The following is a 57,671-nucleotide window of genomic DNA, read 5'->3' on the forward strand; positions in this document are numbered from 1 at the left end:
GGCTAGAGCAAGATCAGTGGCATTGTAAACCTTTTTATAAGCTGCATCCGTTTCGGCAATCGTTCCTCCACCCGTGTTTCCAACTGAAAAGCCTGTTAAATTATACGAGCTCAAGGTGCCAGGCGTTGGGGTGGCTGTTGGGGTAGCCGTTGGGGTAGCCGTTGGGGTAGCCGTTGGTGTCGCCGTTGGCGTTGGCGTTGCTGTTGGGGTAGCCGTTGGTGTCGGCGTAGAAGACGAACCGTCCGCAACCAGTACTTGATCAAATTTCGTTACCGTTTTGTATGCGATAAGACCTACAGCCCCTGATGATAAGCTATTGTCAGTAACCGATAGCTGCAAAGTACCATCTACGTACATTTTGATGGATGTGCCAACCATCTCCAACTTCACGGTGTACCAGGTACCAACCACAAGCGGATAATTCGTTTTACTCACTAACGTCGTAGTGGAGCCGCTTACTTTTTTGCGGATTTCCAAAGTTCCTCCACTGCTATTATAGAGAGAAGCTGCATAGAAGTTATTTCCGTCTTTGTACCTGCCAGCCACATAAGCCCGATTGGAGCCATTGAAGTTCTCTACCTTCACTTTGGCTTCAACGCTGTAGTCGGTCCAAGACTGGCTGCCGGCAGAGGTACGTCCCTCGCTGGTGCTGGACTGACTGTAGACGTAATTGCCCGCGTCCTGAACCACCGACCAACTGCCGCTCGTAGGCGTCCACCCCGTCGCCTGGCCATCGTCAAAATTGCTGCTCAGCAATGTCGCCGCATTAGCCGGAAAGGCAAGCACCAAAGACAAAAGGATCGCCCCGCATAGTATCCACGCGATAGATTTATCAAACTTTTTCACTCGTACAATTGGATTCATTCGTCAGCCTCCTCTAGGGTTCAACCCTGCCGATATTCGTGCCGCTTGGCGTTCCTGCTCCGATCAGATCACTGCCTGTAGCAAGCTTCAAAAAGTTGCCCAGATTTGGAGACCCGTCTGCATTGCGCGTCAAAGTCGGCGTTAAGCTCACGAAATCAGCGTCGCTGGCGAGGAGACCGCTTGCATTCGTGCTTACATTGTTTTTCCACCATACATTCGTGCTCTGAACATCGGTGCCGCTTGTTTTATCGCTGGAAGAGCCTTTATAAGACAAGTTATTCGTAAATTGATGCGTTCCCAAATCAAATGCGAAATTGCTTTGTCCATTGTTGTAGGATGTATTATTTTTCAAAGTAATGGTGCCCGGATTGCTGTTGTAGGTGAAACCATGTTTCTTGTTCTGATAAGCCACGGAATTCGTTACCACGTGATTAACGGCGATTTTTTCACCGCCTAATTTGTACCCGTTCCCGTCGCTATTACTAGTCGTACTTCCCGAAGAAGTCTGGCCGTTGTGATGAGCGACACTATTTCTGATTGTCACGGTTCCGATGGGCCCGGTCTCGGTTTTGGTGTATAAATCCCAGCCATCGTCCGTATTGTAAGCGGCAATGCAACCATCGAACACGTTGCCTGTACCCACCGTCAATTTTGCCGCAAACCCGTCCGCATCCTCCCCGTTATCCGGGTCAAAATTATCGTGTGAATACGTATTAATGATTTCATTGTTGCTAGGCCATTCGCTGTCAGCCGCGGTGGAAGCATATCTGCCAAGCTGCACGCCTGTATCTCTGTTGTGATGTACATCCAGATTTTCTAACCGATTCGCGTTCCCGGCAACATAAATGCCATTATCGGCAGCGCCTTTAATCTCCAGTCCCTTAATGGTCCAATTGCTGCCGTTGACTTGGAGTCCTCTGGCATTAAGCGATACGTCTGAAGCGTTGTAAGTCTGTGAAGAGAAATCCAAAATCGGCTTCTCTGAAGCATATGGAGCGATTTGTTTCTTGGCACTTGCTGTTCCGTTGTTCGTCCGATCAATTGTGATTTGCGTAGAATATGCGTAAGTCCCGCCTCTTAGATAGATGATTCCGCCTGGCGCGACTTTCGTTAAAGCCGCAGTCAATGTCGTAGGGCTCGCAAGCGTTCCCGGATTACTGTCGGTACCATTCGGAGCGACATATACTTCGCCGGCAGCAGGCGTTGGTGTGGGTGTGGGAGTAGGTGATGTTGACGGCGACGGCGTCGGAGTGGCTGTTGGCGTAGGACTCGGTGATCCTGAAGTATCCGATACTACCACTTGATCGAACTTCGCAGCAGTTTTATAGGCAATTAATCCAATCGCACCTGAAGTCAGGCTCGAATCTGTAGCACTAAGTTCTAAGGATCCGTTAACATACATACGAATCGTCGAACCTGTCATTTCCAGCTTCACGTTATACCATGTCCCTGTTGCCAGAGAAAAATCTTTGGTAGCTAAAGTCGTTGTGGAACCGCTTACTTTTTTACGGATTTCAAGCTTGCCTCCATTGCTGTTATACAAAGACGCTGCATAGAAATTGTTCCCGTCTTTATACCTTCCGGCCACATAAGCACGATTCGAACCATTCCAATTGCTCACGTTCACCTTGGCTTCAACCGAATAATCAGTCCATGCAGAATTGCCGGCTGATGCACGACCTTCGCTTGTGCTGGTCTGCTGGTACACGTAGGATCCACCGTCTTGTACAACCTCCCAGGCACCGTTCTGTGTCGTCCAGCCAATCGCGTTGCCATCCTCGAAATCATCAATGAATAAATTCGCTGCAAAGGCTTGTGGAATAAGCAGTATACCTGCAATTAAGGATGCAATCGCTGCAGATGCGATCGTCGGTGCGGTCATCTTTTTTTTCATTATTCACTCTCCTGCAAATGTAGTCACTTCGTTAGCAATTATTTACTTGCCTTAGTACTAACAATGCGATAATAATAATCCGTTCCATCCACTCCTTCCCAATAGATTTCTCCTGGAAACCAAGGAACCATCGTCTGTCGGTCTTACATCTTAGATATATCCCGTTTTTTCAATTGCAGCAATAATCATCTTACGCTCTAATGTTATTTCTCAGATAAAACAGGTACTCTCAGCATTCGATAATCAGCAGCTCAGATGATAATCACTGGAACACTTTTCCAGTTCGCACGCAAAAAAACCGTCCAATAGGACAGCCTGGGATGATTATCTTAATGAAAAATCAGTGAACAATCGTAGTCCAACCGTTCAGCCTACGATCAAAACTAATCCCCCCACAGCAGTTATGCTGCTGTGGGGGGATTAGTTTTTTACCAGCTGCACATTACCCATAGCACTCGCTTAGCACCTGAGGGAAAAGTTAACCGCGTCCGATCAACCCTTCACGCCGCCCACAGTCATTCCTTTAACAAAATACTTTTGCAGAAATGGATAGACCATAATGATTGGAACGCTTGCGATGATCGTCATCGTAGCGCGGATCGCTGTCGGAGTCACCGTCAACGCGTTCGTATTTGCGCTATTGGCGAACACCTCCGCCGCCGATTGGGTCTGCGTCGTGTTCGTATTTTGCAATATTTTCATAAGCTCGTATTGCAATGTGCTCAAATAATCTTTGGAGGAGTTATACAAGAAAACATCGAACCAGGAGTTCCATTGTCCAACTGCGCAAAAGAGAGAAACTGTAGCCAAAACAGGCACGATTAGCGGAAGAACGACTCTTATGAACATTGCAAAATCACCCGCCCCGTCAATACGGGCCGCTTCCAATATGCCGTCAGGCAGTCCTTCAATAAATGAACGAATCACGATCAGATTAAATACCCCGATAATGCCTGGAATAATGTATACCCAGAAGCTTCCCAACATACCGAGGTCACGAATCAACAAATAACCAGGGATTAGTCCGCCGCTAAAATACATCGTGAATATAAAAGAAATCGATACGAATTTGCGCAGCACGTATTCCTGACGGGAGATCGTAAAGGCGACCATAGCCGAGCAGAACACAGTAATCACTGTTCCTAGCACCGTTCTTAATACTGAAATGAAAGACGCTTGTATGATCAAAGCTTCGCTAAACACATATTTATAATTATCCAGCGTCCACATGCGGGGCAGCAAATAGATGTCGCCGCGAACGGCATCATTCGCATCGTTGAGAGATACAGCGAGCGTGTTGACAAACGGATACAACGTTACGACAACTAAACAGATCATGAAGAGGAAATTGCAAATATCGAAAACACGGTCTCCGAATGAAGAATAGCGTATGCGCGAGCCTTTATTCGTCACAGCTTCCACACCGTACACCTCCTATTTTTCTATGGGGATATATAGGGATCTTTGACCGGAGATCAAAGTCTCACCTTATTTAGAACAATCTGGCTTCGCCGGCGCGCTTGGCAATTTGATTGGCGCTGATCAAGAAGATGAAGCTGACCACTGTTTTGAAAATGCCTGCTGCTGTTGCAATCGAGAAGTTGCTTAAGGATATCCCGTATTTCAATACAAAAATGTCAAGATTCTCCGAATAATCAGCGGTCATTCCGTTTCCAAGCAAATATTGCGGTTCAAAGCCCGACTCTAGAATGTGCCCTAGGTTCATAATGAGCAATATGATAAAAACCGGTTTTATTCCTGGGAGCGTAATATGCAAGATACGCTGAAATCTCCCTGCTCCGTCCATTTCCGCGGATTCATACAGTGCGGGATCGATCGTCGTCATGGCCGCCAAAAAAATGATCGTATTCCAGCCGACATTCTTCCACACCTCGGACAAACCGAGAATTCCCCAGAAATATTCACCCTTGCCGAGCCACAGGATCGGTTCGCTAATCAAATGTAATTTTAATAATACAAAGTTGACAATACCGCCGTCCGTTGAAAGTGCGCCCGAGATAATGCTCGCGGCAACAACCCAGGAAACAAAGTGAGGCAAATAGCTGATCGTCTGTACGACTCTTTTGAAAATGAGTTGGCGCAGTTCATTGAGGAGAATGGCTAATGTAATGGCTGTAACGAAGCCCAGCACAAGGTTGATCGTGCTCATCGCAAGCGTATTGCGCAGTACGCGAAGAAATGTCTCATCTTGAAACAGAAATTTAAACTGGTCAAAGCCGACCCAGGTTTGTTCCGAGAACTTTTGGGCGGGACGATAATTTTGAAACGCGATCGTCCATCCCCAAAGCGGAACGTATTTAAAAATAAACAGCCAAATCAGAAAAGGGACCGACATGGCAATCAGCGCTTTTTGTTTGCCAAGTTTTTGAAAAAACAAGGCCAATCCCGTTGATTTCCCGGACAGCGAATTTCTGCCCTTTAGGGTACTTGTCGTAAGGCTCTCCATGGAAAATCACTCACTCCTCCAATAAGTTAGCATGTTATTTATCTGGAAAAAAAGGGACGCATGACATTGAACCATGCGTATTGTGCCTTGCGTCCCGTGTCACTTATTTCGACCAGTCGCCGGATGCGCGAGCTTGCACGATTTTGGTTACAAATGCTTCATACCCTTTGATATCCAGCTTGCTTGCCTGAGATGAATAATCGCTCCATGCTTTTTCAAACTTGTCGGGTGCAGAGAGAATCATTTCAGGATAAGCCTTCTTCTGAAGATCGCTCATTTTTTGCTCGAAAATTTGCTCCGGCGTACCTTGTCCCTTGTTAATGCTCCATGCAGGATACCATGGACGATCATCCGGTTTGCTGAATAAATCCGTAAAAACTTTCGCATTGTACGCCTTCAGGAGCGCCTTATCCCCTTCCGTAAAGTTCTTCTCTGCAACGACCGGCTGCTTGCTCGGATCATACGCATTGTTGCCTTTCACTACAGAAGAGTTACCGTAACGAGGCCAGCTATAGGCAAACTCTTTCAGACCGAAATCTTCATAGAACTTAGGATCTTTAATTTTCGCGATTTGCTCATCCGTACGGTAGAACATACCATTATCATCGACTTCATAGGTTTGACCTTTAATGCCCCATTGCACAAGTATCTGGTTCTCTTCTTTTAGCATGTTGTCCCAGAATTTGATAATGCGAACAGGATCTTTAGCGCTCTTCGTAATTCCGATACCGCGGTTGTTTACGAAAGAAGGCGGATCGAGGTATTGATCCTTAATTCCTTTATCAAACACGATCGGCAGAGGCATATACCGTTTATCGTCGATGCCTGCTTTGGCCAAGTTATTGCGGGCGTCGCCCACTTGCCAGTCATATGCGAAGTATCCGAGAACGCGGCCGGAAGTCAACTTTGCTAAATATTGGTCTTTGTTCATCGTGAACGATTCTTTATCGAATAAACCTGCCGCGTTAACTTCATTAAGCTTTTTCACCCAGCGCTTGGTTGTTGCTTCGTCAATTGCGACCGTTTTCGCCTCGCGCGTCTTCATATCGATCAGAAGACCGCCGTCATTCGGATACCCTGCAAGATGGAACGCCGGGTTTGTAATCGTAAAGAAGTTCGTATCATAGGTCAATACAGAGAACCCGATGGTGTCTTTTCCATCAACTTGCGGATGCTTCTCTTTGTACTTCTTGATGACATCGAAATATTCGTCGAGCGTCTTGATTTGGGGATATCCCATTTCCTTGAGCACACCGCGTTGAATCCAGAATGCGCCCTGGTCTACGTTCGGGTTCGCGATAAAGCCTTGGTTCGCGCTGTAAGGAAGGTGATGGATTTTTCCGTCTTTTTGCTTCATTTTGTTAAAGTATGGGCCGTATACGCGTTTGATGTTCGGTCCATATTTTTCAATCAAATCGTCTAATGCGATGAATACGCCCGCATCCATAAATTTGTCAATTTCGCCCTCAGGTGAAATGACGTCTGGAAACTCGTTGCCGGCAATCATAACGCCTGACTTGGTTTTGGATTCCCCTACAAGCGTCTCAACCTTGAAGTTGACTCCGGTCTGCTTTTCCAATTCTTTACCGATCGGCGTTTCATTCGTGTTGATGTTCTTCCCGGCACCGAACCTGTAATAGGTAAATGTAACCGGTTTGTTGTCATCCGCAGCTGCCGCTGTGCTGCCAGGTGCATTCGAAGCGGCAGGGGCTGCAGTGTTCGAACCGCTGCAAGCGCTTAACGAAAGCGTTAACATTACACCGACTGTGAGTAAGGATAAACTTTTTTTCATACTTTGCTGAAACTCCCCTCTCAAAACGAATCTGTTGTTGTAAGCACTTTCATTATAGTAAATCGTTCTCGGCTTGATTACCCTGTAAAGTTTAGTATCTTCTTAGTAAAGCATAGGTGTATGATCAGAGGTTCGGCTGCACCGGCATCGTAATGGTCACGATGGTGCCTGACCCGTCTTCGCTATCGATTCGGACATCGATGGAGCTGCCATAATACAATTTCAATCGTAAAAAAGCATTCTTCATTCCCACGTGCTCGCTGACATCATCACCGTTCGTCATATATGCGTTCAGCAAAGCTACTTTTTCTCTAGGCATCCCAATCCCGCTATCGGAAATGGTAAATCTCAGCAAATCGCCCATTCTTGTTGCTTTCAGTTCAATCGTACCCTGACCTTGCAACGGCTCGATGCCGTGGATGCTTGCATTCTCGATAAAGGGAAGCAGCGTCATTTTCGGAATTTTACAATTATAAACCGACTCGTCCACTTCAAAGTGATAGCTCAGCTTATCGCCGAAACGGTACTTCTGAATTTCCAGGAAGCAGAGAATCAGATCCAGCTCATCCCGGAACGTGACCCAATCCCCGCCCCATTCCAAGGAACGGCGGAACATTTTCGCCATATTCTTAATAATCTTGGCCGTTTCGTTCTCTTGCTTCATCAAGCTTCGCATGCGAATAGTTTCTAAAGCATTGAATAAAAAATGAGGATTTATTTGGCTCTGCAGTGCGTTCAACTGCGATTGGCGTTGCTTCAGCTCCAAGTCTTTTTTCTGGATATCGGCGATATAGACATCATCGATCAAGCTCTTGATTTGCACGGTCATCCGGTTAAACTCTCTGGTGAGCTGGCCGATCTCATCTTTGGATTCGGGCTCGCCTATGAGCTCGAAATTTTGGTTTTTGACTTTTTTCATATGCACAAGAATGCGGACCAGACGCGCGTGAAGCGAGTGAGAAATCCAGATAATGATCAGCGTCGGCAGCAAAATGTTCACCAGCGCCAAATATACGACAAACTCTTTCGACTTACGCACGGCATCCAGCACATGCGAGTCGGAAACCAGTACGATGCGCCAACCTTGCAAATAATTCACGGTGTAAGTGCGTTCCAGAACCATTCCATCCTTAGGTACCGGTACAGTCCGAAAGTTCGTGTGCCCCCGGGTCCAGTCGACTTGCGTATCGGTCGTATACTCGATATCGCCTTCCCCGTTAAGCAGGTACAGCTTCCCTTGCAGGGCTTGATTTTTGAACAACTGCTTGATGGCATCCGGGTTCAGATCGATTTTGAGCAATTTGTTAAAGGAGCTCGGATGGTCAAAATAGTTCAGCTGACGAATGATGCTGATGCCGCTGAATAACGCATCGCTGCCCCCGCTGCGGGTCACAAGCGGATAAGGCTGACCTTCGCGATGCAGCTTCTGCAGCTTGCGGTACCATTCAGTCTCGCGTATCACATCCGTTAGCGGATGCATGCCGCCGGAATCGAGGATCGTCGGGTTCGAAGTATATAATTGGACGGACTTAATTTCGCTGTAAACCGAATTGTATTTATTCACATTAGCTGAAACCTGATTGTTGTACACCCGTACAAAATCGATCGTTTCCTCATATCTTTGCTCGAGTACTTCGTTCAGTAAACTGTCGGTATAAAAAACGGACGAAATACCGACCGCGTTATCGACGCTCGCCCGGAAATCGTCCTTTAATTTATCCAGATTTAGAGAAATGTCTTCGGTTTTTTGACGCTCCACGTTATGCGTCGTCACGTTGTAAAAAATGATGTTCGTCAGCAATATGGGAATAAAGACGCACAGAACATACAGCATAAGCAGCTTATTGCGCAGGCGGACATTATGAAGGTGAAAGGATGGTTGTCTCATGGCTGTATTCGCCTCGTTTGGTCAGTAGTTTTTTGCGATATTCCGAGGGAGGCATTCCCTCTATTTTTTCGAATTGAGCAACGAAATAATCCGCATTGTTGAAGCCTACCTTCTCCGCAATCTCGTAGATACGGAGGTCGGTTTGACGGAGCAGCTTCTTGGCTTCGCCGATGCGAATGGAGAGCAGGAATTCATTGAAATAAACGCCGTATTTTTTCTTGAACAGCTGCCCGACATATACAGGGTTCATGAAAAATTCGGCGGCAATGCTTTTGAGATTAATGTTTTCCTGGTAATGGTACTCAATGTAGCATTTGATTTTATGGATACTGCCTTTGGTCTGCTCGCCTCTTAGCTGTTCGATCATCCGTGCGCTCTCGGCCATAAACGAAGTGAATAACAATTGCAGATCACGGAAAGACAGCGACAGCTGGTCCCAGCCAAGCATCGGCTTAAGCGTCGTGAGAAGCTCAGTTTGTCCTTGCATCTGCTGCAATACACCTATGATCGCGTGTACATAACGATTAATGATCGTGCCTATAGCGTCTCTGCCCATCGATTTGGCTGCGATTTCGCCAAACAGGGTTATAATCGAAGCGCCAAGCCGCTCCATTTCCTGCTCTTCGACTGCTTCTTTAATCGCATGGAACAAGCTGGCATCCGGTTCAGAGTAACTGAGCGCCACCTTTTGTATGGATTCGTAAAGAAGCAGCCCTTTTAAGCTCGGCACATATTTATATTGCAGCGCTTCCTGCGTCGTCTGAACAGACTCCACAAGCGCTTTTATTTCTTTCACGCCTTTACCGATGTAAAGGGTGACCTCATCTTGCAAGCGACGTGCGAGCAAGCCTTGCAGCGCTTCCGCAAAGCGCTCGATACTGCCGCAGAATGGCTGCAGCCGATCACTCCCTATCAGGAAGGCGAATTGATGCTTGCGCAGCTGAACGACGAACTCATTCGGCGTTCCGGTCAGCGTTTGAAAGGCGTCAATGACGATATTAAGAACATCGCCAGGAGGAGAGATAGCGCTTTCTTTTTCAATTGTGAAACTCCGATTGATCTCTACGATGCCATATCGAAAAATAGTTCCTTTGGTTACCCGTACTTGCGCAGATAGCTCTTCCAGCGTTTTGGGCACCTGGTCGCCTCTGGACAATTGTTCGAATACGCCTTGTATGGTAAGTCGGCCACGAACCAACTGCTGGCCGAGCTCTTCACCGATTTGCTGGGCCAACCTGCGTAAAATCGCTTCTAACTCTTCCTCTTCAATCGGCTTCAAAATGTAATCGCTCACACCAAATCGAATGGCGGATTGCGCATAGGAAAAATCATTGTAACCGCTTAAAACAATAAATTTGCATGCGCTAATTCTCCGCCGCTTTACCTCTTCAATCAGCTGCAATCCGTCCAGCACCGGCATGCGAATATCCGTGATCACCACATCGGGCTGCTCGAACTCGATAAGCCGCAAAGCATCCTTGCCGTTATCGGCTTCACTGCAAACCCGAAAGCCTAGCGATTCCCAGTCGATTAATCCTAGCAAGCCTTTTCTGACATAGAGTTCATCATCCACCAGCATGACTTTCAACATGAAGATATTCACTCCCTTGATTACGAAAATGGAAAAGCGAGCCCGGCAGCGGACCGGACTCGCGAGGTCATATTAAAATGCGGCTGGAACTAAGCTATCGGCAACCGAGTAGGCTTTTGAATCGAATCAGGTTGCTCTTATTGTATCCCGTAAGCATGAATCCGGCAACATTCATTTATTTCATGATGTTGTGGAAAGACTTTTTGGGAACATGAAGGTTGTCAAAAAGAAACGGCCAATTTTTTCTGCCCTTGACCGGAAAATCGTCCAGCCATGTATGATCGTCCGCCGCTCCCCAGAACGTCACCGCCGTGATGATGCCCCGGAATTCCTTAAACAAGTCAAACATCTGCTCGTAGCGCTGCGCCTGCAGCTCCGCACTCGGTTCGATTAGGTCTGTGCGCCTGTCTTCATGCTCGAACATGGAAAGATCCAGCTCCGTAATCTGCAGCTGAACGCCAAGCGATGCGTAACGCTCGATGGCTTCGCGGATTTCGGCGAGTGTGGGGCCGTGAATGTTCCAATGTCCCTGCATGCCGATGCCGTGAATCGGTACGCCTTGGTCCAGCAGCGATTTGACGAGCGAATAAATTTTCTCGCGTTTTACAGGATTGGTTTCGTTGTAATCGTTATAGAACAGTACGGCGTTTGGATCTACGCGATGTGCATATTCGAACGCTTTAGCGATATAATCTTCGCCAATGATGTCGAGCCATTTCGATTTGCGCAGCATCACTTCCGCCGTATCCTCAATCGCTTCATTGACCACATCCCATGCGTATACTTGACCGCGATAGCGCTTCACAACGATTTCAATGTGCCGTTCCATCCGCGCTAAAAGCTGCTCTCTTGCGGCAGGCGCTCCGTTATCCCCTTGGAACACCCAATCCGGCGTCTGATTGTGCCATACGAGCGTATGCCCGCGTACTTTTTTACCTTCGCGTACAGCAAAATCCACAATGCTATCGGCTGCTTCAAACGTATAGCGATGCGGCTCCGGATGAATTTCTGCGAACTTCATCTGATTCTCGGCAGTCACGCTGTTATAATGTTTTTTCAGCAAGACGCCTTGGGAATGAATCGTTCGCGGCGTTACAGCCGCTCCGATGTCAAATATGCCCTGAAATTTTTCGAATAAAGAAGCTACTGCTTCCTGCTTGAATGTTACGTTCGTCACGTAAATCATCCTCCTAATACTTTGAGAAACCGTTTGCAAACATCAATTCCAGTATAATTGTGCGGTTTACGGATGGTTACCCTAGGAATTAAATCATTTCCTTTGAAAAGTATAGGAGGCATTTCAGACCATTCATGATTTTTGCCAAAAAGCCGTCGGCATGCACTTTGGCAGATGCAGTCCGATGGGGGTTGTCAGACGTCAAGATACTTACGGTACGTTCTGTTCCATCCCATTCTACGCTACCGCCGAATGCTTCGCCGATAAACCGGACCGGTGCCATCAGGTTGCCATTGACTAGCTCAGCAGGTGTCTCAAGATCAACGGTAGTGCCGTTTCTCTCTGCGGTTTTCTCCCCGATGCCGATACGAATGATTGTGCTTCCCTTGCTTCCAGTAGCTGTCTTCGTTGAAGGATCCCATGTAACCTGTGCTCCAAGTTCCACGAAAATGGCTCTCAGCGGGGCTAGCGTATAGCCTTCACGGATAACAGGCGGCTGCCCGGAACCCAAATCCTTGCCGTCAACTTTAACGTTGACATCCGATGATAATACGAGTGTCTTCGCATTTACCAACTTTCCGTTTTGATTGTGGACGTTAACTTCTAATTGTGCTCCTTCCGGTACTTCTCCTGCATGTAGATCAAGGTTGAATGGAGCGCGAGTTTGCGTTTGGATGACGGTTCCGTTCATCCTGTATTCCACTTTGCCGATAAACACCTCGGGAATACGAATGTATGGGACGATCCACACCTTCTTGCGGAATCTAAATGCTTTCTCCGCGTTCACGTACCCGATCGGCATGTCTGGCTTTGCACCTGTTGCGACCTTGTCAAGATAATAGGGGCTGGCAATAATGGACTTATATGCACCCATCATGATAGGATCGTCACGCAGCAAATAATCGTTGAGCGATTCCCGTGTCGTCATATTTTGGTTAAAGTAGGTAATCGCTTTGACCCGCGGGTATTTTTTGGGCATGACTTCATACAACCGGTCCAGGTTCGCGACCGCCCAATCCGTATGCGATTTACCATCCCGATTCGTTGTATGCGCCACGCCGGTTTCGCTGATCATGATCGGTTTCCGGTCGGCATACAACCTGTATGCCTCTTCAAGACGTTCCACTGGGCTCGTGCCATAACCGGGCAGTGAAGGCTGGCCGTCTCCATATGGCATCGTATACAAATTAACGCCAACCCAATCCACATAGAGGTCGCCGGGATAGTAGGCAGCCATCGAGTAGCGTGGAACGTCGTTTGGGCTCCACACCATGGCGACATTCGGCGCTTCTTCCTTCATCACTTCCGAAATGATGCGAAACTTTTCGATGTATTTGTCGGGATTGCCATGCCATATGACCCAGTTACCGTTCATCTCGCTTGCGAAACGAAGAAAAATAGGGATGCCCGCCGCATTCGCATCCTTAGCCCACTTACGGAGATGAGGATCGTCTTTCACTTCGTCCAGCCCATTCGACGGTTCCAAAGCAATCTGCAGCGCGGTACCGCTGCCGGCCTTTTTGGCATTATCCGCGTATCGCATCGGAAAATCACCGTCATACGGCGAGTAAGCTAAATAAATGGCATGGTTCTTGCCATAAATCGATTTGGAACGATCGAAATGGTTGCCCATCCCCGGATCAGTTTCGGAATACATACCGAGATATACGCCATACTCCGGCTCAAATTTGGCCAGCTCTCCTTGCTTTGGGACAGCCGCTTTCTTGATCGTCTCCAGTTGGTCGGTCGAAACATAGAGGTCGAGCGTCAACCGGAGCTCCTGTGCACGATACCAATCTTCTGCGCCCCAATCTTTGCCGGCATTCAACCAGCCATTGTTCTCGATCTCGTAATAACGGACCGCATTCGAATAATCGTGAACGGTTTCATAATACTTACCAAGCAGTTTCGCATAGAGGGCTGCATTCGTCCAACCGCCGACGGTCCCCTCACCAGTGAAGTGCTCAACGAGCTTTGCCCATAAGGGGGCGGCCTCGCTCATTTTACCTTCATCCGCGTATTTTTTCGCTTTCACTTCCATATTCCACCAACTATCGGCATAGACTAGCTGTGGTACCGGTGTTAACATTACGACTGCCAATAGCAGTACCGTCAATAACATTTTCTTCATGAAAAAGGCCAATGTCCTATTGCTTCGGAACGGTACCATGTCCTTCATCCTTCCATATTTGCCAAGACTACTATCAGGCGATTTCTCTATATACAGCTATTATAGTGAAAATTTAGTCCGCCGGATTCCGGTATATTTTGGCTAATAGAGCAGGAGAAGTGTTATGATGGTAATATACGAGGAGGAAGATCATTGATGAGAAAGATTGCAGTTGTTCTGATATCGGTATTACTCGGGATTACTACCGGCTGTACATCTAAAAATGCAGTGAACAGTCCGGCTCCGGCACCTGCTGCCACTACAAAATCAGATATACCCTATACGATGGAAACTATCGCCGAAGGACTTAACGTCCCTTGGGAAATGGATATCGCGAAGGACGGGCGCATTTTTTTCACCGAAAGACCCGGACATCTGCGAGTTATTGAGAAAGGCCGTCTGAACCCGGAACCGCTTATTACTTTTGAGGCACCCTTCATTAGTACAGGTGAGGGCGGATTGTTAGGACTCGCGCTCGATCCCTCTTTTATGGACAACCATTACATCTATGTTTATCACACCTACCGGGATAAGGATCAAATCAAAAATCGGGTGCTGAGGCTGATTGAAAGCAACAATAAAGCCCGGCTGGATAAAGTATTGATTGCCGGATTGCCAGGCGCTGAAAATCATAACGGCGGAAGGATCAAAATCGGTCCCGATATGCTCCTTTATATCACCTCAGGCGATCGGTACGATCCCCCTTTGGCACAGGACCTGAATAGCACGGGAGGCAAAATATTACGAATTGGCCTGGACGGCTCCATACCTGCCTCGAATCCATTCAAGAATTCACCTGTCTACAGCCTGGGACACCGCAACCCGCAAGGACTCGCTTGGCACCCGGAAACCGGACAACTATACAGCTCCGAGCATGGACAAACCGCACATGATGAGATTAATCTGATTGAACCGGGAGGCAATTACGGTTGGCCTCTTATTGAGGGGGAAGAATCCTCAAGTCCTGAGAAAGCGAATCTTAAGACTCCGCTCCTCCATAGCGGAAAAGAAACGTGGGCACCTTCCGGCGCTGCTTTCGTTCGTATTGGACCTTGGAAAGGCAGCCTTCTGGTGGCAGGATTAAGGGGAGAACGGCTTATTAAACTAAATCTAAAAGGACCAAAGTACGATTCAGTCGCGAGCGTGGAACACTTATTTCAAGGCATATTCGGCAGGCTTCGCAATGTGTACGAAGGACCCGACGGCTCTCTATATATCATGACGAACAACCGTGACGGTCGCGGCAAGCCTAAGCAAGGCGATGATAAAATCATTCGACTGAAGCCAAATTTTTGACAGCCTGATCAAAATAGGCGTAATTCGGGGGCGTCATGCCCCCTGCCTGTAAACCGCACAGAATTTCTATGCCTTCTCGTTAAAAAAGAGCCGTATCGCCTATCCAAATAGGCGTTACAGCTCGTGTTAACCATCTAGAGCGCTGCTCCTTTTCCACCATCCACGTTGACGGATGTGCCTGTTACGTAAGAAGCGGCTTCAGAGGATAAAAAGGTGATGACATTGGCAGCTTCCTCCGTGTTGCCGACACGTCCGAGCGGGATGTCATGTCGTGGATCACGCGCAAACTCTTCCCATGACTGATCGGGAGCGACACGCTTCCACACTTTCTCAATCTGATCGCTGCGGATCATCCCGATGCACACCGTGTTCACGCGAATGCGATCAGCGGCGAGATCTTTGCTCATCGCATTCGTTAAAGCAAGCCCGGCAGCGCGGCTAACGGAAGTCGGCAAGGAAGAAGCAGGCGGCGTTTTGGCGGCGGACGTCGTGATGTTCACAATGGAGCCCCCGCCAACCTTGCGCATATGGGGAATGGCATAGCGGGAGCAATGAATGGCTCCGAACAATTTCAGATCAAGATCCTGCTGCCAAGCGTCTGCACTTACCTGTTCAAATGGCTGGGCCGCCGCTGTTCCGGCATTGTTCACGAGAATATCCAACCGCCCGAATCGCTCTGCCGTCTGTTCCACCGCGCGCTTGCAATCCTCCTCGGAGCGAACGTCGGCCTGAACAAAAAACACCTCGCCATTCGTCGCTTCGGCAATTGCTGCAGCGGCCTCCTGAAGCTGCTCTACATTTCTGGCGCAGATGGCTACCTTGGCGCCTTCGCGCGATAAGGCAATCGCCGTCGCCAGACCAATTCCTTTACTGCCGCCTGTAATAAGGGCTGCCTTGCCCTGTAATCCCAAATGCATAGTCGTATGCTCCTCTCCAACAAGAACTAGTTCAAGCATACTCCTTTTTCGCCGTGATCTACAAGTTCCAGCTCAAGCGCTCCCAAGCCGGTAATCGTTCATATAATGAACGCATTGGATGAAACGAACCGTCTGCGTTTGCGCTCTCATCACAACGGAATGCGTTTGTGCGCGGTTGCCGTAAAGGTATTTGACCCCGCTCAGGAAATCGCCGGAGGTCACGCCCGTTGCGGCAAAATAGATATCGGAATCTCCGATCAAGTCGCTCATCCCGAGCACCTTGGACGGATCATCGATCCCCATGTCGATACAGCGCTGTTTCTCTTCTTCGTTGTCCGGCAGGAGCCTTCCTTGAAACTCACCGCCCATGCAGCGGAGAGCCGCAGCCGCCAGCACACCTTCAGGCGCTCCGCCGGAACCCACGTGCAGATCGATGCCGGTATCCGGGAAGGCGGAGGCCATTGCACCGGCGACATCCCCATCGCTCAACAAATGGATTTTCACGCCTAATCCGCGTAGAATAAGTATTTTATCCGCATGTCTTTTGCGGTCAAGAATAGATACAGTCAGGTCCGTGATATCCTTCTGAAGGATCTCTGCGGCTTTACGGATGTTCACATCCAGCGGAGCATCCAAACTCAGCTTCCCTGCCAAACGCGGACCTACAGCCAACTTTTCCATATACATATCCGGGGCATGAAGAAGCTTCCCCTTCTCCGCAATGGCAACAACAGAAAGGGCATTATTTCTGCCGCTCGCGACGATGTCCGTCCCTTCCAGGGGATCAACGGCCACATCATATTCCGGACCTGCACCGCTGCCTACCGGTTCTCCGATATAAAGCATTGGCGCTTCATCCATCTCACCTTCGCCAATGACGACAGTTCCGCGGAAAGGAATCGAGCTGAATATGGACCGCATGGCTGAGGTAGCTGCTTCGTCCGCGCAATGTTTGTTTCCTTTACCCGTCCAGCGAGCGGACGCCAACGCAGCATATTCGGTAACCCTTACGATGTCCAGCGATAAGTCTCTCTCCATCTCTCCCATCTCTCCCATCTCTCCATCCATCCTTTCATTAGAGGTTGTTTAAATTTGAATTAATCACATGTTGGCCAAAATCAAGCCTGCCGTTTCTTCGATGGCCTTCTCGCTTACATCAATGACCGTACAGCCAAGATCGCGATACAGCCCAATCGCAAATTCGAGTTCTTCCACAACCCGCTCCTCCGTTGCATATTTGGCGCCGAAGGGCAGTCCCACCGCTTTCAGCCGTTCGGTGCGAATGCGGACCAGCTGCTCCGGGCTCATTATTAAGCCGACCAGCTTTCGCGGATCTAACTCATAGATGACCGACGGCGGTTTTACTTCTGGTACCAATGGATAATTCGACACTTTGTAACCTTTGTGCGCTAAGTATATGCTAAGCGGCGTTTTGGACGTTCGCGAAGGTCCCAGCAGGACGATATGTGCCTGCTTCATCATACTGGGATCCTTGCCGTCATCGGAATTGACGGTGAATTCCACCGCCTCCACCCGTTGAAAATATTGTTCATCCATCTGATACAACAGACCGGCCTTCCGTTTGGGCGAATCCTTGAATGTATCGATGAATGCCTGCATCATGGGACCCATGATATCTATAGCGTTCACGCCGAGTCGTATCGTCTCCTGCCGCATCATTTCTCTAAGCTCCGGCAATACGAGTGTATAGGCGACAAAACCGTTAACCCGGGACGCTTCCTCCATCAAAGCGCGGATTTCATCCTCAGTCCGGATCGACCCGAAGCGTCTGACTTGAACTGTGCTCGCGTTAAACTGACGGATCGTTGCTTGTACCACGGTATTCGCCGTTTCCCCGACTGAATCCGAACAAACGAAAATCGTATGCATATTCTCTCCCAATCGAACTCCCCCTGATTAGTTCCCCAGCGCTACATCTAGCAGCAGTTTGGTCATCGTCGTTTTTGTAATTCTTCCTACAACTTCATTATGATCTGGTTCAACCGAGTGCTTTACTACAGGAATACTGTCAACTTGGTGGAAAATCATTTTGCGGGCCGCTTCCAGCACGCTATCCTCGGGACTCACCGTGATGATATTCGGATGCCTCGTCATCACGAGCGAAATCGGCATCGATGTCGCTGCCGCATTGCCGAGGGTGACTTTTAACAAATCCTTGCGAGAGACAATGCCAACCAGCGTTCCATTCGCGTTTACGATCATGAGGCTGCCGACATTTTCAAGAAAAAGCGTAACAACAGCGTCACTTACAGTGACTGTTTCCCTAAGGACGACAGGAATCCCCATCACATCCTTGACTTTCATCGCCTCCACGCTGATAAAAGGCGAATCTTCTTGAAGCGCCGCTGTTCCCAAAAAATAACCTACCTTGGGCTTGGCGTCTATATATCGAAGCATGACCAGCAGCGCAAGGTCCGAACGGATAGTCGGTCGGCTAATACCTAGCAATTCTGCGATGCGTTCGCCCGTAATTGGCGCATGTTTTTTGACTAGATCGATAATTTCCGTCTGGCGGGACGTAAGCTCTATGATGGTTCCCTCCCTGAATAATTCATATCATGATCATCCCTCTGCATTTTCGCTAGAAAACTTGCATAGGAAGCATAATCTATTGTAGCTCAACTATGCATGGAATCATACCCTTGGTCATACTTACTTTAGGTGTTTTATTCATTTAGTGTGTTACATTTAATATATATTGTATATTATAAATCATTTTTTTTAAATAATAAATTATTAAAAGCACATAAAATGATTTTAATTGCCTCTTTTTCAATATTTATGACATATTTCAAAGAGTGAGCCACGCATAAAAAAAGCCCCTAATATTGATATCTAGGAGCAAAATAATAAGCATGAATTCGTTTTATGCCTAATGAAAGAAAACGATGCCCATGACACCGGACAATAAAATAACCGTAAAAGGATGCAGCTTGTACTTAACGACGCCTACGACGACACCTATCGTTATGAGAACCATCGCAGCTTGATGCCATGAGAATATATCTTCAGCACCGCTTGGCCATCCAAAGTGTATGGCTGCAAAAATAATTAACCCCGTCACTACCGGACGCAAGCCGTAAAATGAAGATTTAAACCATTTATTGTGATGCCACTTGTACATAAACGCCGCAAGCAAAATAATGAGCAGCAGCGAAGGAAGAACCATCCCGAGCGTAGCAGCTATAGCACCGGGTATTCCCGCTGTCTCAAAACCAATGAGTGTCGCGCAATTCGTCGCGATCGGTCCGGGACCCGTACCTGCCAAAGTAACAGCATGATTAAATTGTGCCGGAAGCAGCCATTGATGAAGCTCCACTTCATGCTGAATGATAGGAATCATCGCATAACCGCCGCCAAATGAAATGAAACCAATTTTCAAAAAGGTGATGAACAGATTCCATAGAAGCATCTTGGACACCCCATTCTCATATGCCGTCCGCGATAAAATAATCCGCGTATTTATAGGAAGTGTCTGTCTTAGGTGCCGCCGCTTCTTTTACTAATGGATTCTGCATCCCCCATCTCTCCTTAAGCATCAAGACGATGATGCCGAGGAATAAGCCGAAGATGATGACCAGTATCGGGTGGATCGGTGCAAAGAGCAGCACTGCAACCGTACTGACTGCGGCAAGCAGCGTTATTTTATCAATAATGCATGACTTTGCCATTTTGTAGGCTGCCACTATGATAAGTCCTACGATGGCGGCTTGGATGCCTTTCAGCATGGCTTGTATCTTCGGATAATGCTCGACAAATGAATACAGAACACTCAACAGGAGGACGATCAGGAATGTAGGAAGCGTGATGCCGATTACGGCTGCGACCGCTCCCGCGATTCCAGCCAGATGATATCCGACCAAGGCTGATGTGTTTACGCCGATGCCACCCGGTGCTGCACCTGCAACAGAGAGAATTTCCGACATCTCTTCATCGTTCATCCATTGTTTCTTTGCAACGACTTCTCTCTCGATTGCAGGAATCATCGCATAGCCGCCACCGAACGTGACAGGACTAATACGAAGAAACGTCCAAAAAATGTCCAAGAGCTTTTTCAGATTGTTAATTGGCATGACGGTTGACCTCCCCTGCACTTAATTCTATTTTGAATGAAAGAAGAGGAAATGTCCAATTAATTTAACTAATTATATTTGTGAAAGCTGCTTATAATGCATGTGTTTCACCTATTTCAATTCCGATAATCCCGATGCATTACATATGTTTATTTTTTTTTGGTGATAAGTTACCATCTGTTAGGCGATTTCGTAAATTTTCATATTGCCTATAGTCCGTTTCGTTCGATTTGACTTGCCGGGAAAGAGATATTTTACGATTGGCCTTACGGTTAGAGCACCCGGTGAAGCTTATGGACGTACGGGCTCTCCTCCAATGTGGTTATGATACGGCCAGAAAACAACTTACAATGTGGAAAACAAAAAATGGCTCTTCCCGGAAGGGAAAGGAACAGCCAGATCATACGCATGGCGGGTTGATCCGACCCGTAAACCGCCTTTGTTGTAAGGGAAGTAGCTGTAGTAAGATTTCACCCAATTATGGATAGTTGGTTAGGAAATTAGCTGATGCAGTTCCATTTTACCCGCTTACCACGACTACTCCGAACTTGTGATCGTGCAAACCATCTTGTATTTAGGTAAAATCGGACTGCAGTTATTTTGGCTGAAATACATCTCCCCGCAATTGGGCGTTTTCGAACTACAAATATTCTGATTGACGCAGCATCTTCACAATTTGACGTTTTCGGATAGCAGTGGGAATTGGCTCATGAGGAAACGGATCTCTAAGAATTAAACTTTCCGAGTATGTTTGTAAGAAAAACCTAGCCTGCGGCTAGGTCCTTGTCTAAACCCATACGATTGAGCATGAGGGGGGGGGGGATGTTCATGGATTCTTTTTAGATGCTGAATTGGTCGTCATCGGTCTCATAAGTTGTAGTTCTCTTAAAGGATTTCTTGGAAATAGAAAAATCAAGAGATATTTATCCCTATCGTTGTCAATTGTAAAACGTCCTGAATAAAATACTACATCTAAAGTACTGCACTAATCATATTAACGATGAAAGGACAACGATAGATGACAACTAAAAGGACTTATAAACTTACAGACATCGCCAGCAAACTAAGAAAGAAGCGATCCATCGTGGTTGATTGGGCGAATCAATTTCATGAATATCTTCCGACTGTTGGAACTGGCAGTTTCCTCAGGTATACAGAAGAAGCCGTTGAGACTTTTGAGATCATTTCCAAGATGAAGGATGAAAACAAAACGATTAGATATATACACGATCAGTTACAAAGCATGAATCAGACGGCTGTTATACAGAGTAAGATGTTAGAAAAACCTTCGACGTCAAACAGTAATAACTCGAGTGTATATTTAAGCAGAGATACGAATGATCTGCGCAACATCATCCAGATTCTCAGTCAAAAGATAGAAGCTAATAAATTACCTAAATACTCGCTTGACACTTTACCAAGCAGTAATCATCAAGTCGATCACTTAAATAAAGAAGTAACGGAACTACGTGACGTTATTCAGATCCTTATACAAAAGGTCAATGTAGTTTTGGAGCAAGACGTCAGTAGTGAAATGACGACTATAGCAGAATCACTGCATATGCGATATGAAGGCGTTTATAAAGAAGTCATGGAACTGCGCAATGTTATTCAATTATTGCCGAAAAGGATCAATGACGTTTTGGAACAAGACCTCCGAAATGAAATGACTGCCATCATAGAATCGCTAACCAAGCGTTATGATGGCGTTTCCGGTGAAGTATCGGAGCTGCGTAACATCATCCAATTGCTTCCGCAACAGATCATTGATGCTTCGGAACAAAACGACACAAGTGAAATGACTGCTTTAGCAGAATCGTGGAATAAGAGATACGATAGCGTTAACGAAGAAATAATGAAACTGCATAGCATGATCCAATTACTTACGCAGAAGATGAATGAAGTCTTGGAACAAGACGTTGGAAGTAGAATAACTGATGTCGCAGTATCGCTGAACGAGCGATACGACAGCGTATATGAAGAAGTAACCGAACTGCGTAATGTCATCCATGTTCTTGCGCAAAAGGTTGTTGATGTGTTGGAGCAGGACGTCAGAAGAGAATTGACTGCCACAACCGAATCGCTGAATAAGCGATATGACGGAGTATCTGATGAAGTAACGGAGCTGCGCAACGTCATCCATCTTCTTGGGCAAAAGATGAATGATGTATTGGAACAAGACATCCAAGGTGAAATCACGGTCACAACTGAAATGCTGAATAGACGTTACAACGACGTTGCAGATGAAATTACACAGCTGCACAACGTCATCCATGTTCTTGGGCATAAGATGAATGATGTTTTGGAACAAGATATACGAGGTGAATTGACGACCACTACAGAATCGCTGAACAGATTGGAAAAAGACATCAAAAGTGATATTACAACGACAGTAGAATCGCTGAATAAGCGATATGACGGCATGACTGAAGAAGTAACGGCCCTATATAACGTCGTCCAGATTCTCACCCAAAAGATGAATGACATCCTGAAACAGGATATCCGGAGCGAGGTCGTGACCGCCGCAACCGACGCGTTGAAATCACAATTTAATGGCATTTCCGAGCAATTCATGCAGCAGCAAAGACAGATTAACGAAATGGCGAAATTATTAGGGTGGAAACCGTATTAACAATCCAAGCAAAAGGGCGCTGCAAGCTCATCCCGAGTATGCAAGCGCCCTTTCAACGATTTAAGTCGAGCCGTTCAAGATTTATCTGCTCCGCGTTTCATTGTCCGTTTTCTGCAGCAGAAACTGCTCTAAATTATCGAGTTCCAGCGGTTTACTGATATAGTACCCTTGAATTTCGTCGCACTCCTGCGCGGTCAAAATCTCCAGTTGTTCTTTCGTTTCAACGCCCTCCGCCACCACTCGCAATCCGAGATTGTGCCCAAGATCGATAATCGCTTTGGCGATCGTCTTGTCCGCCTTCTGTGTACCCAGCTCATGGACAAAGCATTTGTCCACCTTCAGGCTGCTCAAAGGAAATCGTTTGAGATAACTAAGCGACGAATATCCGGTACCAAAATCGTCGATTGCAACACTCACCTTCAGATCCCGCAGCGCATGCAGCTTTTCAATAACAGCTTCGACCTTTGACATGACTGCACTTTCCGTAATTTCAATTTCCAGGTACCGGGGGGCCGGCCCCGTTAAGTGCAGTACGTCTGCGATGACCGGTACGATATCATCCTTCTCCAGCTGAATGACTGACAGGTTCACAGCTACGTGAAGGGACGCAAATCCTTTTTGCTGCAGCGCTTTGATGTCCGAGCAGGCACGATGAAGCACCCATTTGCCGATGTCGACAATTATGCCCTTTCGTTCTGCCAATGGAATGAACTCATCCGGCGGAATCATCCCGAGTGTCGGATGATTCCAGCGAAGAAGCGCCTCTACACCGACCGTTTCAAAAGCTCTCAAATCCAACTTTGGCTGGTATAATAAAAGCAGCTCTCCATTCGGCACGGCCGTACGCAAATGGCGCTCAAGCAGCGCATTTCTAGCATGCTCCTCGCGCTTTTTCAATGAGTACTCAAAGACGTTGTTCTTGCCCTCTTGTTTAACCTGGAACATAGCGACATCCGCATTTTTCACAAGCGTTTCCGGATCGTCCCCATCGAGTGGAAATACACTGACGCCCGTACTTGCACTAACCTCAACCTGCCGTCCTTCAAGCAAAACGTGGGAGGATAACGCTTTATGAATGCGGCTCGTTATCTCCCTGATGATGTCCGGTTCCGTAATGTCCTTCAGCAGGACCGTAAATTCATCTCCTCCCAGCCTTGACACAAGATGTCCCTCTTCCTCTAAGTCCCGTAGCCGTCTCGCGATCTCCTGAAGCACGCGATCCCCATTCTCATGTCCATACGTATCGTTAATCGTTTTAAAATTGTCAAGATCAATGAATAGAACGGCGGCATAGGTACCGCATCTTGTTGATTGTTCCAACGCTTCAGCCAGTCGTTCGAAGAACAAAATCCGGTTCGGCAGCTGCGTTAACGGATCCATGTAAGCTTGCTTCTTACCTTATCCTGCGAGGCTTCGAGTGAGACCATCATTTTGTTGAATTCTTTTTCCAGCTCAGCCACTTCATCCATACCTGTCACCTTGACGCGTAGAGAAAGGTTTTGTTCGCTGCTGATCGCCTTCATATCGTGGACGAGTTTCTGCAGACGGTACACTACATGTTTATTGATAAACGACATGATTGCGGCATTTACGAGCAAAATCAATACCAATAACATAGCCGCCATAACGAACATCGTTTGCCTGCCTTTCAAATATACATCACGCGTCTTTTCCGCCTTGACCCAAAGAACGGGCTCCCCGAACATATCATGAACGACAGATTGCACGGACACATGATTCATGGAAAGATTTTCTACCCAAATGCTGGATTGTTCAATCGTTCTTGATACCGATGCCATTTGTATGCCCAGATTGCCAGTATACTTGCGGAATTGTGCGTTCAAATGAGTTATCTTGTTGATTCGTTCCGTTTCATCATCGTCCAGGTAACGTCCGGCTATGATCGTTCCTTCAATCGGTCCTTCGAAGGCATTCGTCACAATGGGCAGCGAGGCGATTAGCATCGGCATCCCATTCACCATGAGAATTCCGGTATTACTATCTTTCGGACCGGCAAAATGCATAAGCTGCTCAGGTTGGTTTTGAACGAGCATCAGCAATTCTGCAGGCGGAGGAAGCAGTTAGTTTTGCTGTAAGTCATAGCCATGGGCATATACGACCTTCCCCTCAGCATTGGTTATCAGTACGAGCTGAAAGCGATTAGCCGTATACGTCGAATCCGGGAAATTGCTTTGTATGAACGGATGATCGTCCGTAATGTCGCTTTCGTCGATAAAGAAGTATGTCTCGTCCCTTGCCGAATAGTTGAGCACGTAGTTTCTGAGCGTATCCAGTTCTTCACTTACGGTATACAAAATGTCCTGCATTTCAGAACGGGCGTCTTGTTGGTCGAGGTCGGCGTAACTGCCAAGCAAATATTTATACAGCAAAACGTATACAAGCGAAATTGAAACGATGATCATGATCCCTAAGTATGTAAAAAGCTTTTTTTGCAGCTTCAAAATAATCCCTCCGTTAAACGTTTCTTCCACCGACCAGATAACAATTCCTTCTAAAAACGTTCCATATCGAAGTCTAATCATAACATGGCAAGGAAATTTTCTAGGCGGAGGAACTATTTTAGAAAAATTACTTTTACAGACTATGCTGCTAATAAAGCCAACTGGGAGTATGCCAAGCAAATCATAGAACGCTTAATATGAGAAAGGTGGAAAAAAGGAAGGATATGAAGAGGATGCCGCCTACCAGCGGACCATTGCCTCCATCGGAGAAATTACCGAGCTGATTGAAAATATTCATGCCGATACAACAAAGCTTCAGCGAATTGTCGGCATGGATTTTTCGATGAAAAATTTGCAAAACTCCGACTTCCGAGAAATTCAGGTACACGACGGAAAATTCAATACAGCAATCTGCAAGACTCCGACTTCAGCTATTCCGATCTGACAAACAGCACGTTCAAGTGCAGCAATCTGGATCGCTGCAAATTCGACGGCGCCAACCTAACCGGTGCCAAAATCTTGAAGTCCAACTTGAAAGGCGCCAGCTTCAAAGATTGCATCCTGGATCATGTCGACTTCAGCTCTTCGGAATTATCCGGCGTCAATATGGATAATCTTACCTTCAACGGAGCCACCTTTAACCATTCAGGTCTTAAAGGAACCTCATTCCGTAATGCGGTGTTCCGTCACGTAACATTTAATACCGAAGTAAAGAAAACCATTTTCGACGGCGCCAAGATGGATAAGGCAACGTATGCGTTGTTGAAGAGCTTTAAAGCGAATCTCCAACATGTACAGATTATTAAGTAGATTCGCCAATTATTAGGCAAACTAATACGGACGAAATGAAAGTGAGGCAACAATTCCGATGTCAGCACAAAAAAATAACAAAAGCTTGGGCATTGTCATCGCCGGTCTTTTGCTCGGTATCCTGATGGCCGCTATGGATAATACGATCGTATCTACAGCCATGGGAACAATCGTCGGCGAGCTCGGCGGACTTGATAAATTCGTTTGGGTCACATCCGCCTATATGGTGGCCGAAATGGCCGGGATGCCGATCTTCGGCAAGCTGTCCGATATGTACGGACGCAAAAGGTTTTTCATCTTCGGCTTAATCATTTTCATGCTCGGTTCGATCCTTTGCGGAACAGCGAATTCCATAATCGAGCTCAGCATCTATCGAGCGATACAGGGAATTGGCGGCGGAGCTCTAGTCCCTATCGCCTTTACCATTATGTTTGATGCCGTGCCGCTGGAATCCCGCGGTAAGCTGGGCGGCTTGTTTGGAGCTGTATTCGGGATGTCGAGTATCTTTGGCCCGCTGCTGGGTGCCTATATTACGGATTACGTGAACTGGAAATGGGTTTTTTATATCAATCTCCCGTTAGGCATCCTAGCATTCATCTTCATCGCTTTCTTCTATCATGAATCCCACGAGCACTCCAAGCAAAAAATCGACTGGTGGGGCGCATTCACCCTCGTTGGAGCTGTCGTTTGTCTCATGTTTGCTCTTGAACTCGGGGGCAAAAAGTATGCCTGGGATTCAAGCATGATTCTCGGTCTGTTCGCAGGCTTCGCCGCTCTGACATTCATCTTCTTGTACGTGGAACGCCGCGCCGAAGAGCCGATCATTTCTTTTGCCATGTTTAAAAATCGACTCTACGCAACAAGCAATGCCGTCGCTATTTTCAGCGGAGCGGCTTTCATTACCGCATCGGTCTATATTCCGATTTTCGTTCAAGGCGTACTTGGCGGATCGGCGACGAATTCGGGTCTTGTTTTGCTGCCTATGATGCTCGGCTCCGTCGTGACGGCAACCGGAGGCGGTTTCTTAATGACCAAAGTCAGCTACCGGGCAATCATGATACCGGCTTCCGTCATACTTGTGATAGGTACGGCTTTACTGACCACGTTGTCCGGGGACTCGCCGCGATGGCTCGTCACGATCTATATGGTTATTGTCGGGCTTGGTATCGGAGCTTCATTCTCCGTACTAAGCAACGCTGCTATCCATATGTTTGACGCAAGACAGCGCGGCTCGGCCAGCGCAACGCTGAACTTCCTTCGCTCTATGGGCATGACGCTTGGCATTACCGTATTCGGGATTATCCAGAGCCACGCGTTTACACGCAAGCTGGAGGACATATTCGCAGGTATGGGACAAATGCCGCAGGGCATGCCTACCGGCGATCCGCACAGTCTGCTGGACCCTGTTAAACGGGCAGCGATTCCTTCGCCTATTTTGGATAAAATCACTACGGCGCTTTCCTCCTCAATTGTCTATACATTCGTTTGGACAGTTGTTCCAGCCGTGATCGCGCTTGTGTTTGCCATCGCTATGAGCAAGGAAAAGCTCGACCTGACGCAGGAGCTTCAGACTTCTGCTACGCATTGAATAATCTACAAAAAAACGACTGGATCCCATGACTTGGGATCCAGTCGTTTTTTTAATTAATAGCTTTAAACGTGAGCACAGCCTGATGCAGCCGCTCGCATGCATCCGTATTTTCAGGCAGCGGATGAGCCGACCGTATGGAGCGTACGACACTTTGCAGCAATTGTTCGGGCATATCAACATCGGATGAATGTGCGGTCATGGCGACAATGAGCTTCAGTTCGGGCACGACAAAAATCCGCCGTCCCCCCGATCCAGCCGCATAGAACATCTCATACTTCTTAGTATCTCCGTCGAAACGTCCTCGGGATATTGTTTTTAACCACCAATAGTACCCGTATCCGCCTTGTTCTCCGTTCTTATAATTATGAATAATTCGCTTAGTCAGTGTCTCCTGAATCCAACGCTTAGGTATGATTTGTTGCCCATCCCACTCGCCTTCCTTCATGTACAGCAACCCGATTTTCACCATATCGCGCGCAGTCAATGCCAGCGCCCAACTGCCTATACTATAGCCCTGCGGATCATGGTTCCAGTTCGTCCGGGTGATGCCTAGCGGCGTGAACAACCGTTTTTTTGCATAGTCAAAAAGAGATTCTCCGGTTGCTTTATGCAGCACAGCAGACATCAAGTGTGCGTCTCCATTACTGTAATTAAAGCGAGTGCCAGGCTTATTGGCAGCAGGTTTGTCCAAGATCGTTTGAACCCAGTTCGCCGAATACATCATTTCTTGCGAGGACTGTCCGTACTCATCTGGCCATTCCACCCCGGACGTCATGTAAAGCAGGTGCTTGATCGCAATTTCATATTTTAATGGTACTTTTGCCAGCTCAGGAAAAAACTCAGAGAGCCTTTGGTCCACGCTTTTCAGCTTTTGTTCAGACAACGCAATTCCTGTTAACACAGACGTTATTCCTTTTGTGACGGAACGCGTATCTTGAGGCTTGTCAGCTTCATTGTCGGCATTATAGGCTTCAGCTACTAAGTATCCGTTACGTATGATGACCATACTGTGCACATGTCGATCACGGAAAATATCGATCGTATCAGCCAATTGGTCTGAGTCCATCCCCTGAGCTTCCGGCGTCGTCGTATGCCAGCCTTCGGTCGGCCAGTACGGGCCAGGTTTGCCCTTGACAGTTGAGATTCTCACTACTTCATTAGTCGTATTTCTATTCACTCCACTCATATCCTTCCGAAAGTCATTTCATGGAACATCATACTCCGGAGTTATGAATGAATTATGTACTGAACCTTAAAAAAACCTAAAAGTTAGCTGAAATTAAGCTTAAAATCTCCAGTGAATAGTTACCCGGTGTTATAACCGCCTAATTGATGCCGACATCTGACCGCGTTTAATCGCCGTATTTGTCACATAAACGCCAGCGACGATAAGAACAGCACCCAGCAAATGATACATTCGAAGCGACTCCCCCGTAAAACCTGTTGCAAAAATAGCGCTAAATAGCGGTATTAGATTCAAAAATCCGGCACACCGTTGCGGCCCCGCGAGTTCGATAGCCCGATTCCAGGAGAGAAAAGCAATGATAGAGGCGAATAAACCAATATACGCCACTCCTGCGAGAACAGCCGGGCTCCATGTAACAACCGGGGCAACCGCGATTATTTCCGCGGCAGATAACGGAACTAACAAGATTAGCGCTATGGCAACCTGTGCAAGCAAAAAAGCGCTTGAAGGAAATTGGCCTGCGACCTTCTTCATGCCAACCGAATATAACGCCCAGCACAGAATCGCCAACAGCATCAGGAGATCCCCTTTATTAAAAGAAAGCGTAAGCAAAGCCTGCAGGCTTCCGCGTCCGATGATCCAAAACACCCCCGCCATGGAGATAAGGATGCCTGGCAATGCTGACCATGCGAAGCGCTCATTCATCACAAGCCATGCCAGAAGCACGACCATGATGGGCGTTGCCGAATTCATTAACGAGGCGTTAATGGATCCGGTAAATTGAACCGCCGCATATGTCAACGTGTTAAATCCGGCTACGCCTGTGACCGATAGGAAGACGACGGTCTTCCAGCTTCGGAGAAAGCTGCCGCGCAGCTGCCAAGCTTCCTTACCGTAAAATGGGAGTAGGCAAACGAAGGCTATAGCCCAACGGATGGCCGCGAGTGTAAGCGGCGGGATGTGCGTTACCAGTACTTTGCCGGCTACAAAGTTCCCTCCCCAAATGCAAGTTGCAAGGATGAGCAATAGATAAGGCGAACGTCGGATCATGTCGGTTTGTACTCCTTTATTCTCGAATCTTCGGTATCCTTCATAATAGCACAGGCGGCTTATCTAAACACGGTTGAATTTGCGAAAATGAACAAGACCACGTTTCTTCGCATACGGATTGCGATTAACGTGGTCTTATTAATCTCAGAGCAAGCTGCGAATATAAGCGACTAAAGCAAGCAAGCCCAGAGCTATAGCAATGACATAAAACGAAGTGAGCCGAACCCACTTCACTCCCGTTTGCTGAAAATAGGTTTGATCTCCTTCACGATTTCGACGCGAGAAGCCGACCCACAATGTACCGCCCAAGCCAAGCAATAATATAACGGAGAACACCGCGTAGTAGAAATAAATACTCATCGAATGACTCCCCTTTCTCTTGTAAATAGCATTTCTCTTTATGCTTTTAGCATACATGATTTAATAAGGAGTTTCACCATTCACTTTGGATCTTGAATGAATTGCATTTATTCGTATTCCAAAGGTCAAACTAACAAAAACAGGACCGTCCCTTAACAATGCTTTTCGCATTGGGGACAGTCCCTGTTCCGGTTTTCCTCGCCTATTTAATAATAATCGAGGTCACGACCCTATTCTTCCCTACAAGTTGAATGAGATGGCCTTCTTCAAACAAAGACAGGTTACCACTCAAGGTTACGCTTGCCGACACATTATAAATGGATGTTTGTTCTTTGCCGTTGATCGTTTGAACAATGGATATTGTCGCCATCTCGCCTTGCGCATTAAGCGTTGTTCCTTTTAACTTCCCTAAGATCTCGAACGGTTGGTCCGCATCAATCATTTTGGTGACCTCAATGTAGATGACTTTATTGTCTGAGGTACGAATATCGACTTGATCGCCTACTTTTAAGTCAGTAGCTCTGGCCTTCACACCGTTCCGATAAACGACTACATCTGAATGAAGGGTAAAGGTTGTTGAAACACCTGACTTTGTGAGTTTAAGCTGGTTGTTGCTTACTACTGCACTAACGGTTCCGTTATTGGTTATCGGTTGAACCATTTTGGTTACTTCAATGTAAATGACTTTATTGTCGGAAGTGCGAATATTGACTTCATCGCCGACTTTCAGTTCGGATGCATTGACTTTCAAGCCGTTGCGATAAATAACGACATCCGCATGCAGCGCAAGCTCAAAATTAACACCTGACTTTACAAGCTTAAGCACATTATTGCTCACAGCCGCACTTACCGTTCCGCTATTCGTGATGGCCTGAGCCGTCTGAGTGACTTCAATGAAGATGACTTTATTATCAGATGTTCGAACATTCACCTCATCACCGACTCTCAGTGCTGCCGCATTCACTTTGACGCCATTGCGGTAAATAACAACGTCGGGATGAAGTGTATAATTCGTTCTGATCCCCGACTTCGTTAGCTGCAGCACATTATTGCTAATCGCCGCGCTGACAGTTCCGCTGCTTGAAACCGGCACAACGGATTTTGTGACTTCAATGTAAATAACCTTATTGTCTGATGTACGGATATTGATTTCGTCACCGATTTTCAGATCGTTGGCACTCACCTTAACCCCATTACGGTAAACGACTACATCCGGATGCAGAGGAAGCGATGACGTCGTTCCGGCCTTCGTGAGCGTAAGTGTATGATTAGAAACTGCAGCGCTCACGGTTCCGCTATAGATAATCGGCTGCACGGCCTTCGTCACTTCGATGAATACGATTTGATTATTAAACGTGCGAACTTTTACTTCATCGCCGATTTGAAGTGCGGAGGCGTTCACTTTAGCTCCATTCCGATAAATGAATACGTCTGGATGCAGCGCATAAGAAGATGTTGAACCTGAACTTGTGATTCTAAGCGTGTTGTTGCTTACAGCCGCATTAACAGTTCCTTTAATCGTATTATTGCCTTGATCCGGCAAGTGACCGCCAGTACGGTCCAGCAAAGCGGCAAGCTGTGCCCGTGTTACAGGTTGATTCGGTCTAAACGTATTGTCTTCAAATCCATCCACTAAACCTTTCTCAATAGCGACCGCTACATAACCAACAGATCCCGCAGGAATTTGGTTCGCATCTTTAAAAGGCAGTTTCGTGTTCATTTTCGCCTTCGCTTGGGCATCCAGCTTTAAAGCCTTGACCAAAAGCGTCGTCGCCCACAGCCGGTCTCCAGCCTTCTGCGGCTGAACCATATCATCATTTTCCGAGAATAAATCGTTCTCCAAGGCAACGGCCACATAACCGACCGCCCATGCAGGAATTTGATTCGCATCTTTAAAATTCAATTTGGTGCTCATTTCCGCCGCTGATTCAGCCTGTGCGCGAAGTCCCATCAACCGAACGGCAGCCGTAATCGCTTCGATCCGCGAAACCGTATTATGCGGTTTAAAGGTGCCATCCTCGTAGCCTTCAAACACACGCTTGGAAGCTAAGCTTGCAATATAACGTATCGCCCATTCCGCACTTTGTAAATCATCGAAAGTGAGGTGAATTTCTACTTTTGAATCCTTACTGCTGCCTTGGCCATTGTTGTTATTCTGAGCCAAAGCCGCTGTGCCGCTTCCCATCATCATCGCGACCACGAGTCCAGTTGCAACTGCTTTTTTCACAAACGACATCCAGTTCCCTCTCCCTTTTTCATAAATTTATCCATGATGACTTTATACGATAGGAGTTCGATGGAATGGTTAATTTTGGGAGGGTTCCTTTATTTCCCAGATGAAATTATTTTTCTTAAAAACAAAAAAAGCAGATTTATCGCCATCAACGATAAATCCGCTTTATTTCAGCAGTACATATTATTTGATTCGGGGCAAGCCCAATCGATTCACTGGAATAGTAACGGCGTCAGGAAGTTTACCAATTTTCTCCTTGCCTTTGGAGATCGTTTGTAATTGATCGGTAAGCTCCATAAACCAAGCCTCATCATGCGCTGCCAATGCCAGATCGATAAGAACTCGAATCCGAGACTCTTCTTTTAATGAAATCATAGGTGTTCTTTTAAGTCGGTTCTTAGCCACTTTCACCATGGTACCAACAATTTCTTCGTTATCGGATCTAAGCACATTGACACTAATGAGATCCTGCATTTCATGAATCGACTCAATGTATCCCTGGACTAATTCCCCAGCTTCTGTTCGACCGTGCACCCAATCGCCTATCTCAAAAGTCATCTTCCTACACCACCTGTCAAAAGAAATGAAAAACTTATACTGTAATAATAATATTTACAGTTGGTTTTGTCAAATGACAGGTCAAAAATGGACTTTGATCATGAATCTTTCTATAGCTTTCTGATTTGACTGATCGCATGCTTGGATCCAATGGCTGCTAAAGCCATTAAAATAGGGATCGCGCATGTTTTGAGCGCCTCAACAATGACCAGCATTGGCCTAAACAACTGAGGCTCTCCCAGAATAAATACGTGAAGATGTAATTTCTCTAATTGGTTCGGTGCCAGCATGAAATATAAAACATATGCGACCGCCACTGAGGGGATGAAATAAGGAATAAGAACCAATGTTTGTATCAAGCTTCTCAACTTGAAGGATTTTATACCACTCACCACCAGAGCAACCACAAGCGCAATGATTCCGCTAACCGCGACATACTCCAACTTGATGATCAGCGTATTGGCAAGGGCGTTACGGAATTCGGGACTTGCGAACAACTTGGAGAAATTCGCCATCCCTACCCAAGGGCTGCCGGACAGCCCGCGAAAAATACTATAGTTCTTAAATGCTATCACCATGCTGGTGATTAGCGGTAAGATTTTAAAAAAGAAAAGCAGAAGCATCGCAGGAATTATTATGATGTAGTGGAGTTTATACTTCCAAATGCGGCGCAGCACTCCTACAGTTACTGCAGTATCCTCTGTCCCTTGAATCTGAGGCGTATCCATGTCTTAATCTCACCTTTCATCGTCTTTTAAGCCATGAATAACCATTTCGTGACTACCCAATTATAAGGAAATTGCAGAAGTACAGGATTTTCTTCCGTTCATTACTTTTCACGCGTTTTTACGGAAGAAAAGAAGCTTCCGCCCGGCATGTTCCGGAAACAAGAGCAAAATAAGCCTAACCAGGCAGCGGCAAAACTGCGAGATTAGGCTTACAAATCAATGCTATTTCAACTCCGGCACGATATTCGGCGGAATTTGACCGGTAACGCCGGCCACGACATTGCGTGCAGCCATCATGGCCATGTCACGACGGGTTTTCGAGGTGGCAGAACCGATGTGCGGCAGAGTCACAACGTTTTTCATGGTGAGTAATGGGTTACTCGGATCAACCGGCTCTTGCTCAAAAACATCCAGGGCTGCGGCATGAATGAGCCGTTCCTCCAGCGCTTCGATCAAAGCTTTTTCATCCACCAACGGACCGCGCGATGCATTAATGAATATCGCCGTCCGTTTCATCAATTGGAAATGCTCTTTACGGATCATATGATGCGTTTCGGCGGTCAGCGGCGTCATCACGACGACATAGTCAGACTCGCGAAGTAGCTGCTCCTGCGTCCTGTATTGCGCCCCGTACTTCTCCTCGGCTTGCGGCTTTCGGTTCCGGTTGGCATACAGGATGTTCATATCGAAACCGAACCTTGCGCGTTTGGCGACGGCTTCGCCGATCCGCCCCATGCCGATAATGCCAAGCGTGGCGTGATGTACGTCGATACCGAACAATTCCTCGTCGGAAGGCCCCCAGCCACTTTCTTTGACCAACCTGTCCAGCTCGGCGGTGCGGCGCGCCACTGCCAGCATCAAAGCAAGAACAAGGTCGGCTACTGTGTCGTCGAGCACGTCAGGTGTATGTGTGCCGATGACGCCATGCTTTCTCATGGCTGCCGTATCGAAGTTGTTGTAGCCCACCGAAATATTGCTGACGATTTTGAGGCGGGGTGCGCTCTTCAGCAGTTCTTCATCGATCGTTACACCCGATTGCAACAGCCCGTCCGCAGTCGCCAGCGCATGTTTCAATTGTTCCGGACTATTTTCGCTGACGGACAAATCCATGATTTCACAATGCTCCGAAATATACCTTGCGACCTCTTCGGGCAGCTTCTTGAGCACAAGTACGGTAGGCTTCGTCATACGTCCTATCCACCTCTTTTATCATCCAGATTTCTCCGCTTCGTCTTTAATCATAACATTTAACTCTATAGCGGGAAATCTCTCATGCTCGTCAACTCGTTTCCTCTATGATCGCAAAGCCCCATCTGGAAAGTTCCAAGGTTTGGCCTTGTTTCACAACCTGTCCGCTCAAAAGTTCAATTCCTTCTCCATGCGGATACTTCAAAGTCTCGGTATGATCGGAATAATTGAAATAGTAACGAACGGTTCTACCTAGTTCATTGACGCCCGATTTCATAATCAAAGGATGCCGGATTTCTTGATCTGCTCCCCAAAGTCCCGCTTCTTTAGCCGCCGCTTCAATAATTTTGCTCATCACAGCAGCGCTAGGCAAGCAGCCGATGTAAGTTGCAGTACCTTGGCCAAAGCAGTTCTTCGTTATCGCGGCATAGGCTCCCCAATGTGGATGATCATAGCTGGCCAGCACCTCGGCAGTCGTTGACGTAAGCAGTTCCATCCACGTTTCCACTTGGTTGTTCTCCGCACCGACTCCAAAAGGATCGCCATTGAGTGAAACGGACTTCGGCTCCGCAAACATGTTGTATCGGATGCCGCAAGCTTCGCTAATGACGCCGGGCTGCAGTGTGGTGCGGACCTTGACATGTTCATCCGTAAATCCGCTTTTAAACGTATACACAATATGACCGCCGTTTCTTACATAAGCGTTCAACCTTTCGAGCAGCTGGTCAGAGGCTGCATACAAGGCCGGAACCAGAAGCAAGTCATAGTTCTCGAACGTATCGCTGGCAGGACTTACGATATCGCAGCCGATGTTCATCTTAAATACTTCATCGTACATCAGCCGCACGATGTCGTTGTATTTGATCTTACCGCCGGGAAGCGGAAACCAGGACAGCGCCGTCAAAGCTTCATTGCTCACCAGCATAGCCACCCGGTTCGACTTCCGCAAATTGATGAGATGCGGCGACAGCCGGTTGAAATCGATGCCGATCGTCTTCGCTTCTTCATACACCGGATTCGATTCGAAATCATGGCTGAGCAAGCCTTTCCAATACGTTTCGAAGGAATTGTGAATCGAATGCCACTGCCAATAGGAGACCATGTTGGCGCCGGAGGCCAGGTGACTGAAGGCCAGCAGTCTCAATTGACCGGGATAAGGCGTCCAATCCGGAAATGCCTGCGCCTGCGTTTCCAACACGAAATAGTTCGTGCCTTTCAAGGAACGCGTCACATCGCCGCCGAACGATATTTCAATTCCCGTCAAGTTATCTTGAGAAGGGTGATAAATGTCCACACCGGCAATATCCAGTGACGCGGAGGCTTCGAAATGGTCGACATCCGGCTGCACGCCAAAAGAATGACCCCTCCATTCGAAATCGAAGTTATGTGTAACGAACTGCTCCGGTCGTTTGTATTCGTTCACGATGGAAGCTTGCCAAGCGAGAAAATCCGTGACGAGCCTCCTTTGGAATCGCGCAAATTCAGACCCTAAGCTGCCATTAATCGTTCCGACAACGGATGGGAAGTCCTCCCAGCTGTTAATCCGGTTGCTCCAATAGTCAAGCCCGGATGCCTGATTGAGGCTTTCAATCGATTCGAACTTGGCCTTCATATATTTCACGAACATGAACTGAACATTTGCGCCCGCGGTATGGTAATGCTTGGTCTCATTATCCACCTGATAGCCGATAATAGCCGGGTGATCTTTGACATGCCCGATCAGCTTGCGGATGATTCTTTCGGCATAAAACAAATACGTCGGATTCGTGATATCCATGATCTGACGTGCTCCATAGCGGCCCGGACCCTTAGCGGTTTCAGCCAATACGTCCGGATGTTCCTTCACCATCCATGTAGGGATCGCATACGTAGGCGTTCCTACGATGACTTTTATGCCTGCCCGGTGCATCGCGTCCAGCACGCGATCGACATGGGAAAACTCAAAAACGCCGTTCTGCGGCTCGTGCGTACTCCATGTGGATTCGGCAATTCGCACCAGATTGATGCCCGCGTCCTTCATCATTTGGATATCTTTGTCCAATCGCTCGTAGGGCATATACTCCGTGTAATAGGCTACTCCGTACAGTAATTCTTTCATGTCCATCACCTCACTGAATGACAATCGTATTGAACGACTCAGGTTCGAGCTCAAAAGTATATACATCGTTTCCGGCGGAGAAACGTACGACTCGGGCTTCCGTAAACGGATTGGCGATGACAACAACTTTATCCCCATTCGGCCTTTCGAATGCAAGAGCGTTGCCGGTCCATGGGCCTTTCAAGCCGATTCGCGTCGAACCCGGAGTGACAAAATGGGAAAAGTGTTTCATCACATAGTACTCGGGGTTGAAGAGAGCTTGATGAGCTCCCGGATCTACGGTAATCATCGAGTTTTGCTCCCAGCCCCACGTGCTGCGGCCCTTCGGCTCAAGCACCATATTCCAATACATATAAGCGTTCACGCCGTTTGTGAAATAGTGCTGGTACAGATTAAAGACATATTTGGCGTAGTCCCATGTATTCGTCCCGTCGCCGCATTCATTTTCCGTTTGCATATAGCGCAGCTCCGGATAACTTTGTACAGTACGCTGAATGCCATATTTTCCTGCCCATTGGTAGCCGATGCCTTTGACGTATTTATAGGCTTCGGGATCGCTCAAGACGGTAAACGCGTATGCGTTAAAATCGGACGTCGACTTTTTCAGCCATTCCTGCCAAGGTTCCGGCGCATTAATTGTGCCTAGCCAAATCTCCGCATCAATCCCGTGCTTGTCGAAAGCAGGTCCTAAATAATCGCGGATGAAATCGCGAAGCTGCTCCCCTGTCCATAAGCAGGATGGGAACTTCTGATCCGCAACCACTTCATTTTGCACGTGAATTTGGTGAATCGTAATGCCTTCATTGCGATATGCTTCCACAAATTTAACGAAATAGAGCGCATACGCCTCCAGAATCTCTTTTTCCCAGCGCAAAGCGCCATAGTTGTATGCTTTCGGGAACTTCATCCAGGTCGGCGGACTCCAAGGGGAAGCGAATAATTTTAGCTCAGGGTTATAGGTCAGAGCTTCTTTAATGTAAGGTATTAAGTACTTGAGATCCCTTTCGATGGAGAAATGCTTCATCTCCAAATCGCCATCCGTCTCATTCAGACTATACCACTCCAGTGCGTAATCGCTCGCACCGATCGGCAGCCGGCAAATGCTGAACTTATGCTCGCCGTCCGGATGAAACAGGGCATGCATGACTTTGGCCCTCTCATCTTCAGGTAAATGACTTAGCGCCGCGAAGCCGAGCTCATTGAAGCAACCGCCAAAGCCCTCGGCAACTTGGAATTTCTCATCAGTTATCGAAAGATTGGCATCCCCGCTGATTGAATCAGGCGCATTTCTTTCCTTCCATGCCGCATCGCGCGTGCTTGAAATCCAGCGTATGTTCGAGTTATTCATCCCATTATTCCTCCAATGGTTTCATTCATGTATCGTGAATGACGGATTGTTTATCGTGACTTGCTCCAAGCTCATCTTTATTATAGATTGAGAGTAGAATCGCAGCGATTGTCCAAACAACGTGAAATTTACCCAAATCCAAGGTGAATTGATATGAAAAAAAGCAAACCCTTAATAAGCTGGAGCAGCGATGTCCAGTGGCTTCCCGTCATAGATTGGAACGTGAAATTTTACGGAGCGCACCAACAACAAGTGCCAAAAAATTGGGAAATGCCGGTAGAAACCCATATCGGTTTTGAAATCAACCTGATCCTCGCGGGTACACAAGAAACGGTGATGGAACGGAGTCGTTACTTCTTACACGAAGGGGATATTATTCTCATCCCGCCAGGCTTCAAACATGCGAATCGCTGTGCGTCCGAGAAGGGAATGACTTATTTCACGGCCCATTTTAACGTCGACGATCCCCTGTTTCGCCAGGAAATGATCAAGCATTCAAAGATGGTCTACCCATCCGGATCCGATGAAAATGTTAAGCTGCGCAAAGTGCTTGATCATTGGGTTGAGATGGGCAAGCAGCAAAGCGAATATACGATAGCGGACCGGTTCCGCTTACAATCTACTTTGTTCGAGCTATTTGGTTTGTTGGCGCAAATCGCCTCATCGGCCGATGGTCAGCAGGAGAGCATCGCTCCCGCTTCCATGCAGTATGCCAAACAGATTGCCGAGGCGATCAAAGCAACCTTCAATCCTCATACATGGGTCGACGATGCCGCTCACGAAAAATCCTTGCGGATTGAAGACATCATATCCTCGCTTGGGATCAGCCCCGGCTATGGTCTGGAAGTATTCCGCAAGGTGTACGGGATGTCGCCACGGCAATATTTATCAGACCTTAAACTGCACGAGGCCAAAGTGCTGATTCAGCAGCCCGACCTTTCTCTTAAGGAAATTGCCTCCTTGCTGGGTTATTCCCACCTATCCCACTTCAGCAGGCAGTTCAAACGGTGGACCGGCATGAGCCCGCTTCAGTACCGTCAGTCGGAGAAAGCTGAATAGTTACAAAGCAAAAAGCTGCCAGCACTCTGGCAGCTTTTGCTAATCCTCAAGATTGTTCCGGTACTGGGTCGGGGTCATCCCGACGTACTTCTTAAACACCTGGAAGAAGTATTTCTCGTCATTATATCCGACATCGTGCGCGATATCGCTTATTTTGAGACTCCGGTTATGTAGCAGTTCGCGCGCCCGATCGATACGGATCTTATGCAAATAATCCAGAAAGTTCGTCTTCAGCTCTTGTTTAAACAGCAGGCTCAAATAGCCCGGTGTAATGAATACTTCCCTGGCCACCGTTTCACGGTTAATATCTTTGTAATAGTGCTGCTGAATATATTCAAGAATGGATTGAAACAATTTATTGTTGTTCTTCTTCTCATTCAACTGCCCGCTGACACTTAATACGATATCCAAAATGGCATGCATGATGTAATCCATGCTGGAGTGCTCCACGATATGCGTCAGCTCCGCCAAATTTTGCCCGAAAACCTTATCCGTATTGATGTTTTTCTCTATGCAGAAGCGATAAAGCGCAAAGACGAGAGCCAGCGTCGATTTCAATACATGCTCTTTGGAGCTGCCTTCCGGTTTGAGCGCCTCGTTAAATTCATCCAATTTGGCCTTAATTGCCGCTCGGTCGCCATTCATAACCGCTTGAAGAATCGCTTTCTCTTGCGCTAACGGGTATGAAGTATAGATGGGATCGTCGTCTACGGTTACTTTATAGTCAACGATCTGTTCGGCACCGATAAATACTTTCATATCCAACGCCTTCATCGCTTCCCTGTAAGAGGTTTTCAAATGACTAATATCTTTATCGAAGCTGCCGATGCCGGCCGAAACCGAGAATTGCAAATAGGTTCTCGTATTTTGTTGAACTTTTTCTATAATAGGAATCCAAGTCTCGGTATCCGTCCATTCCTCCGCATTGATGATCACAATCAGATCGTCCTGATGTTCGAAAGCCGCGCACGGGCTTGAAGCGGAGAGCGTTTCTTCAACGATATTTTTCAACCCGTACTTGAATAGTTCGATATCCTCATTCCCATATTTCCGCTGCATTAAATGAAAATTATCGATCTGCAGGATGATCACGCCAAAGAATAGATGCGGAAATTCGAACCCGTGAATGCGCAAATTGGCCAAAAGCCTGTCATACGGGGGATTCTCCGTCGTCACAAGCCGGTTCAGCGTCTTCTCTTTCAGCAGCGGAAAACTTTCGCGAAAGCCCGCGTGAAGCTGCTCAAACCTCCGCACCTGCATCTGTTTTTCCTCAATTTGATCTTTCAATTTGAGCACCGTATCGAGAATTTCTTGCCTTCGGCTCGGTTTCAACAAATAATCGCTGGCCCCTATGGCAAGCGCCTTTTTGGCATATTCGAAATCGTCGTAACCGCTCATGATCACGCATTTGATGTGCGGATAATCCGACGCCACATGCTCAATAAGCGTCAGCCCGTCCATCTCCGGCATTCGTATATCCGTCAGCAGGATATCTACGGGGTATTCTTTAAGCAGTTCGATGGCTTCGGCGCCGTCTCGCGCTTCCGCAGCAATGGATATACCATGATTCGGCCAATCGATTAACGTCCGTATGCCGGTTCGCGCCCGTTCCTCATCGTCAACGATCATCAGATGGATCATACGCTCTGTTCCTCCTTGTTTTCGGATATCGCGGGAATGATCATGACAACCCTTGTCCCTTTACCGGGCTCACTATCATAATTCAAACTAAATCCGTTCTTATAAAAATGCTTCAATCTCGCATGCACATTTTGAATGCCATAACCGCCGGTTTCCTGAGCTGTATGAATGTCGCTCTCATTTGGGGGTTCTAACAGATTTCGAATGGCAGACTCCTCCATACCCGGTCCGTCGTCTTCGATGACAAACCGCAAGAAGTCGCCGGAAAGATTGCCCGTTACGGTTACATTCCCCCCGCCGCGTTTCCTCTCAATACCGTGAATCAAAGCATTTTCGATAAACGGCTGCAAAATCAATTTTAACATCACGTAGCTTTCCATCTCTTCCGGTATATCGATTCGGTAATTCAACAGATCTTTAAAGCGCATTTTTTGCAGGACCAAATATAACTCGATCAATTCCTTCTCCTTTTTCACACTGGTGAAGCTTTTGCCGCGGTTCAAACTTAAGCGGAACAATCGGGACAAATTGACGATCATTTCGCTGATTCGGCTTTGACCGGCCGCTTCGGCCTCCCAAAAGATGGTGTCGAGCATATTGTACAGAAAATGCGGGTTAATTTGCGATTGCAGCGCTTTTAACTCCGCTTCCTTCTCTTTGAGCTGCAGAACGTAGACGTCGTTGACTAATGACTCTATATTGACGACCATGCTATTATAGCCGCGGCTTAACTCTCCGATCTCATCCTTATACTTAATGTCCACACGTTCGTCAAAGTGACCGTTTTGAAACCTTTTCATGGAACGAAGCAGCACTCGGATCGGCGAGGTCAGCAGCGATGTCAAAATCATCATAAATGGAATGCTGAGCAGCAAGCAGACCACAATCAGGACGAGAACAAATACCTTAATGGAACTTAGTTCTTTCGTAAGCAATGACAGCGGAACCGCATACATCGTTTGCCATCCGTTTTCGTTCATCCCGCTATAGGTGATGAGTAGCTCTTCTCCTTGTTCGTTTAGAATCATCGACCCTGGGGACGTGGATCTCCTAATGTCAGCGAACGCAGCGGCTTCCTCACCTGACCGGTAAAAGTCTTTTCCAGCCTTTAATAAGGGATTGCCGTTAACATCCATAATGAGGATGCCGTGGTCCTGATCGTATAAATGCTTGAGATGCTTATTGCGTATCGTATCCAGATTAATACCTACGAAAATAAAGCCGATCATGCTTCCATCCGATACGCTTCGGATAATTCGGCTCATGCCGATCTTCTCATTCCGGTTGTTCTGCAAGAACACATTGTTGTCATCATTCAATGGAAACCAGTACGAGGCGCCGTTCAGCGCCAGCGTACGGTCGTACACTGCGCTTTTTTGAATATTCGCGAACGAGCCCGGACCGCTGCTGTCATCGCTTGCTTCTTGAAACACGGGCTGCTGGCCTCTGCCATACAACGCTAAAAAATCGAAATTTCTTGTGACCAGCATTTGATTCATAATGGACGCCGTTGGCCCGGAATACAGCGTGCTTTCCAATTCTCTCGACTCACTCACATGACGGATGAGCCCTTCCTGTACGACAGATGCAAGACTAAACACTGTTACCCAATCCGCAATGTTTTTCTGCAGAGCCGTGATGTTGCTGTCCACTTCCTTAATAACGCCGAGATTCGTGGAACTAACCTTATTGACAATTTGTTTGCTGGAAGTCTGGTAAGAATAATACCCAAGCGTCAAAGAAATGATGACGATCATCAAATAAAACAAAATGAAAATTTTATATTTAATGCTCAAATTCAAATAAAAGTTCGCCAAGGGGCATCACAAACCTTACTATTTTTTAATTGATTTTTTTGTTTGTATTGTATCCTCTCTGCCTTGAATTCACAACGAAGTTAGCGAAATTTTCGACAAATTTACACTTTACACATCTTTTTTCTACTGACCCGCCCCTTATCGCTTTGCTATGATCTGTTTATGAAATCAACGACCCAGCCAAATCAGCCAATAGGGGGAGCCAGTATGACTAACCAAAGTAAATTTATCCGGGCCACAGTCCTGACCGCATCCATCGCCATGATCAGTACGCTTGCTGCTTGCGGAGGCAACAATACCCAAAGTTCATCAAATGCTGCAAATTCGGATAAAAAAGAAGGAGCCGTCGTTACCTTACGCTTCTTCTCCAACCTGCCCGATCGCAAATCCGGACAAGGCCTTGTCGAACAGATATCCATCGACAACTACATGAAAGAGAATCCGAATGTCAAAATTGAAGTTGAAGCTCTGGCCGAAGAACCATTCAAAAACAAGCTGAAAGCTTACATGGCTTCCAACGAGCCAATCGATATTACAATGGTCCATGGCGGCGCTGAGCTAAGCACGCTCGTCAAAGCCAAATATGTCAAAGAACTGAATCTCAAAGATTACGAAGGAGAAAAATATAATTTCCTGCCGGGCGTTTTCCGCTCTTTCACCTTCGACGGTAAAATTTATGGATTGCCTCGAAACAGCGATTATGAGGTCATCTACTATAACAAAAAAATGTTTGCCGATAACGGCGTCAAAGTGCCGACAACCTACAATGAGCTTCTTGATGCGGCTAAAGCGTTCAGGGTAAAAGGCATTACGCCGATGTCCACGAATGGCAAGGATTTGTGGAGTTTCGGGCTATTGTTTCAAAATACGGCTCAGCGTATAAACGGTGATCAGAATACGATTCTAGATGCCGTCGATCAAAAGAAATCGTTCGTTCAAGATGAAAGCTTCCTTCAATCCGCAAAACTTTTGAAACAGATGCTCGATGCGAAAATGTTCCAGGATTCTTTCATGACGGCCGACTACGGCGCTTCGCAAAACATTTTCACTCAGGAAAAAGCCGCCATGTGGTACATGGGCTCTTGGGAAGCCGGCATGGCTACGAATGAAAAATTGCCGGAGTCGTTCCGTAAAAATCTTGGCGTGATCAAGTATCCGGTCGTTGAAGGCGGCAAAGGCAAAGAATCCGACTTGATCGCTTGGAATGGCGGCGGCTATGCCTTGACAACTTCATCCAAAAATCCGGAGGAAGCCAGAAAGTTTTTCGATTACTTGATGAGCGCTAACCAATGGGCCAAAAATGCTTGGGAAACAGGCGCAGCCGTACCAGCTCAAAAATATGAACTGACGGGCAAAGAAAGCGAAGTTCAAAAGCAGCTTACAGATATCTTGGTCAAAGCCACTTCAACAGCAGGCTCTACATTCATTGATTACGGCACACCTGCATTCAAAGACGACGTACAAAATGCGTTCGGCAAATTTTTCTCCGGCTCTACAACACCGGAACAGCTCGTCGCTGATCTGCAAACGGCAGCCGCCAAACAGAAAAAGTAAATCATGAGAAAAACGTCTATCGACGTACATTCGAAGATGAGCGACCGCGTTAAGCGGAAGTTTTTATCGCCAATAGGAAAGTTTGTTAAGCACTTTAGTACTTTACGAAGTTAAACTTTCCTATGTGGTAGAGAAAACAGAAAAGGACAGGTATAGTTTCCTGTCCTTTTCTGCATCCATACGGAAGGAGTTCAAGGACCATGCAAAAAGTGCTCAGCAACAAACTGGCTATTTTTCTATTCGTTTTTCCCGGCATCCTGTTATTTATCCTGACTTTTCTGGCACCGATTATTTTGAGCGGCTTTTACTCCCTGACCGATACGCTTGGACCCGGAACCGAAATTAACATGGTCGGACTACAAAATTTTAAAGAACTGTTTTTTGACGATTCGCGGTTTTGGAAATCTTTATTGAACGCTCTCCTGCTAGGTCTCGGCTGCATCTTGCTGCAGCATCCTATCAGCATATTTTTTGCTATTATGCTGGACCGAATCGGAGGAAAAGCAGAGAAAGTGTTCCGCACGATCTTCTTCATTCCCTGTGTCATCTCCGTTGTCGTCATCTCCCGCATGTGGCTGACCATTTTCGATCCTGAATTCGGGATGGTCAATAAAATTTTGGACATGACCGGTCTTGGATTTTTAAAACATGCCTGGTTAGGAGACACGGAAACTGCGCTCGGTTCCCTATTGTTCATCTTAATCTGGTCAGGCTTCGGATGGGCGCTATTGTTCTACTACGCCGGGATTAAAGGAATTCCGGAGGAATTGTACGAAGCCGCTCATTTGGACGGGGCTTCAGGGATAAAGCTTCATTGGAAAATAACCGTTCCTTTATTGTCACCGGTCATCGCCGTTCAAATTACGCTTGCGATGATCACTGCACTCAAACAGATGGAAACGGTATTCCTTACGACCAATGGCGGACCGGGAGATTCCACGCAATTTTTGGCCGTGTACTTATACAACAAAGCATTTTCAGCGAGCGAATACGGCTATGCCAATGCGATTTCCATTCTCTTTATTCTCGTATGCTTAATCGCCACGTATGTAAGCAATAAGCTCATCCGTAGCGATGTCGCAGAATACTAGGCGGTGATGACATGAAGAAAAAACATAAAACATTACTATGGATTTTGTTCGTACTAGTAGCATTCGGACAATTGTTCCCGTTAATTTGGCTGATTAATTTCTCATTCAACAGCAGCAGCGACTTTTTCTTTTCTTCCATTTTGAAATGGCCGAGCTCGCCCCAGTGGCAAAACTATGTGAATGCCTGGGTGGACGGCAAGTTCCCCAAATATTTGCTGAACAGTGTGCTGGTTTCGGCTGTGACCATTATTTTGACCATGTTCCTGTCATTGTCGCTTGCCTATGCATTCACGCGCATGCATTGGAAAACACGCTCCTTTTTCTTTTCGGTCATTCTGCTCGGTATCATGATCCCGATCCATGCAACCCTGCTGCCGAACTTTGCAATTTTCAAAGCTTTAGGATTGACCAATTCCTATTTAGGTCTGATTCTTCCTTACACGGCCGTCTCGGTTCCGCTCGGCACCTTCATCTTATCCGGATTTTTGCGCAGCATTCCCGGCGCCATAGAAGAATCGGCCGTTATGGATGGCTGCAGCATTTATCGCATCGTCTTTCAGATTATTATGCCGCTTACGATGCCGGCGCTGGTTACGATAGCTGTCACCACGTTCTTGAACTGCTGGAACGAATTTATTATGGCATCTACCTTCCTGAGCAAGGATTCGCTCAAAACATTGCCATTCTCGGTCATGCACTTTACCGGGCAGTATTCTTCGGACTACGGCTCACAATTCGCGGTTATGGTTTTAACCTCGATACCTGCGATTATCATCTATGCCATGTTTAATGAGCAGATTACTAAAGGTGTTACTGCCGGGGCAGTTAAAGGTTGAGTGTTCTCTTGCTTAATCTTGCTATTACATTCGAGAATGCGTACAAACGGTTATTCATGAGGTTATACTGATCGTGTAGATCATGAAACGGCCGTTTAGGAGGTATTGGAAAATGGAACATCAGAATAGTATAGCTGCCGAGCGCCTTGCTGAACGCGTAGCTCATCTGGATTGGAATATGCTCCAACAATCGCTGGACCATCACGGGTATGCAAAACTGCCTACTATATTAACTAAATCGGAATGCAAACAAATCATAGATACCTATGAAGAACCGGCTTACTTCCGAAATACCATTGATATGGCCCGTTACCGATTCGGAATCGGGGAGTACAAATATTACGATGCCCCCCTTCCGGACTTGCTGCAGCAGCTTCGTGAAAGCTTCTTTCCGGAACTATCGAAAACAGCCAATCGCTGGAATGAGCAATTGGGCAACAATGCAGCTTATCCGTTAACGCTAAAGGAGTTTCTGGATCTATGCTACAAAGAAGAACAGACGCGTTCAACCCCATTGATATTGAAATACGAATCAGGCGGATATAACTGTCTTCATCAAGATTTATATGGAAAAGTCTTCTTTCCTTTTCAGGTCGTATTCGCACTTAATCAGAAGGATGAAGATTATACCGGCGGCGAGTTTCTACTGGTGGAACAGCGTCCGCGCGCGCAAAGCAGGGGGCACGTCATCACCCTCGAACAAGGACAAGGTTTAATTTTCCCAACCCGTCATCGTCCGGTTTCGGGTACTCGCGGCTACTATAAAACCACGCTAAGGCACGGAGTCAGCACGATTACATCGGGAACCAGATATAGTCTGGGTATTATTTTTCATGACGCCAAGTAAGGGACTACAAGGGCTTTCTGCACCCTCTACCCTCAAAGCGGATACCATTGCGTTTATCGCAGTTCGATTTCACCTAATTACAAAAATGTGGAGAATGAAGTTAGCGGCTGGAGTTCGATTTTGCCTGCTTATCATGCGCTCATCGAACATTATCTTACAAAACCAAGCTGCAATTTTGTAAAATCGAACTCCAGACTATTTTGGTGGATGTATCTTATATGCAATTGTGTTTTTCCGGACTTCAGCCCATCCCGCGATACCCCTTTCATTATTAGTAGGTCCAATAGCATTCTTCCGGATCTTTATCCAATAAAAAACCTTTAAACATCGCATCAAGCAGTTGATGATGATCTGTACGCTCCAAATATTGAATTCTGCAGCAAAGCTTTGGCTCTATCCACTGTGTTTGCTTTTCCTGTTTCGTATGCAACTGTCTTGCGATCTCTAGAAAAGCCCTTTTCTCCGCTTCTTGAAAACCCGTTTCGACAATGCCAACAGGTTTATATTTAATTGTTTTAAAGTGCAGCCCTATAACTATTCCAAACTGCGGCTCAGTCCGATAACCCAGAATGATCGTATCGATCGTTTTGGGATTTTTTATTTTTATCCAATCCTTAGTTTCGGCACCAAGCAAATACTTGGAATCTTTCCGTTTCGCAACAATGCCTTCCATATCGCGGTCCTTGCTCCAAGCGCTAAGGTCCTTACCTCGCTCTTCGATGAAAACAGTGGGCGTAATAACATCCGTACCGCTAATGAGCTCTGTTAGGCGCTCTTTGCGAGCCTTTAACGGTTCGTATAGATGTTCAGATGAGGATAATAGAACATCGAAAGCAATAAAAGAAACCGGATGCGTCCGAAGCGCAGCATTAATTTTGGCTGAATCCGAAATCCGGCACCGGTACGAAAAATCATCGAACACGGATCTGCCGTCCCTAATACATACACCTTCGCAATCCAATATCGCCGTATTTGTTTTGATGGAAGCAATGGCTTCTTTCAGTTCGGGAAATTTGCTCGTCACAACATGACCGCTGCGCGTATAAGCTTCGATTCGCGATCCTTCTTTATGCAAAAGAATTCTCCAACCGTCCCATTTGGGCTCAAAAATAAACCCGTCATCATCAAATGCTTCGTTTCCCATGGTAACGATCATTGGCTTTATTGGGGAGAATAACATGCGCTTCCACCACTTTAATATGACATAGTTTCATTTATTATCCATTATGTCTGTACCCGAGGTCATTTCATACTCAAATTAATATCGTTAACGATTTGCTCAGCAATCTCTGAAAGTGACTTCGAACCCATGTCGCCTTCCCCGCGCTTGCGGACGGAAACCATGCCTGAACTTTGCTCGTTTTCTCCAATGACTAGCATATAGGGCACTTTTTCTAACTGTGCTTCCCTAATTTTGTAGCCCAGCTTCTCGCTTCGGACATCTACTTCCACACGAATGCCGACATCTTCCAATGTTCTTTTCACTTGAAGCGCATAATCGATAAAATGGTCCGAGACCGGCAAAATTTTCGCCTGTACAGGTGAAAGCCAAGTAGGAAAAGCACCGCTGAAATGCTCCGTTATAATTCCGATGAATCTGTCGATCGACCCATAGACTGCACGATGAATGACGACCGGGCGATGTTTCTGGTTGTCTTCACCGACATAGGACAGGTCAAACTTTTCTGGCATCTGAAAATCAAGCTGCACCGTTGCACATTGCCAACTCCGCTTAATTGCATCCAGAATATGAAAATCTATTTTAGGTCCGTAAAAAGCCCCGTCTCCTTCATTCAGGCGGTACTTAACACCGTTGTTATCCAGAACATTTTGGAGTGCTGTTTCAGCTTGCTTCCAAAGTTCATCCGACCCCATTGAATCTTCCGGTCGAGTTGACAGCTCCATTGTATATTCAAATCCAAACACACGATAGATCCGGTCAATCAATGCGATAACCCGACTGATTTCTTCCTCGATTTGATCAGGCCGGACAAAAATATGCGCATCGTCCTGGCAAAAAGTGCGGACCCGCATCATTCCGTTTAATGCGCCGGAAAACTCATGGCGGTGAACCTGGCCAAATTCCGAGAAACGCAACGGCAGTTCCCGGTAGGAATGCAGGTTGTTTTTGAAAATAAGCATGTGTCCCGGACAATTCATGGGTTTGAGTGCGAATTTTGTTTCATCCACTTCTGTAAAGTACATGTTCTCATGGTAATGATCCCAATGCCCGGATTGCTCCCACAATCGTTGGTTCATCATAAAAGGAGTACGAACTTCCTGGTATTCCTGCTTCGTCTGGATTTCGCGCGAAAAGTTCTCGAGTTCGTTACGAATCACCATCCCTTTGGGCAAGTAAAACGGCATACCCGGTGCTTCCTCCGAAAACATGAACAAACCAAGTTCTTTACCGAGCTTGCGATGGTCGCGTTTCTTGGCTTCCTCCATCAAAATCAAATGTTCCTCCAGCTGCGCTTTTTTGGGGAAGGAAGTGCCGTAAATGCGCTGTAGCATCTTATTGTTGGAATCCCCGCGCCAATATGCGCCGGCTACACTGAGAAGCTTAAAAGCTTTTATTCGGCCTGTAGATGGTAGATGCGGCCCGCGACACAGATCATGAAATTCTCCTTGATCATAGATCGTAATGACTGAATGCTCAGATAAATCTCTAATTAGTTCAAGCTTCAGTCCCTCACCCTTTTCTTTAAAAATTTGAATGGCTTCCTCACGGCTAACCACGCGTCTTACGATCGGCAGGTTCTCAAGAACGATTCTTTCCATTTCTTTTTCAATATACGAAAGGTCGTCAACGGATAAAGGTTTTTCGATATCAACGTCATAGTAGAAGCCGTCCTCAATAACCGGACCAATCCCCAATTTTACAGCGTGCTCCCCATAGATGCGTTTAAGTGCTTGAGCCATAAGATGCGCTGTACTGTGCCTATAAACATCCAATCCCTCTCTACTTTCGAGCGTAACGATTTCCACATGGCTGTCTTCGGCAATCGCTCGATTTAAGTCTACCGGCTCACCGTTGATTTTACCGGCTACGGCATTCTTTTTCAGTACTGGACTGATCGATGCTGCCACTTGCTCAATCGTAATGCCCTCATGATACTCTCGAATTGCTCCGTCGGGAAATATTACTTTAATCGCCATTTTCATTCCTCCATTAGCTGAATTCATTAATATGAACACAAAAAAACGCAAATCGCTCCAAGGGACGATTGCGCTCGTGGTTCCACCCTAATTGACTCGCTGATGCCGAGTCCTCATTGGTTTCTGTAACGGGAATTCCCGGCGAAGTTTACACTCATGGCATAAGCATGATTTCAATATCGCAGCTGCAAGGCGGTAAATATCCCAAGATAAATCCGAAGGGGATTTCAGCCGGTGTCCCCTCTCTCTGTACGGTATCTATGAGATTTCATGTCCCTGGTCGTAGCTTTTATCGTTTCTGGAAAAAGCAAAAAGCGCACTAGTCCTAAAAGGGACGAGTGCGCTCGTGGTTCCACCCTGATTCGACTGCTTCAAAAAAGCAGATCCTCATTGTTTCTGTAACGGGAATTCCCGGCGAAGTTTACACTCATGCAAATCCATGATTTCAATATCGCAGCTGCAAGGCGGTAAAGATCTCAAGATTACACCGAAGGGGATTTCAGCCGGGTCCCCTCTCTCTGAACGGTATCCATAAGATTTCATGTCCTTGGTTAAAGCCTTTATTAAGAAATGATATTAACGAACGAGAAATCGAATGTCAAGAATATTTTTTGAAAAATATTATTTAACAGCTGCAAGCTCAGCCTCTGCTTTGTATTTGGAAGAGATGTAAGTTACAGCTTTAGGTTCTGTAATTACCGTTGCGTTCATGGAATCCGGCTTAGGGTCCGTCAAGGTATACGTGATGACCGCTTTGCCATCCTGCTCAAAGCGGATACCGGTTATTTCAATGCCATAACCCGCAGTAGGTTTGGATTCGCGGGACAGCGTCACCTTGTTGATGTCGTCGCTTACTTTCTCAACAGTTACTTCAACATTTTCAGTCGGTGCAGGCTTTTGCGTATGTGCATCAAGCACTTTGCCAGCGTTGTAAACCCAAGTCGCCGCTTCACCGCGGGTAAGCTCGGCCTTCGGATTCAGCTTGCCGTCTTTATCAAGCTCCGCGATTTTGTACAGAAGCATACGCTGCAGCGCACCCTGATACTCAGGCGTAATTTGATCGGCGTCCTTGATCTCGATGTACATCTTGATTAACGGAAGATCGCCATGTTTTTCTAATGCACGAATGAGCAAATTCCCGAACTGTTCACGAGTAATCGTTGCATTAGGGTTTACATCCTTGGGAATTTCCAAGCCGTTGTAGTGTGCAATGATGAAAGCTTCCGCATACCAAGCGTCGTTAGGGATGTTCGTATATATGTCCGATGCAACCGGCTGTTTAATAAAGCGCAGCAAATCCATATTCAAGTTCAGGCCTTTTACGATGATCTGAACGCTTTGCGCAAATGTAATTTTGCCTTTCGGCACGAAATGTTCATTATCGATTCCGCTTACAACGCCGCGGCTTTGTAAAGCAGCGATTGCTTCCGCTTGTTCGCCTTCAACATCTGAAAATGCGAATGCCGTGTTAAATGTCAAACTCCCTAACATTACTGAAGTTATAGTTAATGCTGCTAATTTTTTCATAGTAACTATTCTCCTGTCAATAAGTGATTATTTTTAATCCTCTAGAGTAACCTTATTAACGGATAGCGACAGGAAAAGGTTGCATGGCCTCTCAAAAAGATTTCCGTCCCCCCACATATAGAGGTACAGTTATCGTTACTTTTGTACCGATCCCTACCTTGCTATCGTATGTGATTTGTCCGTTCATGCTTTCGATTATTCGCACTGCCAATGCTGTGCCTAAACCTGTACCTACTTCTTTTGTCGAGAAAAACAACGTGCCTATTCGCGAAACTTGTTCACGAGTCATCCCTTTTCCGTTATCCTTGATCATAATTTGAGCTTGGCTTTCTTTACATGTTAAACGTATCGTCACTTCTCCGTTGGTCGGAGTTGCTTCAACAGCGTTCTTGACAACATTGATCAATGCTTGCTGCAGTTGTCCGCGATCCGTATGTATAATGATATCTTCCTGAAGGTCCGCGGTTATCAGAATTCCACTATTACCAGCCATTGGTGTAAATAGAGCGGATATGTTATTTAGAAGATCGGTTAATGAAAATGATTCCATTTTGGTCAATTTGGGTTTCGCAAAATTTAAGTAATCGTTAATGATAGACTCTGTTCTTTCAAGTTCTCCAAGTGCGATATCCAAATATTTCTGGTTTTTCCCGCTCTCGTTCGGACGCATCATCTGAAGAAACCCTTTAACAACCGTTAAAGGATTACGTACTTCATGTGCGATTGAAGCAGCCAGTTCTCCCAAAGTTTTCATTTTTTCATTTTTTTGAATCTCCAATTTCATAGCTAGTCTTTCATGACTAATCTCCTGCAACATCGCCGACAAGCATGCCGCTAATGCTTGAAAGATACCGAAGAATATGACGGCAAGAACGGGATTGTAATCAAAATCCATAGGAATTTTATTCAATCTCGTAAATGAAATTAAGATGAGCAGCATGATAACAGAAGGGATCAGAGAAATGAATAACGTCATTTTAATTCGACTGTTTCCTGCCATTCCTTTGACTTTGCTAGAAGCGAACAATAAGGCTAGAAAGGTTAACGTGATGCTTATATATCCGAATAAAAGTGCATTGCCGCCGAGATAAGTACGTGTCATTAAAATAATTACATAATTGATTGCCGCAGCAATCGGCCCTCCATAAATCGCCGAGATGATTAGCGGTACGTACCGCAGGTCCCAAAATAAATGAAGAGCCTGATAGGCAAATAATAAACTAAGTGCTGACGATACGCCCTGGAGAATTCCGAAAACATAGGCTGACTGCGCTTGGCGCCATTTTTCCCCGAAAGCGATAATAACTAACGTAGGAGCAAGAACAATTAAAATGTTCAGAAAGAGTTTTTCGATCAACATTAGTTAGGTTTCACACCTCGAGATAGCAGTGTTATAACGCGTTATTTACGAACTTAGTTAACACCCACTTTTTCTACATGAAGATCAAATTCCCTTCAAACATTTAAGTTATATTTTCTACTGCTGCTAACTTAATTGGGACCAGCCTATTTTTCTAATTTTTCACTCGTTAATTCAATTTCATCGGATAGCTTTGCTGCGCTTTCTTCGCCGAGAATGGCACTATACCGGCCATGCAGCTTTTTAGATGCACGGCGAATCTCTTCTTCCAATTCCTGGCCTTTAGAGGTCGGATATATAAGCACCGTTTTTCCGTGCACTTTTCGTTCAACCAACTGTTTCCCTTCCAGCTTATCAATGAAACGAGTTAGCGTCGAAGCAGTGATATAAAGCTTCTCGGCTAATTCTTTTTGTGAGATTCCCGGCGCACTAATGACGAGCCTGATCAGATAGCCATACATGGGAGTAAGGCCTGTCGAAGCAAATTCTTCTTCAGCCATTTTGGTGATCGCTCGACTTAGTCGATTCGTCGTAAAAAATAAACACGTATGAAGGAAGTCGTCATCCATAGCTCTGAACCCCTTTTTCGTATTTTATATTTTGTATGTACAACTGATTTAATCATAAATATTGAAATTGTCAATACTGGATTGTATACGAGAGGAAATATCCTGATGTTTCTGTTATCGTTATGATGTTATCCAATAAAAAGACAGCCAAACCGCATCATCAGCGGATTAGCTGTCTTTTTTCTTGTTTTTACGCCTGCTGCGTTGTATTTTCAAAAGCTACCCGATTGGACTCGGCGAATTGCTGCAGCTCCCCGGCAATGTTTGCGACATCGAAAAGATTCATGCGTTTGGAGTACACCCACCGCGTCTTATTGTCCAGTTCAATGACCACAGAACCCGGCTTATAAATAATTTGTTTAATATTTTTAGCTTCAACAACAAGTTCCCTTGAATATCCTCTTTTCGCAAGACTCGTCTTACCTACCTTTAAATAGGGGCGACGTGCAAAATACATTAACAAAGCGACTAATAAGTACCCGCAAATCGTAAACAGATACATGCCGTTCTGATCAGCCTTTGTGTAAGTAGCTGCTAAAAACAGAAAAATGATGAAGAACAGTAAAGGCAGCAGTAAGCTCCGTCCTTTAAACACCAAAGGTTTTTCAGGGTCGGAGATCGGGGCTTTCCCTTGCTTCGACCTGGTTATATTCGCTTTTTTTGCATTTTTACTAACCATTCTTTCCCACTTGCGCGACATGCATGTACCTCCCAGTTTGCTGCTACCATATAAGGACTTGTAGAGCTTATCCTTATTTCACTGGAAAGTTGTCCATTTGTCAAGCAAGCTGCAAGACTTTATCGTATATTCCAGATTATTACGCGAGCGTCCGCATTAGCCAATCAAACGAAACTCGTCCGCTTACTTCGTGAGCCCCCGGGAACAAATCGCAAGTAAGCTGATCTCCGGCGTTTTCGCGCTCATAGATGGACTTTAACTCCCGAACTGCTTTCTCAAAACCGGCGGCCGGGAAGATCGGGTCACGATCGCCCGATTCCAGAAACAGCGGACGCGGTGCAAGGAGTCCCATCAATTCGGGAAGCTCGGCATGCATGAGAATGCCCGGCATGAAGTTGCAGATGCAGTGATGCACGGCCATGATACTGTCCTTGAATGTATTCGGAAATCCGATCAACACGGATGACCGGATTCGTTCATCCAGCGCAGCCGCCACATAGGCGATCAAAGAGCCGCCGGAGAAGCCGACGATGCCGATTCGCCCTGGATCGACCTGCTCAAGCCCGCTGAAATAATCGAGAGTGCCCAGCATTTCATTTACTCTCAGTCCTGTCAAGGTTTTGCCGAGCATCAGCAATTGCGTCGACATCCGATAACATGAACTAGGCGCGTTAGGATCCTCCGCAACATCGGCCTCCATTCGGCGTTCGCCGAAGCCGATGACATCCGGCGCGATGACAAGCATCCCATTACGAACCAGCTGCACGGCAAAATGGTTGTAAATATCCGGCTTGCCCGTATCCTCCGTACCATCCGCCAGCATACCGCATATTTGCCTGCTGCCGTAGCCGTGCCCATGCACGGCGATCACACCAGGGAGCTTACCCCTTGCTCCGGCCGGTTTCAATATGTAGGCGCCGAACGAAAGACCCGGAATTACCGACAGCTCGACGCGTGTTCTTGTATACCCTTCACATGCCTTCTCTTCCAGTACGACAGAATGGATTTGTGACGATCGCTCAAACTCCCCTAACGAATCCTTGAGGGAATGGAGCAACTGCTCTTTCCGCTGTGCTGCCGACTCCGAGTGCTGTTCGCGCCACTCGCCTGCCTGCCTATATAACTGCTCCAAGTACGCGTCTCCTGTCCACAACGAGAACACCTCTTTTCTCTTTTTCATTTTCTTGCTAATACTACTTTAAAAGGCATGTTTAGAAAATGCGGTGTTTCCAGCCATTCAACTTGGACACGGCTTCAACATAATAATAGTCGCCGAAAATAAGCGATACATCAATGAACGAGGTCCCGCTGCCGGTACCATGGAGCAGAATCGCTTCATGCTCCGGTTGATCCCAGGTAGCATAGTTTTCAGTGAGCGAGCGCAAAATTTTCTCCGCTGCTCCGCCGTACAGCCCTTTCTCTCCTGCCGGTACCAATCCTGCAAGCTCCAGCAGAGCGGAAGCGGCGATGGATGCAGCCGAGCTGTCACGGGACATTCCTTCCAGCGATTCCAGGCGGAAATCCCAGTAAGGCACATGATCCTCCGGCAGAGCCGCGATGAAGTAATGCGCGATCCGTTTCGCTGTGTGCAAGAACCGTACGTCTCCCGTGTGCCGGTATGTATGGATGAAACCGTATAGTCCCCATGCTGTACCCCGACTCCATGTAGATTCAGCAGCCAAACCCTGACCGCCGAAGTTCTCGATATAGGCGCCTGTTTCGGGATCGAACGAAATAATGTGTTTCGTCGACCCGTCTTCCCGGATGCCATGCTGCATGGTCGTCTCGGCATGACGAATGGCGATATGTTTATACCTCGGATCTCCCGTTACCTTGTGGGCCCAGAACAAAAGCGAGATATTGAGCATACAATCGATGATGACCCAACCGGGAACCGGTTTACCGTCAGGGCCGTTATTCCAGGCACGAATGTAGTTCCCAACCGGATTAAACCGTGCAGCCAAAAAGTTCGCCGCCTCAATACCTCTGCGCAAGCCGTCCTCATCCCCGGTCAACGTGTGCTTGATCACAGCCGTCGGAAGAAACTGAAAGCCAACGTCATGATGAAGCTCTAATGTCGGTTTAACGAACCATTCTTCCAGGATGCCGTCCCATCGCCACGCGGCTTCCTTGTAATGTTCCTTACCGGTCATATCATGCATAATCCAAAGTATCCCCGGCCAAAAGCCTGTCGTCCACCAATCGGAACCGATATCGTCAAATTTGCCGTCTTCCCCCGCGAAGTGTGGACATTTATTGCCCATCTGTTCGATCGTACGGGTTACCTTCTGATCAAGTCTTTGCATAACGTCTTGCCAGTACGCTATAACCATGTTGAATACCTCCAGTTTTTTCTTCATTATATCGCTGGGGCTCACGCAAAAGTTATGCTACAATGTGAGAAAATGTTGATATTTTGTCCTAAATGGAGGATCTATGAATCGACTGTTTGAACCCGTCCGCTTTGATCGCAAAGACATCGTTTGGGATTATCTGATCCGCACTGAGAGCGATTTCAAAGGATATTATCACTGGCATCAGTGCTGTGAAGCGGTTTTCGTGCACGAAGGACAAGGCAGTATTGTTCTCAATCGGCAGGCATACGAGATCAAGCGTGGAATGTTTTTTTTCTTTCAACCTTTTCAGCTGCATCGCGTTCATGCCGTCGTAAGCCCCGTAACTCCCTATGTTCGATCCATCTTCTATATTGACCCAAATTGGATACAGCGGCAGCTGGCTGTGTTTCCCAAGAAGCAAGCCTTGTTTTCAGCTTTATGGCAAGGAGGCGAACGCAATCATGCTTACGATCTTTTCCAAAATGCGGGAGTGCTTGAATGGACGTACGAGTCGTTCAACCGTTGTTACACGAGCGGCAAAGGAACTCAAGAAGATATCCTTTTAATGATAGCGCAAATTTTGAATATTTTAGATACGGAAAATGACGACAGTAAAATAAAACTCACGCCTGAGATACGAAGACATTCGCGTTATTCGGAAACGGTCATGCGCTGGATCGAAGAGCATTATCACGAAGACGTGAGTCTGGAACGATTGTCGGAAAAAACGCACCTTTCAACCAGCTACATCTCCCGTGTATTTCGTCAGGAGACAGGCAGCAACATTACGGATTACTTGACG

At 46.7% G+C, this 57,671-nt stretch carries 45 protein-coding genes and 3 pseudogenes (2 of these 48 only partly in view); 10 read left to right on the forward strand and 38 right to left on the reverse strand.

What is annotated here, in order from left to right; genetic code table 11:
* The 10 genes and pseudogenes from ICC18_RS11970 to ICC18_RS12010 form a co-directional block, all read right to left on the reverse strand.
* Nucleotides 1-864: the start of a pectate lyase family protein gene (locus ICC18_RS11970; protein WP_188174602.1), read on the reverse strand. 1,218 nt of this gene lie to the left of the window's left edge; 864 of the gene's 2,082 nt are visible here — the first part of the coding sequence; its start codon is at nt 862-864; its stop codon lies off the left edge, out of view.
* A gap of 13 nt (nt 865-877) precedes the next feature.
* A pseudogene (locus ICC18_RS11975) lies at nt 878-2,071 on the reverse strand (right-handed parallel beta-helix repeat-containing protein); the annotation flags it as partial.
* Nucleotides 2,072-2,164: 93 nt separating this feature from the next.
* Nucleotides 2,165-2,758, reverse strand: a pseudogene (locus ICC18_RS34525) (LamG-like jellyroll fold domain-containing protein); the annotation flags it as partial.
* Between the two features lie 492 nt (nt 2,759-3,250).
* Nucleotides 3,251-4,180 carry a carbohydrate ABC transporter permease gene (locus ICC18_RS11980; protein WP_376745621.1) on the reverse strand — a complete coding sequence of 310 codons (930 nt, stop codon included), beginning with the start codon at nt 4,178-4,180 and terminating at the stop codon, nt 3,251-3,253.
* Between the two features lie 70 nt (nt 4,181-4,250).
* Nucleotides 4,251-5,114, reverse strand: coding sequence for an ABC transporter permease (locus tag ICC18_RS11985; RefSeq protein WP_223192536.1), 864 nt, complete (start codon nt 5,112-5,114; stop codon nt 4,251-4,253).
* Between the two features lie 214 nt (nt 5,115-5,328).
* Complete coding sequence (locus ICC18_RS11990; RefSeq protein WP_188174604.1) at nt 5,329-7,017, reverse strand: ABC transporter substrate-binding protein; 1,689 nt, start codon at nt 7,015-7,017, stop codon at nt 5,329-5,331.
* Between the two features lie 124 nt (nt 7,018-7,141).
* Nucleotides 7,142-8,905, reverse strand: coding sequence for a sensor histidine kinase (locus ICC18_RS11995; RefSeq protein ID WP_188174605.1), 1,764 nt, complete (start codon nt 8,903-8,905; stop codon nt 7,142-7,144).
* Nucleotides 8,877-10,496 carry a response regulator gene (locus tag ICC18_RS12000; RefSeq protein WP_188174606.1) on the reverse strand — a complete coding sequence of 540 codons (1,620 nt, stop codon included), beginning with the start codon at nt 10,494-10,496 and terminating at the stop codon, nt 8,877-8,879. The genes ICC18_RS11995 and ICC18_RS12000 overlap by 29 nt, the downstream gene beginning before the upstream one ends.
* Before the next feature lie 175 nt (nt 10,497-10,671).
* Nucleotides 10,672-11,673 (reverse strand): endo-1,4-beta-xylanase, encoded by a 1,002-nt coding sequence (locus tag ICC18_RS12005; protein ID WP_312029520.1) that lies wholly within the window; start codon nt 11,671-11,673, stop codon nt 10,672-10,674.
* Nucleotides 11,674-11,761: 88 nt separating this feature from the next.
* Nucleotides 11,762-13,804, reverse strand: coding sequence for a stalk domain-containing protein (locus ICC18_RS12010; protein ID WP_188174608.1), 2,043 nt, complete (start codon nt 13,802-13,804; stop codon nt 11,762-11,764).
* 195 nt (nt 13,805-13,999) lie between these two features.
* On the opposite strand from ICC18_RS12010, the gene ICC18_RS12015 reads away from it, so the two are divergent.
* Nucleotides 14,000-15,139, forward strand: a complete 1,140-nt coding sequence (locus tag ICC18_RS12015; protein ID WP_188174609.1) for a PQQ-dependent sugar dehydrogenase — start codon at nt 14,000-14,002, stop codon at nt 15,137-15,139.
* A 134-nt stretch (nt 15,140-15,273) separates the two neighbouring features.
* Here ICC18_RS12015 and ICC18_RS12020 read toward each other — a convergent pair whose 3' ends face one another.
* From ICC18_RS12020 to ICC18_RS12045, 6 genes are all read right to left on the reverse strand, one after another.
* Complete coding sequence (locus ICC18_RS12020; RefSeq protein ID WP_188174610.1) at nt 15,274-16,056, reverse strand: SDR family NAD(P)-dependent oxidoreductase; 783 nt, start codon at nt 16,054-16,056, stop codon at nt 15,274-15,276.
* A gap of 72 nt (nt 16,057-16,128) precedes the next feature.
* Nucleotides 16,129-17,094 (reverse strand): class II fructose-bisphosphatase, encoded by a 966-nt coding sequence (glpX, locus tag ICC18_RS12025; RefSeq protein WP_188174784.1) that lies wholly within the window; start codon nt 17,092-17,094, stop codon nt 16,129-16,131.
* A 63-nt stretch (nt 17,095-17,157) separates the two neighbouring features.
* The gene (locus tag ICC18_RS12030) at nt 17,158-17,946 is read right to left on the reverse strand and encodes a pyruvate, water dikinase regulatory protein (protein WP_188174785.1); all 789 of its coding nucleotides are present in this window, start codon (nt 17,944-17,946) and stop codon (nt 17,158-17,160) included.
* 27 nt (nt 17,947-17,973) lie between these two features.
* Nucleotides 17,974-18,609, reverse strand: coding sequence for a helix-turn-helix transcriptional regulator (locus ICC18_RS12035; protein WP_188174786.1), 636 nt, complete (start codon nt 18,607-18,609; stop codon nt 17,974-17,976).
* Between the two features lie 340 nt (nt 18,610-18,949).
* Nucleotides 18,950-19,489: a chromate transporter gene (locus tag ICC18_RS12040; protein WP_188174611.1), complete on the reverse strand. Its 540-nt coding sequence runs from the start codon at nt 19,487-19,489 to the stop codon at nt 18,950-18,952.
* A gap of 16 nt (nt 19,490-19,505) precedes the next feature.
* Entirely contained in the window at nt 19,506-20,150 is a 645-nt protein-coding gene (locus ICC18_RS12045; RefSeq protein ID WP_188174612.1) for a chromate transporter, read from the reverse strand.
* A 1,018-nt stretch (nt 20,151-21,168) separates the two neighbouring features.
* On the opposite strand from ICC18_RS12045, the gene ICC18_RS12050 reads away from it, so the two are divergent.
* The gene (locus ICC18_RS12050; RefSeq protein WP_188174613.1) at nt 21,169-22,782 is read left to right on the forward strand and encodes a coiled-coil domain-containing protein; all 1,614 of its coding nucleotides are present in this window, start codon (nt 21,169-21,171) and stop codon (nt 22,780-22,782) included.
* 81 nt (nt 22,783-22,863) lie between these two features.
* On the opposite strand, the gene ICC18_RS12055 is transcribed toward ICC18_RS12050, so the two are convergent.
* From ICC18_RS12055 to ICC18_RS34745, 3 genes and pseudogenes are all read right to left on the reverse strand, one after another.
* Nucleotides 22,864-24,162 carry a putative bifunctional diguanylate cyclase/phosphodiesterase gene (locus tag ICC18_RS12055; protein ID WP_188174614.1) on the reverse strand — a complete coding sequence of 433 codons (1,299 nt, stop codon included), beginning with the start codon at nt 24,160-24,162 and terminating at the stop codon, nt 22,864-22,866.
* Entirely contained in the window at nt 24,150-24,581 is a 432-nt protein-coding gene (locus ICC18_RS34740) for a HAMP domain-containing protein (protein ID WP_376745630.1), read from the reverse strand. Before ICC18_RS34740 ends, ICC18_RS12055 begins: the two co-directional genes overlap by 13 nt.
* A gap of 42 nt (nt 24,582-24,623) precedes the next feature.
* A pseudogene (locus tag ICC18_RS34745) lies at nt 24,624-25,325 on the reverse strand (CHASE4 domain-containing protein); the annotation flags it as partial.
* A 438-nt stretch (nt 25,326-25,763) separates the two neighbouring features.
* Between ICC18_RS34745 and ICC18_RS12070 the strand changes: the two are divergent.
* Nucleotides 25,764-26,054, forward strand: a complete 291-nt coding sequence (locus ICC18_RS12070; RefSeq protein ID WP_262495856.1) for a pentapeptide repeat-containing protein — start codon at nt 25,764-25,766, stop codon at nt 26,052-26,054.
* Nucleotides 26,055-26,112: 58 nt separating this feature from the next.
* Nucleotides 26,113-27,642: an MDR family MFS transporter gene (locus ICC18_RS12075; protein ID WP_188174617.1), complete on the forward strand. Its 1,530-nt coding sequence runs from the start codon at nt 26,113-26,115 to the stop codon at nt 27,640-27,642.
* Between the two features lie 52 nt (nt 27,643-27,694).
* On the opposite strand, the gene ICC18_RS12080 is transcribed toward ICC18_RS12075, so the two are convergent.
* The 9 genes from ICC18_RS12080 to ICC18_RS12120 form a co-directional block, all read right to left on the reverse strand.
* On the reverse strand, nt 27,695-28,822 hold the full coding sequence (locus ICC18_RS12080; protein WP_188174618.1) for a serine hydrolase domain-containing protein: 1,128 nt from the start codon (nt 28,820-28,822) through the stop codon (nt 27,695-27,697).
* A 138-nt stretch (nt 28,823-28,960) separates the two neighbouring features.
* Nucleotides 28,961-29,881, reverse strand: a complete 921-nt coding sequence (locus ICC18_RS12085; RefSeq protein WP_188174619.1) for a DMT family transporter — start codon at nt 29,879-29,881, stop codon at nt 28,961-28,963.
* A gap of 144 nt (nt 29,882-30,025) precedes the next feature.
* On the reverse strand, nt 30,026-30,241 hold the full coding sequence (locus tag ICC18_RS12090) for a hypothetical protein (protein WP_188174620.1): 216 nt from the start codon (nt 30,239-30,241) through the stop codon (nt 30,026-30,028).
* Nucleotides 30,242-30,443: 202 nt separating this feature from the next.
* Complete coding sequence (locus tag ICC18_RS12095) at nt 30,444-32,477, reverse strand: S-layer homology domain-containing protein (RefSeq protein WP_188174621.1); 2,034 nt, start codon at nt 32,475-32,477, stop codon at nt 30,444-30,446.
* A 180-nt stretch (nt 32,478-32,657) separates the two neighbouring features.
* Nucleotides 32,658-33,032 carry an IDEAL domain-containing protein gene (locus ICC18_RS12100; RefSeq protein WP_188174622.1) on the reverse strand — a complete coding sequence of 125 codons (375 nt, stop codon included), beginning with the start codon at nt 33,030-33,032 and terminating at the stop codon, nt 32,658-32,660.
* A gap of 110 nt (nt 33,033-33,142) precedes the next feature.
* Nucleotides 33,143-33,760, reverse strand: a complete 618-nt coding sequence (locus ICC18_RS12105; protein ID WP_188174623.1) for an ABC transporter permease family protein — start codon at nt 33,758-33,760, stop codon at nt 33,143-33,145.
* A gap of 222 nt (nt 33,761-33,982) precedes the next feature.
* Nucleotides 33,983-34,948 (reverse strand): 2-hydroxyacid dehydrogenase, encoded by a 966-nt coding sequence (locus tag ICC18_RS12110; protein WP_188174624.1) that lies wholly within the window; start codon nt 34,946-34,948, stop codon nt 33,983-33,985.
* A gap of 91 nt (nt 34,949-35,039) precedes the next feature.
* Nucleotides 35,040-37,046: a beta-galactosidase gene (locus tag ICC18_RS12115; protein ID WP_188174625.1), complete on the reverse strand. Its 2,007-nt coding sequence runs from the start codon at nt 37,044-37,046 to the stop codon at nt 35,040-35,042.
* A 10-nt stretch (nt 37,047-37,056) separates the two neighbouring features.
* Nucleotides 37,057-38,394 (reverse strand): glycoside hydrolase family 30 protein, encoded by a 1,338-nt coding sequence (locus tag ICC18_RS12120; protein WP_188174626.1) that lies wholly within the window; start codon nt 38,392-38,394, stop codon nt 37,057-37,059.
* Between the two features lie 153 nt (nt 38,395-38,547).
* Here ICC18_RS12120 and ICC18_RS12125 point away from each other — a divergent pair, with 153 nt between their 5' ends.
* Complete coding sequence (locus ICC18_RS12125) at nt 38,548-39,453, forward strand: helix-turn-helix transcriptional regulator (RefSeq protein ID WP_188174627.1); 906 nt, start codon at nt 38,548-38,550, stop codon at nt 39,451-39,453.
* A 39-nt stretch (nt 39,454-39,492) separates the two neighbouring features.
* Here ICC18_RS12125 and ICC18_RS12130 read toward each other — a convergent pair whose 3' ends face one another.
* Both ICC18_RS12130 and ICC18_RS12135 read right to left on the reverse strand, forming a co-directional pair.
* Entirely contained in the window at nt 39,493-41,094 is a 1,602-nt protein-coding gene (locus ICC18_RS12130) for a response regulator (RefSeq protein ID WP_188174628.1), read from the reverse strand.
* Nucleotides 41,091-42,896, reverse strand: a complete 1,806-nt coding sequence (locus ICC18_RS12135) for a sensor histidine kinase (RefSeq protein ID WP_188174629.1) — start codon at nt 42,894-42,896, stop codon at nt 41,091-41,093. The genes ICC18_RS12130 and ICC18_RS12135 overlap by 4 nt, the downstream gene beginning before the upstream one ends.
* Before the next feature lie 222 nt (nt 42,897-43,118).
* Here ICC18_RS12135 and ICC18_RS12140 point away from each other — a divergent pair, with 222 nt between their 5' ends.
* From ICC18_RS12140 to ICC18_RS12155, 4 genes are all read left to right on the forward strand, one after another.
* Nucleotides 43,119-44,465, forward strand: a complete 1,347-nt coding sequence (locus ICC18_RS12140; RefSeq protein ID WP_188174630.1) for an ABC transporter substrate-binding protein — start codon at nt 43,119-43,121, stop codon at nt 44,463-44,465.
* A 200-nt stretch (nt 44,466-44,665) separates the two neighbouring features.
* A complete protein-coding gene (locus ICC18_RS12145; protein ID WP_188174631.1) occupies nt 44,666-45,556 on the forward strand; it encodes a carbohydrate ABC transporter permease in 891 nt (296 codons plus the stop codon).
* A gap of 11 nt (nt 45,557-45,567) precedes the next feature.
* Entirely contained in the window at nt 45,568-46,392 is an 825-nt protein-coding gene (locus ICC18_RS12150; protein ID WP_188174632.1) for a carbohydrate ABC transporter permease, read from the forward strand.
* 112 nt (nt 46,393-46,504) lie between these two features.
* On the forward strand, nt 46,505-47,239 hold the full coding sequence (locus ICC18_RS12155) for a 2OG-Fe(II) oxygenase (RefSeq protein ID WP_188174633.1): 735 nt from the start codon (nt 46,505-46,507) through the stop codon (nt 47,237-47,239).
* Between the two features lie 271 nt (nt 47,240-47,510).
* Here ICC18_RS12155 and ICC18_RS12160 read toward each other — a convergent pair whose 3' ends face one another.
* The 8 genes from ICC18_RS12160 to ICC18_RS12195 form a co-directional block, all read right to left on the reverse strand.
* Nucleotides 47,511-48,419: an ATP-dependent DNA ligase gene (locus tag ICC18_RS12160; RefSeq protein WP_188174634.1), complete on the reverse strand. Its 909-nt coding sequence runs from the start codon at nt 48,417-48,419 to the stop codon at nt 47,511-47,513.
* 62 nt (nt 48,420-48,481) lie between these two features.
* Nucleotides 48,482-50,398 carry a threonine--tRNA ligase gene (gene thrS, locus ICC18_RS12165; protein ID WP_188174635.1) on the reverse strand — a complete coding sequence of 639 codons (1,917 nt, stop codon included), beginning with the start codon at nt 50,396-50,398 and terminating at the stop codon, nt 48,482-48,484.
* A 621-nt stretch (nt 50,399-51,019) separates the two neighbouring features.
* Complete coding sequence (locus ICC18_RS12170; protein WP_188174636.1) at nt 51,020-51,925, reverse strand: S-layer homology domain-containing protein; 906 nt, start codon at nt 51,923-51,925, stop codon at nt 51,020-51,022.
* A 91-nt stretch (nt 51,926-52,016) separates the two neighbouring features.
* Nucleotides 52,017-53,285: an ATP-binding protein gene (locus ICC18_RS12175; protein WP_188174637.1), complete on the reverse strand. Its 1,269-nt coding sequence runs from the start codon at nt 53,283-53,285 to the stop codon at nt 52,017-52,019.
* Between the two features lie 146 nt (nt 53,286-53,431).
* The gene (locus ICC18_RS12180) at nt 53,432-53,854 is read right to left on the reverse strand and encodes a MarR family winged helix-turn-helix transcriptional regulator (protein WP_188174638.1); all 423 of its coding nucleotides are present in this window, start codon (nt 53,852-53,854) and stop codon (nt 53,432-53,434) included.
* A gap of 190 nt (nt 53,855-54,044) precedes the next feature.
* Nucleotides 54,045-54,554 (reverse strand): hypothetical protein, encoded by a 510-nt coding sequence (locus ICC18_RS12185; protein WP_188174639.1) that lies wholly within the window; start codon nt 54,552-54,554, stop codon nt 54,045-54,047.
* 118 nt (nt 54,555-54,672) lie between these two features.
* The gene (locus tag ICC18_RS12190) at nt 54,673-55,665 is read right to left on the reverse strand and encodes a dienelactone hydrolase family protein (RefSeq protein ID WP_312029521.1); all 993 of its coding nucleotides are present in this window, start codon (nt 55,663-55,665) and stop codon (nt 54,673-54,675) included.
* A gap of 79 nt (nt 55,666-55,744) precedes the next feature.
* Nucleotides 55,745-56,866 (reverse strand): glycoside hydrolase family 88 protein, encoded by a 1,122-nt coding sequence (locus tag ICC18_RS12195; protein WP_188174641.1) that lies wholly within the window; start codon nt 56,864-56,866, stop codon nt 55,745-55,747.
* A 103-nt stretch (nt 56,867-56,969) separates the two neighbouring features.
* Between ICC18_RS12195 and ICC18_RS12200 the strand changes: the two genes are divergently transcribed.
* On the forward strand, nt 56,970-57,671 hold the 5' portion of the coding sequence (locus tag ICC18_RS12200) for an AraC family transcriptional regulator (protein WP_188174642.1). Its footprint extends 180 nt past the window's final position; the window shows 702 of its 882 coding nt (coding positions 1-702); the start codon lies at nt 56,970-56,972; its stop codon lies off the right edge, out of view.

The sequence above is a fragment of the Paenibacillus sedimenti genome (assembly GCF_014534655.1).
In the GTDB taxonomy this organism is placed as follows: domain Bacteria; phylum Bacillota; class Bacilli; order Paenibacillales; family NBRC-103111; genus Paenibacillus_E; species Paenibacillus_E sedimenti.

Bases quoted from the DNA above. Each gene is read 5' to 3' on its own strand.
- ICC18_RS11985 (WP_223192536.1), bottom strand. From the start codon at position 5,114: ATGTCGGTCCCTTTTCTGATTTGGCTGTTTATTTTTAAATACGTTCCG.
- ICC18_RS11990 (WP_188174604.1), bottom strand. From the start codon at position 7,017: ATGAAAAAAAGTTTATCCTTACTCACAGTCGGTGTAATGTTAACGCTT.
- ICC18_RS11995 (WP_188174605.1), bottom strand. From the start codon at position 8,905: ATGAGACAACCATCCTTTCACCTTCATAATGTCCGCCTGCGCAATAAG.
- ICC18_RS12000 (WP_188174606.1), bottom strand. From the start codon at position 10,496: ATGTTGAAAGTCATGCTGGTGGATGATGAACTCTATGTCAGAAAAGGC.
- ICC18_RS12010 (WP_188174608.1), bottom strand. From the start codon at position 13,804: ATGAAGAAAATGTTATTGACGGTACTGCTATTGGCAGTCGTAATGTTA.
- ICC18_RS12015 (WP_188174609.1), top strand. From the start codon at position 14,000: ATGAGAAAGATTGCAGTTGTTCTGATATCGGTATTACTCGGGATTACT.
- ICC18_RS12020 (WP_188174610.1), bottom strand. From the start codon at position 16,056: ATGCATTTGGGATTACAGGGCAAGGCAGCCCTTATTACAGGCGGCAGT.
- glpX (WP_188174784.1), bottom strand. From the start codon at position 17,094: ATGGAGAGAGACTTATCGCTGGACATCGTAAGGGTTACCGAATATGCT.
- ICC18_RS12030 (WP_188174785.1), bottom strand. From the start codon at position 17,946: ATGCATACGATTTTCGTTTGTTCGGATTCAGTCGGGGAAACGGCGAAT.
- ICC18_RS12040 (WP_188174611.1), bottom strand. From the start codon at position 19,489: ATGCTTCTATGGAATCTGTTCATCACCTTTTTGAAAATTGGTTTCATT.
- ICC18_RS12045 (WP_188174612.1), bottom strand. From the start codon at position 20,150: ATGCCAATTAACAATCTGAAAAAGCTCTTGGACATTTTTTGGACGTTT.
- ICC18_RS12050 (WP_188174613.1), top strand. From the start codon at position 21,169: ATGACAACTAAAAGGACTTATAAACTTACAGACATCGCCAGCAAACTA.
- ICC18_RS12055 (WP_188174614.1), bottom strand. From the start codon at position 24,162: ATGGATCCGTTAACGCAGCTGCCGAACCGGATTTTGTTCTTCGAACGA.
- ICC18_RS34740 (WP_376745630.1), bottom strand. From the start codon at position 24,581: ATGGCATCGGTATCAAGAACGATTGAACAATCCAGCATTTGGGTAGAA.
- ICC18_RS12075 (WP_188174617.1), top strand. From the start codon at position 26,113: ATGTCAGCACAAAAAAATAACAAAAGCTTGGGCATTGTCATCGCCGGT.
- ICC18_RS12085 (WP_188174619.1), bottom strand. From the start codon at position 29,881: ATGATCCGACGTTCGCCTTATCTATTGCTCATCCTTGCAACTTGCATT.
- ICC18_RS12090 (WP_188174620.1), bottom strand. From the start codon at position 30,241: ATGAGTATTTATTTCTACTACGCGGTGTTCTCCGTTATATTATTGCTT.
- ICC18_RS12095 (WP_188174621.1), bottom strand. From the start codon at position 32,477: ATGTCGTTTGTGAAAAAAGCAGTTGCAACTGGACTCGTGGTCGCGATG.
- ICC18_RS12100 (WP_188174622.1), bottom strand. From the start codon at position 33,032: ATGACTTTTGAGATAGGCGATTGGGTGCACGGTCGAACAGAAGCTGGG.
- ICC18_RS12105 (WP_188174623.1), bottom strand. From the start codon at position 33,760: ATGGATACGCCTCAGATTCAAGGGACAGAGGATACTGCAGTAACTGTA.
- ICC18_RS12110 (WP_188174624.1), bottom strand. From the start codon at position 34,948: ATGACGAAGCCTACCGTACTTGTGCTCAAGAAGCTGCCCGAAGAGGTC.
- ICC18_RS12115 (WP_188174625.1), bottom strand. From the start codon at position 37,046: ATGAAAGAATTACTGTACGGAGTAGCCTATTACACGGAGTATATGCCC.
- ICC18_RS12120 (WP_188174626.1), bottom strand. From the start codon at position 38,394: ATGAATAACTCGAACATACGCTGGATTTCAAGCACGCGCGATGCGGCA.
- ICC18_RS12125 (WP_188174627.1), top strand. From the start codon at position 38,548: ATGAAAAAAAGCAAACCCTTAATAAGCTGGAGCAGCGATGTCCAGTGG.
- ICC18_RS12130 (WP_188174628.1), bottom strand. From the start codon at position 41,094: ATGATCCATCTGATGATCGTTGACGATGAGGAACGGGCGCGAACCGGC.
- ICC18_RS12140 (WP_188174630.1), top strand. From the start codon at position 43,119: ATGACTAACCAAAGTAAATTTATCCGGGCCACAGTCCTGACCGCATCC.
- ICC18_RS12145 (WP_188174631.1), top strand. From the start codon at position 44,666: ATGCAAAAAGTGCTCAGCAACAAACTGGCTATTTTTCTATTCGTTTTT.
- ICC18_RS12150 (WP_188174632.1), top strand. From the start codon at position 45,568: ATGAAGAAAAAACATAAAACATTACTATGGATTTTGTTCGTACTAGTA.
- ICC18_RS12155 (WP_188174633.1), top strand. From the start codon at position 46,505: ATGGAACATCAGAATAGTATAGCTGCCGAGCGCCTTGCTGAACGCGTA.
- ICC18_RS12160 (WP_188174634.1), bottom strand. From the start codon at position 48,419: ATGTTATTCTCCCCAATAAAGCCAATGATCGTTACCATGGGAAACGAA.
- thrS (WP_188174635.1), bottom strand. From the start codon at position 50,398: ATGGCGATTAAAGTAATATTTCCCGACGGAGCAATTCGAGAGTATCAT.
- ICC18_RS12170 (WP_188174636.1), bottom strand. From the start codon at position 51,925: ATGAAAAAATTAGCAGCATTAACTATAACTTCAGTAATGTTAGGGAGT.
- ICC18_RS12175 (WP_188174637.1), bottom strand. From the start codon at position 53,285: ATGTTGATCGAAAAACTCTTTCTGAACATTTTAATTGTTCTTGCTCCT.
- ICC18_RS12180 (WP_188174638.1), bottom strand. From the start codon at position 53,854: ATGGATGACGACTTCCTTCATACGTGTTTATTTTTTACGACGAATCGA.
- ICC18_RS12185 (WP_188174639.1), bottom strand. From the start codon at position 54,554: ATGTCGCGCAAGTGGGAAAGAATGGTTAGTAAAAATGCAAAAAAAGCG.
- ICC18_RS12195 (WP_188174641.1), bottom strand. From the start codon at position 56,866: ATGGTTATAGCGTACTGGCAAGACGTTATGCAAAGACTTGATCAGAAG.